This window comes from Mesorhizobium sp. M0870, assembly GCF_040319775.1.
Taxonomy (GTDB): Bacteria; Pseudomonadota; Alphaproteobacteria; order Rhizobiales; family Rhizobiaceae; genus Mesorhizobium.
Map to the genome: position 1 here is coordinate 1 of NZ_JAMYOI010000024.1, position 57,671 is coordinate 57,671.

General features: G+C 59.9%; 47 protein-coding genes, 1 tRNA gene and 2 pseudogenes. 37 read left to right on the plus strand and 13 right to left on the minus strand.

All coding sequences use genetic code 11. The features are described 5' to 3' along the window. Nucleotides 1–152: 152 nt before the first annotated feature. Nucleotides 153–824: pseudogene (locus NKH97_RS24535) on the plus strand (transposase); the annotation flags it as partial. Nucleotides 825–1,010: 186 nt separating this feature from the next. On the opposite strand, the gene NKH97_RS24540 reads toward NKH97_RS24535, so the two are convergent. The 3 genes from NKH97_RS24540 to NKH97_RS24550 all read right to left on the minus strand — a co-directional run bounded on the left by NKH97_RS24540 (nucleotide 1,011) and on the right by NKH97_RS24550 (nucleotide 6,874). Beyond that, nucleotides 1,011–3,074: a carbamoyltransferase family protein gene (locus NKH97_RS24540; RefSeq protein ID WP_352798946.1), complete on the minus strand. Its 2,064-nt coding sequence runs from the start codon at nucleotides 3,072–3,074 to the stop codon at nucleotides 1,011–1,013. Between the two features lie 1,127 nt (nucleotides 3,075–4,201). After that, nucleotides 4,202–6,412 carry a xanthine dehydrogenase family protein molybdopterin-binding subunit gene (locus NKH97_RS24545; protein ID WP_352798948.1) on the minus strand — a complete coding sequence of 737 codons (2,211 nt, stop codon included), beginning with the start codon at nucleotides 6,410–6,412 and terminating at the stop codon, nucleotides 4,202–4,204. Nucleotides 6,413–6,415: 3 nt separating this feature from the next. Further along, a complete protein-coding gene (locus tag NKH97_RS24550) occupies nucleotides 6,416–6,874 on the minus strand; it encodes a (2Fe-2S)-binding protein (RefSeq protein WP_352798949.1) in 459 nt (152 codons plus the stop codon). A 358-nt stretch (nucleotides 6,875–7,232) separates the two neighbouring features. On the opposite strand from NKH97_RS24550, the gene NKH97_RS24555 reads away from it, so the two are divergent. Both NKH97_RS24555 and NKH97_RS24560 read left to right on the plus strand, forming a co-directional pair. After that, complete coding sequence (locus NKH97_RS24555; RefSeq protein WP_352798951.1) at nucleotides 7,233–7,613, plus strand: ATP-dependent DNA ligase; 381 nt, start codon at nucleotides 7,233–7,235, stop codon at nucleotides 7,611–7,613. A 3-nt stretch (nucleotides 7,614–7,616) separates the two neighbouring features. Further along, nucleotides 7,617–7,889 (plus strand): ATP dependent DNA ligase, encoded by a 273-nt coding sequence (locus NKH97_RS24560; protein WP_352798953.1) that lies wholly within the window; start codon nucleotides 7,617–7,619, stop codon nucleotides 7,887–7,889. Nucleotides 7,890–8,011: 122 nt separating this feature from the next. On the opposite strand, the gene NKH97_RS24565 is transcribed toward NKH97_RS24560, so the two are convergent. Together NKH97_RS24565 and NKH97_RS24570 are read right to left on the minus strand one after the other, a co-directional pair. After that, nucleotides 8,012–8,914, minus strand: a complete 903-nt coding sequence (locus tag NKH97_RS24565) for a dihydrodipicolinate synthase family protein (protein ID WP_352798955.1) — start codon at nucleotides 8,912–8,914, stop codon at nucleotides 8,012–8,014. A 52-nt stretch (nucleotides 8,915–8,966) separates the two neighbouring features. After that, on the minus strand, nucleotides 8,967–10,199 hold the full coding sequence (locus NKH97_RS24570; protein ID WP_352546075.1) for a trans-sulfuration enzyme family protein: 1,233 nt from the start codon (nucleotides 10,197–10,199) through the stop codon (nucleotides 8,967–8,969). An 83-nt stretch (nucleotides 10,200–10,282) separates the two neighbouring features. Between NKH97_RS24570 and pdxR the strand changes: the two genes are divergently transcribed. From pdxR to NKH97_RS24590, 4 genes are all read left to right on the plus strand, one after another. After that, nucleotides 10,283–11,779 (plus strand): MocR-like pyridoxine biosynthesis transcription factor PdxR, encoded by a 1,497-nt coding sequence (gene pdxR, locus NKH97_RS24575; protein ID WP_502897091.1) that lies wholly within the window; start codon nucleotides 10,283–10,285, stop codon nucleotides 11,777–11,779. Nucleotides 11,780–11,937: 158 nt separating this feature from the next. Next, a complete protein-coding gene (locus NKH97_RS24580; protein ID WP_023758446.1) occupies nucleotides 11,938–12,429 on the plus strand; it encodes an MOSC domain-containing protein in 492 nt (163 codons plus the stop codon). A 6-nt stretch (nucleotides 12,430–12,435) separates the two neighbouring features. Further along, a complete protein-coding gene (locus tag NKH97_RS24585; protein ID WP_352798957.1) occupies nucleotides 12,436–13,386 on the plus strand; it encodes a PDR/VanB family oxidoreductase in 951 nt (316 codons plus the stop codon). A 48-nt stretch (nucleotides 13,387–13,434) separates the two neighbouring features. After that, nucleotides 13,435–15,831 (plus strand): transketolase, encoded by a 2,397-nt coding sequence (locus NKH97_RS24590; protein WP_352798958.1) that lies wholly within the window; start codon nucleotides 13,435–13,437, stop codon nucleotides 15,829–15,831. A gap of 168 nt (nucleotides 15,832–15,999) precedes the next feature. On the opposite strand, the gene NKH97_RS24595 is transcribed toward NKH97_RS24590, so the two are convergent. The 3 genes from NKH97_RS24595 to gmd all read right to left on the minus strand — a co-directional run bounded on the left by NKH97_RS24595 (nucleotide 16,000) and on the right by gmd (nucleotide 19,788). Beyond that, a complete protein-coding gene (locus tag NKH97_RS24595; RefSeq protein WP_352798959.1) occupies nucleotides 16,000–17,421 on the minus strand; it encodes a phosphomannomutase in 1,422 nt (473 codons plus the stop codon). Between the two features lie 352 nt (nucleotides 17,422–17,773). Further along, complete coding sequence (fcl, locus tag NKH97_RS24600; RefSeq protein ID WP_352798961.1) at nucleotides 17,774–18,718, minus strand: GDP-L-fucose synthase; 945 nt, start codon at nucleotides 18,716–18,718, stop codon at nucleotides 17,774–17,776. Then, entirely contained in the window at nucleotides 18,718–19,788 is a 1,071-nt protein-coding gene (gene gmd / locus NKH97_RS24605) for a GDP-mannose 4,6-dehydratase (RefSeq protein ID WP_023692482.1), read from the minus strand. The genes fcl and gmd overlap by 1 nt, the downstream gene beginning before the upstream one ends. A gap of 966 nt (nucleotides 19,789–20,754) precedes the next feature. On the opposite strand from gmd, the gene NKH97_RS24610 reads away from it, so the two are divergent. The 6 genes and pseudogenes from NKH97_RS24610 to NKH97_RS24635 all read left to right on the plus strand — a co-directional run bounded on the left by NKH97_RS24610 (nucleotide 20,755) and on the right by NKH97_RS24635 (nucleotide 30,125). Further along, nucleotides 20,755–21,741 (plus strand): nodulation protein NodZ, encoded by a 987-nt coding sequence (locus NKH97_RS24610; protein ID WP_023711832.1) that lies wholly within the window; start codon nucleotides 20,755–20,757, stop codon nucleotides 21,739–21,741. 240 nt (nucleotides 21,742–21,981) lie between these two features. Further along, entirely contained in the window at nucleotides 21,982–23,397 is a 1,416-nt protein-coding gene (locus tag NKH97_RS24615) for a mannose-1-phosphate guanylyltransferase/mannose-6-phosphate isomerase (RefSeq protein ID WP_352546091.1), read from the plus strand. Nucleotides 23,398–23,962: 565 nt separating this feature from the next. Then, nucleotides 23,963–24,361: pseudogene (locus NKH97_RS24620) on the plus strand (IS30 family transposase); the annotation flags it as partial. A gap of 404 nt (nucleotides 24,362–24,765) precedes the next feature. Beyond that, the gene (locus NKH97_RS24625) at nucleotides 24,766–25,578 is read left to right on the plus strand and encodes a Hachiman antiphage defense system protein HamA (protein WP_031245459.1); all 813 of its coding nucleotides are present in this window, start codon (nucleotides 24,766–24,768) and stop codon (nucleotides 25,576–25,578) included. Further along, nucleotides 25,544–28,693: a DEAD/DEAH box helicase gene (locus tag NKH97_RS24630; protein WP_352798964.1), complete on the plus strand. Its 3,150-nt coding sequence runs from the start codon at nucleotides 25,544–25,546 to the stop codon at nucleotides 28,691–28,693. The genes NKH97_RS24625 and NKH97_RS24630 overlap by 35 nt, the downstream gene beginning before the upstream one ends. A gap of 388 nt (nucleotides 28,694–29,081) precedes the next feature. Further along, entirely contained in the window at nucleotides 29,082–30,125 is a 1,044-nt protein-coding gene (locus NKH97_RS24635) for a hypothetical protein (RefSeq protein WP_352798966.1), read from the plus strand. A gap of 113 nt (nucleotides 30,126–30,238) precedes the next feature. On the opposite strand, the gene NKH97_RS24640 is transcribed toward NKH97_RS24635, so the two are convergent. From NKH97_RS24640 to NKH97_RS24650, 3 genes are all read right to left on the minus strand, one after another. Next, nucleotides 30,239–30,781, minus strand: coding sequence for an SLATT domain-containing protein (locus NKH97_RS24640; RefSeq protein ID WP_280940649.1), 543 nt, complete (start codon nucleotides 30,779–30,781; stop codon nucleotides 30,239–30,241). A 25-nt stretch (nucleotides 30,782–30,806) separates the two neighbouring features. Continuing rightward, the gene (locus tag NKH97_RS24645; RefSeq protein WP_352609736.1) at nucleotides 30,807–31,688 is read right to left on the minus strand and encodes an SMODS domain-containing nucleotidyltransferase; all 882 of its coding nucleotides are present in this window, start codon (nucleotides 31,686–31,688) and stop codon (nucleotides 30,807–30,809) included. Nucleotides 31,689–32,041: 353 nt separating this feature from the next. Next, nucleotides 32,042–32,554: a hypothetical protein gene (locus NKH97_RS24650; protein ID WP_352798967.1), complete on the minus strand. Its 513-nt coding sequence runs from the start codon at nucleotides 32,552–32,554 to the stop codon at nucleotides 32,042–32,044. Between the two features lie 401 nt (nucleotides 32,555–32,955). Between NKH97_RS24650 and NKH97_RS24655 the strand changes: the two genes are divergently transcribed. The 24 genes from NKH97_RS24655 (at nucleotide 32,956) to NKH97_RS24770 (ending at nucleotide 55,797) form a co-directional block, all read left to right on the plus strand. Then, a complete protein-coding gene (locus NKH97_RS24655; RefSeq protein WP_023750592.1) occupies nucleotides 32,956–33,657 on the plus strand; it encodes a Crp/Fnr family transcriptional regulator in 702 nt (233 codons plus the stop codon). Nucleotides 33,658–33,741: 84 nt separating this feature from the next. Further along, nucleotides 33,742–33,987 (plus strand): hypothetical protein, encoded by a 246-nt coding sequence (locus NKH97_RS24660; RefSeq protein WP_023750593.1) that lies wholly within the window; start codon nucleotides 33,742–33,744, stop codon nucleotides 33,985–33,987. 920 nt (nucleotides 33,988–34,907) lie between these two features. After that, entirely contained in the window at nucleotides 34,908–35,765 is an 858-nt protein-coding gene (locus NKH97_RS24665; RefSeq protein ID WP_023750595.1) for a hypothetical protein, read from the plus strand. Between the two features lie 309 nt (nucleotides 35,766–36,074). Next, entirely contained in the window at nucleotides 36,075–36,311 is a 237-nt protein-coding gene (locus NKH97_RS24670; RefSeq protein ID WP_023750596.1) for a multiubiquitin domain-containing protein, read from the plus strand. Then, nucleotides 36,311–36,688: an E2/UBC family protein gene (locus NKH97_RS24675; RefSeq protein ID WP_031245464.1), complete on the plus strand. Its 378-nt coding sequence runs from the start codon at nucleotides 36,311–36,313 to the stop codon at nucleotides 36,686–36,688. Before NKH97_RS24670 ends, NKH97_RS24675 begins: the two co-directional genes overlap by 1 nt. After that, nucleotides 36,685–38,040 carry a ThiF family adenylyltransferase gene (locus NKH97_RS24680; protein ID WP_352609743.1) on the plus strand — a complete coding sequence of 452 codons (1,356 nt, stop codon included), beginning with the start codon at nucleotides 36,685–36,687 and terminating at the stop codon, nucleotides 38,038–38,040. Before NKH97_RS24675 ends, NKH97_RS24680 begins: the two co-directional genes overlap by 4 nt. Before the next feature lie 10 nt (nucleotides 38,041–38,050). Then, nucleotides 38,051–38,941, plus strand: a complete 891-nt coding sequence (locus tag NKH97_RS24685) for a hypothetical protein (RefSeq protein ID WP_352798969.1) — start codon at nucleotides 38,051–38,053, stop codon at nucleotides 38,939–38,941. Continuing rightward, on the plus strand, nucleotides 38,872–39,531 hold the full coding sequence (locus NKH97_RS24690; protein WP_352798970.1) for a phosphotransferase: 660 nt from the start codon (nucleotides 38,872–38,874) through the stop codon (nucleotides 39,529–39,531). Before NKH97_RS24685 ends, NKH97_RS24690 begins: the two co-directional genes overlap by 70 nt. Before the next feature lie 18 nt (nucleotides 39,532–39,549). Next, nucleotides 39,550–40,071, plus strand: coding sequence for a ubiquitination-like system serine protease family protein (locus tag NKH97_RS24695; RefSeq protein WP_156936517.1), 522 nt, complete (start codon nucleotides 39,550–39,552; stop codon nucleotides 40,069–40,071). 6 nt (nucleotides 40,072–40,077) lie between these two features. Next, nucleotides 40,078–41,169 carry a hypothetical protein gene (locus NKH97_RS24700; RefSeq protein ID WP_352798972.1) on the plus strand — a complete coding sequence of 364 codons (1,092 nt, stop codon included), beginning with the start codon at nucleotides 40,078–40,080 and terminating at the stop codon, nucleotides 41,167–41,169. 411 nt (nucleotides 41,170–41,580) lie between these two features. Next, the gene (locus NKH97_RS24705) at nucleotides 41,581–43,611 is read left to right on the plus strand and encodes a conjugal transfer protein TraG (RefSeq protein WP_352798973.1); all 2,031 of its coding nucleotides are present in this window, start codon (nucleotides 41,581–41,583) and stop codon (nucleotides 43,609–43,611) included. 118 nt (nucleotides 43,612–43,729) lie between these two features. Further along, on the plus strand, nucleotides 43,730–44,143 hold the full coding sequence (locus NKH97_RS24710) for a hypothetical protein (protein WP_023750603.1): 414 nt from the start codon (nucleotides 43,730–43,732) through the stop codon (nucleotides 44,141–44,143). After that, complete coding sequence (gene trbB / locus NKH97_RS24715) at nucleotides 44,140–45,108, plus strand: P-type conjugative transfer ATPase TrbB (RefSeq protein WP_352695792.1); 969 nt, start codon at nucleotides 44,140–44,142, stop codon at nucleotides 45,106–45,108. Before NKH97_RS24710 ends, trbB begins: the two co-directional genes overlap by 4 nt. Nucleotides 45,109–45,119: 11 nt before the next feature. Then, nucleotides 45,120–45,428: a TrbC/VirB2 family type IV secretion system protein gene (locus tag NKH97_RS24720; RefSeq protein ID WP_023669260.1), complete on the plus strand. Its 309-nt coding sequence runs from the start codon at nucleotides 45,120–45,122 to the stop codon at nucleotides 45,426–45,428. Continuing rightward, nucleotides 45,428–45,700: a VirB3 family type IV secretion system protein gene (locus NKH97_RS24725; protein ID WP_023685500.1), complete on the plus strand. Its 273-nt coding sequence runs from the start codon at nucleotides 45,428–45,430 to the stop codon at nucleotides 45,698–45,700. Before NKH97_RS24720 ends, NKH97_RS24725 begins: the two co-directional genes overlap by 1 nt. After that, nucleotides 45,694–48,144, plus strand: a complete 2,451-nt coding sequence (gene trbE, locus NKH97_RS24730; protein ID WP_352798975.1) for a conjugal transfer protein TrbE — start codon at nucleotides 45,694–45,696, stop codon at nucleotides 48,142–48,144. The genes NKH97_RS24725 and trbE overlap by 7 nt, the downstream gene beginning before the upstream one ends. Further along, on the plus strand, nucleotides 48,141–48,866 hold the full coding sequence (gene trbJ / locus NKH97_RS24735) for a P-type conjugative transfer protein TrbJ (protein WP_023669263.1): 726 nt from the start codon (nucleotides 48,141–48,143) through the stop codon (nucleotides 48,864–48,866). The genes trbE and trbJ overlap by 4 nt, the downstream gene beginning before the upstream one ends. Before the next feature lie 36 nt (nucleotides 48,867–48,902). After that, the gene (trbL, locus tag NKH97_RS24740) at nucleotides 48,903–50,222 is read left to right on the plus strand and encodes a P-type conjugative transfer protein TrbL (protein ID WP_023689359.1); all 1,320 of its coding nucleotides are present in this window, start codon (nucleotides 48,903–48,905) and stop codon (nucleotides 50,220–50,222) included. Then, nucleotides 50,223–50,954, plus strand: a complete 732-nt coding sequence (gene trbF / locus NKH97_RS24745) for a conjugal transfer protein TrbF (protein ID WP_023685994.1) — start codon at nucleotides 50,223–50,225, stop codon at nucleotides 50,952–50,954. Then, complete coding sequence (gene trbG, locus NKH97_RS24750) at nucleotides 50,944–51,972, plus strand: P-type conjugative transfer protein TrbG (RefSeq protein WP_031245469.1); 1,029 nt, start codon at nucleotides 50,944–50,946, stop codon at nucleotides 51,970–51,972. The genes trbF and trbG overlap by 11 nt, the downstream gene beginning before the upstream one ends. Before the next feature lie 10 nt (nucleotides 51,973–51,982). After that, nucleotides 51,983–53,200 (plus strand): TraB/TrbI/VirB10 family type IV secretion system protein, encoded by a 1,218-nt coding sequence (locus NKH97_RS24755; protein WP_023729046.1) that lies wholly within the window; start codon nucleotides 51,983–51,985, stop codon nucleotides 53,198–53,200. Between the two features lie 13 nt (nucleotides 53,201–53,213). After that, on the plus strand, nucleotides 53,214–53,492 hold the full coding sequence (locus NKH97_RS24760) for a DUF2274 domain-containing protein (RefSeq protein WP_023689356.1): 279 nt from the start codon (nucleotides 53,214–53,216) through the stop codon (nucleotides 53,490–53,492). 685 nt (nucleotides 53,493–54,177) lie between these two features. After that, nucleotides 54,178–54,474 (plus strand): helix-turn-helix domain-containing protein, encoded by a 297-nt coding sequence (locus tag NKH97_RS24765; RefSeq protein ID WP_023795665.1) that lies wholly within the window; start codon nucleotides 54,178–54,180, stop codon nucleotides 54,472–54,474. A gap of 12 nt (nucleotides 54,475–54,486) precedes the next feature. Further along, nucleotides 54,487–55,797, plus strand: a complete 1,311-nt coding sequence (locus NKH97_RS24770; protein WP_352553770.1) for a type II toxin-antitoxin system HipA family toxin — start codon at nucleotides 54,487–54,489, stop codon at nucleotides 55,795–55,797. Between the two features lie 264 nt (nucleotides 55,798–56,061). On the opposite strand, the gene NKH97_RS24775 is transcribed toward NKH97_RS24770, so the two are convergent. Then, entirely contained in the window at nucleotides 56,062–57,372 is a 1,311-nt protein-coding gene (locus tag NKH97_RS24775) for a tyrosine-type recombinase/integrase (RefSeq protein WP_352553768.1), read from the minus strand. Between the two features lie 212 nt (nucleotides 57,373–57,584). Continuing rightward, nucleotides 57,585–57,660 (minus strand) — tRNA-Phe (locus tag NKH97_RS24780). Nucleotides 57,661–57,671 lie beyond the last annotated feature (11 nt).

Genomic DNA, 57,671 nt, shown 5'->3' on the forward strand with positions numbered 1-57,671 from the left:
CGCTCCCATGAAGAACCTGGCCCATAGCGCATCCTTTGATTCGGACGAAAAGTATGCACCATCAAAGCCTGGGATCAAACATCTAGTAGGCAAAATCGAGAACAGATGCTTGGGCTCTTAAGGCCTTCGGCGTGATATTCGGCAAGAAGATCGATGCCCAGGTGATCCTACACATGCTCAGGATCCAGGCGACGCAGGTCTACCATGATCCGCGGCGAGCCGGCATCAACGACGTGCAGGAACTGCCGAAGACACATGAAGCGATCGCCAGGGCCAAGACCGAGATCCAGCACCGCATCCTGACACACTACCTGCCGCTGTATTTTCCCGAGATCGATCGCTTCCGGGGGAACAGCCGCAGCGATTGGTTCTTTGCCTTCCTCCATGCCTTTCCGACCCCAGCAAGCATCACGGCGCTGACGAAGGAGGAGTTTGTGGCAGCAGCTTGGGATGTCGTCGGCCGCAAGGTCAGCAAGACACAGATTCTGATGGATATTTTCGAGACGGCGCGCCCATCGATCGGATTGCCGCTGCCACTTGATGCGCCTGCCATTCGCATGTTCCGGATGGTCATTGACGAAGCACGCAGCCTGATCCGGCAACGCAATGAGATCGAAGCACAGGCCGACGATCTGCTGCGGCACAGCCAGGATTATCAGCTCCTGCGACAAATCCCGGGCATCGGACCGATCAAGGCATTGACCGTCATTGCCGAAGCCGGCGATCTTCGCCGCTTCGGTCATCATCGCCAGTTTCTAAAGTTCTGCGGGCTGGACCTCTCGACACAGAAGTCCGGTCAATATCGAGGCCAGACCCGCCTTTCCAACCCAGTCTCCCCGGTTCGGTCCGAATGGACAACCTCCCGAAAACTCACAGCAAGCACACTACCCATTCAATAGCATTCCTAAGCATACTGACCAGGGCGACCTCGACCCCCCTAATCACAGCGGTGAGCTCGCAGGCGGGGTCGATGAACACTATTGATTGGCCGAGCTTGAGCGGCATCTCTATCACATTGATAGCCTATTAGGCTGGTCCGGCGTTTGATCGGACCCATGATCCATCCGAGCAGCTTGTGAGGGATGCAGCCGAACCAGGCGCTGCTCCCATAGTCTTCGCAGGTCCTCCATCAGAGCTTCATGCTCAGCCTGATCCGGCGCAATTATATTGAGGTGATCGCTTAACACGGCTTCGCCCTCAATCCGCATCAGCAGATTAAACAGGTCGTTTGAAATTCGCACACTGTCAATGCTGAAGTGGTTCGGAATAATCTCGCAGACAGTCTCCTGATGATCTCGCGCTGTGTAAGCACGGGTTTGATGGAGGGAGACTGAGGGAGGCAATGAAATCGCAAGCGCAGTCCAATCCTGCAGCGTTGCAGCCCGTTTTTTTACCAGGAAGGGCCCGACCACAAGTCCATCCAGCTCTGTCGTCAAAAATGTGGCAATCGCGTCTGCAACCGTATCCACGATCGGTTCAGCATTGTTGTTAAAGGACGTATTGAGCAGAATTGGAGTGCCTGTCCGCTTCTTGAACGCATTGATGACCTCCCAGTAAGCGGGGTTGGCATCGCGCGATACTGTTTGCAGCCGAGCCGTACCGTCGACGTGCGTAATGGCACCCAACAAGGCGCGCTTTGAGTCACGCACGCGAACGACGAAATTCATGAATGGAAATTCGTGCTTACCGTCCGGGAGGTCGAAAAATTCGCTCGCATCCTCTTCCAGCACAGATGGTGCGAAAGGCCTATAGCCTTCGCGCTTCTTGACCATGGCATTGATCCGGTCCTTGTTTGCAGCGGGCCGAGGGTCGGCAAGAATGCTGCGGTTGCCCAGCGCACGTGGCCCAAACTCCGAACGACCCTGCACCCAGCCGATCACGGCGCCGTTGGCGATCCAGTCGGCTGCACTGCTCGCTACGTCGTCAGAGCGTTCAACCTCGAGATGTCCGGCCCATGCATTCAGTTCCTGTTCCACGGCGCGGTCGCTCCCGAGATCAGGACCCCAATAGACCTCCTGCAGTCGCTCACGCGGCGCGGGGCGGCCCATCTCGTTAGAGACTATCAGCGCAGCTCCCAATGCGCAGCCAGCGTCGTGAGACGCGGGTTGCACGAAGATGTCTTCGAAAAGCCCTGAATACAGCAGCTTGCCGTTCATCGTGCAGTTGTGGGCTACCCCTCCCGCCAGACACAACCGCTTCATGCCGGTGGCCTCACGGTGGTGCCGGAGAATGTGGAACACGATCCGCTCAAGCGCTTCCTGCAGTGACGCACTCACATCTCGATGCTGCTGGGTGAAAGGCATTCCCTTTCGCCTGATCTCGATGTTGCGGAGCAACGCCGGACCGATGCGGTCGAGGTGAACACGGTAGCCACCGTTGGCGGAGAACTCGTAGAACTGCTCGAAGAGCTCGCGATAGGGAGCGGGGTCGCCATAGGGCGCGAGTCCCATTACCTTATACTCGTCGAACAGGCCGTAGCCGAGACAGCGGATCGTCTCGAGATAAAACAGCCCAAGAGAATTGTCCTCCGGGAAAGCCTCGATTTGCGTAATTTCTGTGCCAGACCCTACCGCCACAAGGCCCGACAGGAAATCACCACAGCCATCAATCGCTAGAATGAGACTTTGTTCGAAGCCCGACATTGCAAAGGCGCTCACGGCGTGCGCCTGATGATGACCTACGAATGAAATACGTGAACTGTCCAACTTAGTGCCGAACTCACGCGCTAACAGGTTCTGCACCAACATTTTAGCGTCCAACGGAATGGAGAGAATGTCCGGTTGGGAAGCGGACATACCTTCAAGCATGGCGTTGGCGTAGGTCTCGCTGGCGTAGACCGCGACACGATCAATGTCGCTGAGCTGAACCCCGGCCGTCGAAAGACAGTATTGAATCGAACCACTTGGCAGCTTGTTCGAGTGCTTGATTCGATTGAGGCGTTCCTCTTCTACGGCGGCTATCACCTTTCCGTCTCGGACGAGCACCGCGGCGCCATCGTGCATAAAGGCGTTCGGACGCTCGAATCGGTTTTCATGGACTTGGTCAGGTCCGCCGCTGATTCCTAGACACAGCATTTCTTTCTCCAAATAGTAACGGGGAAGCCAAATTGGCCTACCTCGACTGTTTCCAACTAAATAGGCCGGTTGTCGCCTGCAGCTGCGACCGCCCGTCAGGCATCAGCGGCATCGAAGAAGGCCTCATAAACGATCAATGAGATGCTTCGACTGTGACACCTACGGTGCCATCACGCCGAGAGCTTGGCTGGATCATCCAATCCTGAGCGGCTGCTGACATGTATCCGGCGCTGTCGTTTTCATCGGCAGAACCAACTTGCGATGCCGCCTGTTCTTGGGAAGGGCGGCCGTCGACGAATAACAGTACCGCCCCCGTGAACTGGCCCGATTTCATTCTCCGAAGGGACCATGGTCGTAACGCCCGACATTGTCGGCCAGTTGCAACTCACTTTCTCGGCACGACCTCCACTGCACGTCAGGGCGCATCGAAGATTTTCTCCTTTGGATTGTTCCTAAGGCAGCTTTCGTCACGCGATAGAGCAGCGTGTGATTGGTGCGTGAGGCTCTTTTTTGTCCATGCACGATTCCGGAAGAGTGATGAAATCGATTGTTTTGATCAAAGTCATCCACGCTATGAATAGTAGCCGCAGCACATGCGTTTCGAAGCGCTTCAGGCTTCCCGGATGGCTACTCCGATGTGAAGCGCATGGCATTCCAAGCGCTCTGTCAACCAAACGATGAGTACGGCGTCGACCCTCATTGCCTTGGTCTTCGCGACTCCGTGACAGCGGCTGGCATTGTGTTTGTAGGGCATCGGGCGAAGATCATGTCGATCGGCCATCTCGCCTGCCTATCGGCAAACCCTTGAACCACGCACCAGCGCGATTGTGATCACGAGCGCCTCTGAGCTCGGGAGGTTCGGTTTTCTGAGGGTTCCTGGGTCTCCGAAGCGATGGAGGTAGCTAGCCTTCCTGGTGCTATACGGTTGTGCTCTTCATGGAGTGGACGCATTTGCGTCTCGAAAGCGGTTCTTCAGTGGAACCGGCGCCAAGGCCCGTGGTCGTTCAGAACACGCGGTGCCGTCTCCAAACCGGATATTGGATCGGGCAGCCGCCGGAATTTGACCCATGGAGATGAGCGCCTGTCAGGAAGCGTTCGAAAACGGCGCGATCTTCATCGCGGCTGTTTCATGGTGTCATTCCTGACATGTTCTTTATAATCGGCAGCTTGCGGATAGTCTTGCCCGTCGCCGCCCGTAGCGCGTTGGCGACGGCCGGGCCGATCGGCGGCACACCTGGCTCACCAACTCCCGTGGGCGGCTCCTCGGACGGCACAATGTGCACCTCGACTCGTGGCATCTGCTCGATCCTGAGCGGTGTATAGGTATCGTAGTTCTCTTGGTCTACGACACCGCCCTTCAGGGTCAGCTCCTCCTGGAGGATCGCGCCTAGCCCGAAGCCGATACCGCCCTCCATCTGAGCGCGAACCTGGTCAGGATTTATCGCGGTGCCGCAGTCTACCGCGCAGACGACGCGGTCGACCTTGAAACCATTTTCATCGTTGAGGGTGATCTCCACCACATCGGCGACATAGGTCGAGAGGCTTTCATGCAGGGCCACGCCGCGGAAACGGCCTTCCGGCAGAGGCTTGTCCCAACCTGCCTTCTCAGCAGCCACTTTAAGCACGGCGGCATGCCGTGGATGGTGACCGAGCATTGACAAGCGGAAGTCGACCGGATCACGGTTCGCAGCGGCGGCGAGCTCATCGATCAGGGTTTCCACCGCGTAAGCGGTGTGGGTGGAGCCTACCGAACGCCACCACAGCACTGGGATGTTCACGTCCGTGGTGGTCAGCTCGACCTTCAGGTTCGGGATCGCATAGGGCAGGTTGGTGGCGCCCTCTACGGAGGTTGGATCGATGCCGTTCTTGATCATCGCCGCAGAGGTCGAACCGCCCAAGACCGATTGGCCCACGATGTGGTCATGGAGAGCGACGACATTGCCTTTCTTGTCGAGCCCCGCCTTGACTGCGTGCACATAGGCCGGCCGGTACCGCCCACCCCGCATGTCATTCTCGCGGGTCCACTGCACCTTCACTGGCTTGCCGCGTCCCAGTGCACGCGCTGTGGAAACAGCTTCGATAATGACATCTGCATCCAAGACCGCGCGGCGGCCGAAACTGCCGCCGGTCTTCATCACGTGCAGCCTCACCTTGTCCGGCGTGGTGCCGCCTACCTGAGCGGCAGCCGCCTGATAAAGGTCGGGCATCTGGTGTCCGCCCCAGACGTCGATGGTGCCGTCTTCGTTGATTCGGGCGGCCGCGTTGAGTGGCTCGATCGAAGCATGGACAAGATAGGGGAATTCGTAGTGCCCCTCGATGATTTTCTCAGCACTGGCGAACGCTGCGGGAGTGTTACCGTCGTCGCGCGCGGTGGCCGCGCCCAGATCGTCTGCTGCCTTGTTGTATTCGGCCATGATCTCGGCCGTGCCGCGCCCTTCGGCCTTCTCCTCGTTCCAGGTCACCTCCACGAGGTCGCGGCCCTTGAGCGCCGTCCAGGTGTCCCTGCCAACCACGGCAATGCCTCGCGGCGTCTGGACGACATCGACAATGCCGTCGAGTGCCTTGGCCTTGGTTGCGTCGAAGCTCTCGATCTCGGCGCCGAACTTCGGCGGATGGATCATAACGGCCGTCTGGAGTCCCTCCATCATGAGGTCGATCGTGTAGGTCTGCGCGCCGTTGGTCTTGCCGGCGGAATCGTAGCGCTTGAGGCTGTCCGATCCGATCTGGGCCCACTTGTCGCGCGGCTTTAGCGGCACGTCGTCGGGAACCGGCATTCCCGCTGCGGCTTCAGCCAGGTCACCGTAGCGCGCCTGCATCCCTGAGGCGTGCGACACGACCCCGGAAGCGACTTTGATCTCGCCGGCTGGCACATCCCACCGCTGCGCCGCGGCCGCCACCAGCAAGGCCCGTGCGGCAGCACCCGCCTTGCGGTAGCGTTCCCACGACGAACTCATCGACGTGGAGCCACCAGTTGCCTGTGCGGCCCCGCCCCAGGCGAGATTGCCGTAGAGCGCGGTATTGCCATATCCGCCGACCACGTCCACCTGCGCCCAGTCGCCGTCGAGCTCTTCCATAACCAGGGTGGCGATGCCGAAATAGGAGCCTTGTCCCATCTCGAACTGCGAGGAGTAGATGATGATTCGGTTCTCCTTTGTGATCTCGACATAGGTCTGGAAGGGGTTCGCCTGAACCTTTGCAGTAGTCGTTTGTGCGATGTCGGACGCCGCCAGCACTGGCCGGTAGCCCACGGCGAGGCCAGCGGTGGTGACGCCCGCGCCGACGAGGAACCGGCGGCGCGTGGGCCGCACGGAGTTATGCTTCGAGAGAAACTGCGACATGCCTCAAGTCTCCAGCCGGTTGGCGGTCTCGTGGATGGCCGCGCGGATGCGATGATAGGTGGCGCAGCGGCAGAGATTGCCGCTCATCGCCGAATCAATATCATCGTCCGACGGCTTAGGCGTCTCTGTAAGGAGGGCCACGGCCGACATGATCTGGCCAGACTGGCAATAGCCGCATTGAGGTACGTCGAACTCGGCCCACACGGCCTGGACCGTTTCGCCTATCTTGCCCGACACACCCTCAATGGTGGTGATCGAGGCTCCTTCGATGTCGCCGACTGCGGTCTGGCACGAGCGCGTCGGCATGCCGTTAACGTGAACCGTGCAAGCGCCGCACTGGGCAAGCCCGCAACCGAATTTCGTTCCCGTGAGTCCGATGACGTCACGGACCGCCCAGAGCAGCGGCATCTCTGGATCGACTTCGAGTGTTCGCGCCTCGCCATTGAGGGTAAAAGCGACCATTGCTTGCTCTCCTTGTCCTGAGCTGGCTATCTCGTTGAGCCTCCGCCCGCCTGGCAACCGAGCTCTTGTTGCTGAGGCCTAGCGACCACACCCTAGGAACGCGCAGCTCAAGCAACAAGCCGCTAGGTTGGCGTGTTACGAGATCGTGAAGGGGTCGTGTCGAAAGGCTGGAGGCGACTGAATGTCTTACACGAGACTGGACATTCGGGTCGTCGCGAACATCGACCGCTGGTCGGCCGCGTCCGGCAGGGCCCTGATTGGCTACACGAAATGAAATGGGACGACTATCGATGGGGGCCTACCTCGACCCGCAACCTCCACGACTGGACCCTCAGGTTTCCGACTATCGTCCCGGGCGGTGGCCGAGCTCGGCGCCTCGGACGCGATAATAGACGGTGAGGCGTTCGTCGTTGACCAGAAGGCTTGTCGCGCATTCCCAGTCTTCAGCGGGCTCTTGGCCGCGGCGGGAGACGTCAGGACCATGCTTGCCGGCTTCGACCTGCTCAAGATCGACGGCGAGGGTCTTCGCGATCGGCCACTCGTCGATCGGCGCAAAGCGCTAGTTAACCTGCTGAGACGCCGCCCAAACGGCATCGTTCTGAGCGACGAGATCAGCGGCGGCAGCGACATTCTCGCGCAAGTCTCCCAGTTCGGCCTCGACGGCATCGTCTCCAAGCTGCGTGTCAGTCCATATCGATCCGGCCGGCGCCAAGAATGGGTGAGACAAAATGCGTGCTGAGTGATGAGTTCATCGTCATCGGCTGCGAACCCGGCAACAGTTACGGCGGTCGGGAAGCGTGCTCTGGCGAATGTCGAGGACGGAAATCTGGTGTTCGCCGGCGGCATTGGCACCGGCTTCAATGCGCGCACCGGGCCGGAAGTAAAGCGCCGGCTCCATGCCATTCCAATGGATAAACCACCGATTCCTAGTTTGAAGGCGAACGGTGCGGCATGGGCGGAGTGCCCTGCGCAGTCTGTACCTCCGCAGTCGATTGTCGAGTTCGAAGGGGTGTGATTGGCGTCGAGACCGCTCCAGCCATGGCTATCAGCACGCCGAGTGCGTTGTTTTCGATCAGTTCTCGAAATGAGCGGGTAAATACATGCACTTCCTTTCACTTGCCGAACGGGGTTTGCTGTTCACCGGCTGGCATCCGATGGCAAACCTTTCAACGCGGCGGCGATCTGGCGCTTCGCTGCTGGGGGCAGAGGCAGGATGGGACGCGGGGGTTCGGCACTGCAAATGTCGAGCAATTCAGCGAGTGCATAGACGACGCGAAGGCTCGAGAACTCCATGAAGAGGCTCCAGATCGGGACCAGCGCGGCATTGATCCGTCGCGCTTCGGCCGCATCGCCCTGTTGCGCCGCTGTGACGATCGTCATGCAGACCTCGGGCAGGATGCCCGCGAGGACGCTGTACCATGTGTCGGCGCCGGCGATCATGGCCTCGGCGGCGTTCCAGTCGCCGCTGTAGCCAATCGAGAACCCTTCCGGCAGTGTGCGCCTCTGGGCGGTCAGATGGTTCTTGATCGCATCGCTTTTGTCTGTCGGATTCTTGATGGCGACAATCCCAGCCACCTTTGCCAGGCGGCTGACAAGGGGTGGACTGAAATGGAAATGCGTCGTTCCTGGATTGTCGTAGACGACGATCGGCAGGCCACTTTCGCGCGCCACAGTGGAGAAATGTTCGAACACCTCGTCATCAGTAAGCGGGGTGTAGGAGGCGGCGGCAAGCAAACCCGCAGCTGCTCCAAGGGCCTTGGCGTCTTGCGCGAGCCCCACGGCTTCATCGGTGCGCAGCGCGCCCACACCCACCACGACCGGCATTTGCCCCGCCGTTTGGTCCAAGGTCTCGGAGAGCGCCCGCCGCCGTTGCTCGCGCGACAGATAGATGTATGTGCCGGTGCTGCCGAGAAGACCGATGGAATCGACCTGAGCAATGCCAAGCCGAGCAATCAGCCTGCGCAGGGCAACGCTATCGACGCGGCCGTCACGATTGGTCGGGGTGATGGGGAACGCGGAAAGACCGCTCAGGAATGCCATGGCAAGGCTCCAGATCTATGTGTGAGCGCAGAGGTGGCCGCACGCCAGGTCATTACAAGACGTCCAAAGCCCGCCGCAGATCGGCGATCAGGTCATCAGCGTCTTCAAGCCCCACCGAGAGACGCATGAGATCCTCGCCGACTCCATCGGCCAAATGGGCATCCTTGCGGATCGGCTGCCGAGCACGGGTGAGGCTTGCTGGATGATAGATGAGGCTGTCGGCATCGCCGAGGCTGACGGCGCGAATGATCAGGTTGAGCCGGTCCATCATCCGGCGCGCTCCTTCGTATCCAGCGTGGAGGCCAAAGGCCAACATGCCCGATCCGTTGGACATCTGTTTTCGCGCCGTCACCTGATCAGGGTGCGAGTCGAGGAACGGATAACTCACAAATGCCACCGCCGGGTGCGCTTCCAGCGCCCGAGCCACCGCAAGGGCCGTGGCGCTGTGCCGTTCCATACGCAGCGTCAGCGTCTTGAGACCGCGCAGGATTAGGAAAGCTGACATGGGCGAGAGCGCTGCGCCGGTAATGTAGCGCAGGCCCGTTTCATGCAGCGTACGGAGCGTTTGGGCGTCGCCGAGAAGCGCCCCGCCAAGGGCATCGCCATGACCATTGATGTACTTGGTCAGCGAATGGAGCACGATGTCCGCCCCGTGCTCAAGCGGTCGCTGGAGCGCGGGCGAGGCGAAGGTGCTGTCGACTGCAACCCTTACACCGCGCGCGTGAGCGCGCTCGGCAATGGCCGCTATGTCGAGGATGCGGCTCAGCGGATTCACCGGCGTCTCGAAGAAAACCAGCCGCGTCCGCTCGGTGATCGCAGCATCGAGATTGTGGGGATTTGACAGATCGACCGCGACGACCTTGATGCCGAAGCGGGGGACCGCCTGTTCGACCATGGCAAGCGTGTTCGCATAAAGCGTCTTGTGGACGATGAGTTCATCGCCTTGGGACAGGAGCGACAGGATCAGAGTGCCGAAGGCCGCCATCCCCGAGGCAACAACCAGCCCCGCCTCGGCTCCTTCCAGATTCGCGAGCCGCTGCTCGAGGATCTCGGTCGTGGGATTGTATTCGCGCGCATAGAGCCGTCCACCAAGGGCGGCGGCGGCATCGTTTGCTGCCACGCTTTCGAACCCATAGGTTGACGTCAGGAACACTGGCGGCTGGACGGCATTGGAAAAGCCGGCCGGATCGTAGCCATGATGGATCGCCCGGGTGGCAAATCCGGGGCTGGTGCGGTTGAGCGACCCCGTGGGAGCATCGGTTTCGGATTGATGGGAGCTGGTCATTCGGCCTCTGCGATCTCTCTTGGGGTTCCGAAAGATTGACGGCAACCTGGCCAATGTGAAATATCCAGTTGGCGATGAAAGAGATGGTCCAGTCTTCAAGTGCCGGGTCTGCAGCGCGCTCGCACGCGATGGGTGCACGCCAGATATACGAAGCCCTTCGCGAGCAAATCCTCGGCGGCGTCTACGAAACCGGCAGTCAGTTGCCATCCTCCCGGGCCCTGGCAAATGACCTCGGCGTTTCGCGAACCACGGTGACGGTCGCCTATGAGCAACTGGCTGCGGAGGGTTTCATCGAAGTCCGTCAAGGCGCACGACCTCGCGTTGCGTCTTCGTTGATGGGTCATGGGACGGGGCGCACTCACGCGCAACGGGTCGGCCCGATCCAGCTGTCCGCATATGGCGAGCGGCTGCGCGCGACGTCACCCTGGCCAGATTATCTGCCGACTGGGCTGAAGGTCGAGTTCCGCTATGGCGACCTCGCGCCGTCGGATTTCCCTTCATTGGTCTGGAAACGCGCGATGAACGAGGCGATGGGGCAGCGCCCGCTGCGTCTTGCCTATGACGATCCTCGCGGCTCGCGCCGGCTCCGCCAGGCGCTTCAGGGCTATCTCTGGCGCGCCCGGACCCTGAGCTGCGACCTCGACCAGATCATCATCGTCAGCGGTTCGCAGCAGGGCCTTGATCTGTGCGCGCGCCTGCTTCTCGATCCCGCCGACCGCTTCGTCATCGAGGATCCGTGCTACAGGATGGCGCGTCAGGTCTTTGCCAGTACGGGTAGCTCACCCATCCCGGTCATCGTCGACGAAGACGGGATGAGGACCGAGTTGCTGGCGGGGATCGGAGCACGACTGGCTTATGTGACGCCATCGCATCAGTTTCCGCTGGGCGGCGTCATGCCGATCGCGCGCCGCCATCAGCTTCTGGAATGGGCGCGGCACAACAACGCCTATGTGATCGAGGACGACTACGACAGCGAATATCGCTACGACATCAATCCGGTCCCTCCGCTGCACAGTCTCGAGGACCACGGGGCTGTCATCTATCTCGGCACGATATCCAAGACGCTCTCGCCGATGCTGCGCATCGGCTACCTCGTCGTCCCACCCGAATTGCAGGAGGTCTTCGCAACCGCCAAACAATTCGCAGACCGGCATTCGCCGGTCGCTGAACAGGAAGCGCTGGCATCGTTGATCGAGAGCGGCGGCTACGAAAGCCATGTGCGCCGTGTGCGCAGGCTGAACGGCGAGCGTCGGGAAACGTTGTTGGGCGCCTTGCAGCACAGCTTCGGGGATCGCATCACTGTCCAGGGAGCTGATGCGGGTCTGCACGTCGCGGTTTGGTTCAATGACCTGCCACGATCGCGGGAAACGGCCTTGGTCGAATCCGCCCGCGACGCTGGCCTGGGGCTACACTTGATCTCGCCGCTCTACGAACGGCCATCGGACCAAGGCCGCACCGATCGCGTCGGACTTGTCATGGGCTATGCCGCCTTGAGCATTCGGCAGATCGGGAAGGGCGTTGAGATCCTGCGAGAGGTTGTCAAGCAGGTGCAAGACGCGATGCCGGCGCGGAACAACTGAGACGGGCGACGCCGAAAGCTGGCGCTGAAAATGGTCCGAGAGCCCCCCGTATTTCTTTCCAAACAGCCAACTGGACCGGGAAAATGCCATGCAACTGGCGCTGTTGATCAGGCCAGTTTTGCAGCAGGTTTCCACGAGACGAATTTCCGAGAGCGATGATGACCTGGCGAGGAAAGCTGCTTCACGTCCATATCGCGCCTGCCGCCTCCTATGAAATGGAGGAGCTGGCGCAGGCGCAGCTTATTGCCGGCCAAGGCATTGTCGGAGACCGCTACTACCTGGGGACGGGGACCTATTCCGCGCGTCCTGACGTTCGCGAAGTGACGCTGATCGAAGCTGAAGTCTTGGACGCCATCGCGCAGGGCGAACCCAGAATTCCGGGCTTCAAGGCCAAGCTCGCACCCGAAGATCACCGGCGCAATCTGACGACACGAGGCGTTCCGCTTAGCCATCTTGTCGGCAAACGCTTCCGGGTCGGGGAAACGATCCTCAGGGCCGCCCGGATGAATGTGCCGTGCAAGTATATCGAGGAGTTGCTCGGGCTTCCGGGTCTCTACGAGGGGCTTCTGAACCGCTCCGGCCTGAACTGCACAATCGAGGTCGGGGGCGTGATCCGGCCCGGTGATCTGATCTTGCCCATCGACGAGTGAAACGCCATGGCCTCGCCGCGCATCATCATGAAGCTGACCGTGACCGCCGCCCGCAAGGAGCCGGGCGACGTGCTGGTCATCGACCTGAAACACCCACGCAAACCTGTGCTGCCGGCGTTCGAAGCGGGTTCTCACGTCGACGTCCATCTGCCTGAAGGGAAGGTGCGTCAGTATTCACTTTGCGGCGACCCGACCGAGCTTGGCCGCTACACCATCGCGGTGAAGCGCGAGAATGACGGCCGTGGCGGCTCGGCGTGGATCCACGAAACCATTGCCGTCGGCTCCACACTGCCTGTCTCCGCGCCACGCAACCATTTTGCGCTCAAGCCAGGCGAGGGGCCGACTTTGCTGCTGGCAGGGGGAATCGGGATCACCCCGATTCTGGCCATGGCGCGCGCGCTCACCCTGCAGGCCAAGCCCTTCGAGTTGCACTATTTCACCCGCAGCCGGGCGCTCACGCCACTCTTGGCGGCGATCGGGAGCGATCTTCCTGGCGGCAATGTGCGGATCCATTTCGACGACGAGCCTCAGACCCGGCAGAACATCGCCGCGCTGCTGGCGAACCGTTCGGACGACGCGCAGACATACTACTGCGGACCGCCTGGCTTCATGGCGGTTGTGGGGCGCGCGGCTCAACACTGGCCCAAGGGTACTGTTCATTTCGAAACTTTCCAGCCTCCCGAGTTTGATGGCGCGCCACCGGAACCATTCGTCATAGAACTGGCTGAGGGCAGGGTGGTTGAGGTTTCGGCTGAGACCACGGCACTGGCCGCCTTGCGTGCGGCCGGTGTGCCGTTGATGGCCTCGTGTGAGAACGGGGTGTGCGGGACCTGCGAATGCGCAATGCTGGCGGGACAGCCGATCCATCGGGATGCCGTCCTGTCCAAGGAGGCACGCGGCCACCGCTTCATCCCCTGCGTGTCGCGCGCGACAGGTGTGTTGAAACTCGATCTTTGACCATTTGGGCGGGGGTCCTGTGAGACCGGCTGATTTGCGGGAAACTGAATGACGAGGAAACTGGAATATCTGAACGAGATCGAGCGCTGCGTCTCCTGGCTCGCAGCCTGGACGATCCACCACGCCAACCACGTCCGCGAGGGCGATGAGATCAAGGTCGGGGGGCATCAGGCCTCGTCCGCGTCGCTGAGCACCATCATGACCGCGCTCTACGGTTCGGTCCTGCGCCCGCAGGATCGGGTGGCGGTCAAACCCCATGCGGCGCCGATCTTCCATGCACTTCAGTATCTGGCGGGCAACCAGACCCACGAAAAGCTCATGAACTTCCGCGGCTACAAGGGCGCGCAGAGCTACCCTTCGCGGACGAAGGATGTCGACGATGTCGACTTCTCGACCGGGTCGGTGGGTCTCGGCGTTGCTCAGACGCTTTTCTCGTCGCTGGTGCAGGACTACGTCTCGGGTCACGGCTGGATGAAGGAGCGTGCCGAGGGCCGAATGGTCAGCCTGATCGGCGACGCCGAGATGGATGAGGGCAACATCTACGAGGCCCTGATCGAAGGCTGGAAGCACGGGCTCAGGAACTGCTGGTGGGTGGTCGACTACAATCGCCAGTCGCTCGACGCCGTGATCCGGGAGGGCCTCTGGCAGCGTTTCGAGCAGATTTTTCGCAACTTCGGCTGGGACGTGATGGTCCTGCGCCACGGCGCTCTGCAAGAGGCTGCCTTTGCCGAGCCGGGGGGCGAGAAGCTGCTCGAGTGGATAGAGCGCTGTCCGAACCAGCTCTATTCGGCGCTGACCTTCCAAGGGGGTGCTGCCTGGCGCAAGCGGCTGCTCGACGAGATCGGAGACCAAGGGCCGGTCACCACTCTGATCGAACGCCGCTCCGACGACGAGTTGCAGGCGTTGATGACGAACCTTGGCGGGCATGACATGCCGAGCCTCCTCGAAGCCTTCGAGGCGGCGTCCAGGCATGACCGTCCCGTCTGCTTCATCTGTTACACCATCAAGGGCTACGGTCTGCCGCTTGCCGGACACAAGGACAACCACGCGGGGCAGATGACGCCCACGCAGATGGAAGACTACCGCCTGCAAATGGGCGTAAAGCGGGGTGAGGAGTGGGACAAATGGGCGGCCGCCACCTTGCCGGAAGCGGAACTTGACGCCTTCTTCGCAAAGGCGCCGTTCTTCAGTGAGGGGCGTAGGAGGCTGTCTGCGCCGTCGGTGCCGGTGCCTGAAACCCTTCCGTCACCGGGGCAGCCCGGCAAGCCGCTCTCGACCCAGATGGGGTTCGGCCAGATCCTGAACGACATCGCACGCGAGCGCAGTCTGCTTGCCGACCGCATTGTCACCACCTCGCCCGATGTGACGGTCTCGACCAATCTCGGTGGCTGGGTCAACCGGCGCGGCCTTTTCGCCCGGGAGACCATGGCGGACACCTTCAAGGCCGAACGCATTCCGTCGACCTTTACCTGGGAATTTGGGCCGAAGGGGCAGCACCTCGAGCTCGGGATCGCCGAGTCGAACCTGATGATCATGCTCGGGGCGCTCGGTCTCTCGCACTCGATCAATGGCGTGCGCCTGCTGCCGATCGGGACAGTCTATGATCCCTTCATCTACCGATCGGCCGACCAGCTAAACTACGCCTGCTATCAGGATGCGCGCTTCATGCTGGTCGCAACGCCCTCGGGCGTGACGCTAGCGCCCGAGGGCGGAGCACACCAGTCGATCGGCACCCCATTGATCGGCATGGCGCAGGATGGGCTTTGCGCCTTCGAACCGGCCTTCGTCGACGAACTGTCCGTGATCATGCGCTTTGCCTTCGATTACATGCAACGTAATGGCGAGGGGGATCCGGATGAGACGACGTGGCTGCGTGATCAGACCGGAGGATCGGTCTATCTTCGCCTGTCAACCCGGCCGCTCGAGCAGCCGCTGCGCGACATGAACCCGGCGCTCGCGTGGGACATCGTCAATGGCGCCTATTGGCTGCGTCCGCCTGGGCCCAACGCGAGTGTCGTCATTGCTTATCAAGGCGTCGTCGCGCCGGAGGCGATTGCCGCGACGGGTCTTCTGGCGGAGAACCGGCGCGATGTCGGGCTGCTCGCGATCACCTCCGCGGACCGGCTTAATGCGGGCTGGCAGGCGGCGGAACGTGCCCGGCAGCGTGGCGCGATTGGCGCGCTGAGTCATATCGAGCGGCTGCTCGCGCCGCTATCGCGTGACTGCGGCATCGTCACCGTGATCGACGGCCACCCGGCGACGCTCGCGTGGCTCGGTGGGGTTAACGGCCATCGCGTGAAGGCGCTCGGGGTCGAGCAGTTCGGCCAGACGGGGACTATTGCGGACCTATACCGTCACCACGGCCTGGACACCAACGCCATCGTACATGCGGCGCAGGCGGTCAGTGCGGGACCGGCTGTTCGCTACCGGAAGGCGCTGCCTTGACCATGAGCTACCGGATGCTCCGTGGCTGGTACGGATCGGCTGTTTCCACGGGCGTTCCGGTTCGCTTCAAAGCGGACAGGGCCGGGACACTGTGGACGTTCTGATCGCGCTTGAGTAGCTTGTGCGACCCCCAGGGTCACCTGGAATACGCAGGGAGGCGGCTTTTATTTAGCTTTGCGTCCAATTACGAATTCGATCCAATCCAGTCCGGAGCAAAAGCTCCGCGTCCTCCCGATTTTCGGCTTCGACGTAGCACCGCATTTCCGGGGCATTTCCGGATGGACGCAAATGCAAGACACGCTTATCCGCGAGAGTGATACGAAGTCCGTCAACATCGCTAACCTTGCTTACCACTCCAATCGACCCGACGAAGGCGGCGATGTTAGTTTCCGCTGTACGAAGGTATGTCATGAGGCGAGTGCTGCTTTCGACGGAAAAATTTTCCAAGCGATCCGCCGCCGCTGCCGGCAATTGAAAGGAACTGCCAATCTCCGACAGTGGCTGCCCACTTGTACTAACAAGGGAAAGTGCCGCAAGGATGGGGAGAAAACTGTCGCGTGTAGGTAGCGCTGGCAGTTTAGTTCCGTTCGGGTCAAAGTCCGTGCCGGTCAACAAACCACCGTTTGCTTCGAAACCAACCACGCGCTCGTGACCCGACGCAACCAAATCGAGCATGGCAGCAATAACAAATGGCGATCCAACCTTGGTACGCACGACTTTAAAAGAACCTGCGGTCTCGATACCAGAGTTTGATGTGACCGGCGTGACGACTGCCTTCGCTTGCAGGAAGTTCGCCGTAATCAGGCCTAACAAATCACCGCGAAGGGGGTCTCCGTGGTCGTCAGCTACCAGTGGGCGGTCACCATCGCCATCTGCCGAGACGACCGCATCAAGCCGATGCTCTTTGGCCCAGAGCTTGAACTGTTGAGCAGTCTCGTCCGAGACCGCTTCAGTGTCGACAGGAATGAAACCTTCCGAACGTCCCAGGGTTACGACCGTCGCACAGTGATATGAGAGAATGTCAACCAAGAGATCGCGCGCGACTGTGCTGTGCTGATATACGCCCACCGTTAAGCCCTTTAGAGCATTAATCTCCATAAGCTTTCGATTGCGCGCCATGAAAAAGGCCTTGCATTCGGCCTCCCGGTGCTGCCGACGTGCAACAGCACCTTCAAGGACGTATCCGCGCTTCTCCAACTGCAAGGCGATGCGCGTTATCTCCCGCTCATCACCCTTGTCGATCTCACCGTCGGGTCGATAGAATTTTATTCCATTACGGTCGGCCGGAATGTGCGAGCCTGTGATCATCAAACAACCACTCTTACGCGCCTGAGCATACAGTGCCAGGGCAGGGGTGGGGACTGCGCCGCAATCGACTACGATGAAGCCGAGCGCGGACAGTGCCGCCGCACAGACGGCGGCGATGGCCGGACTCGAGGCGCGAAAGTCGCGCCCTATGAGTATCTCGTCGCCAATTCTGGCCAGGCCGGATTCCAGCAGGAATGTCGCGAATGCCGTTGCATATAGGGCAGAGGCGGCTCCTGCCAATTCTGTCGCCAGGCCCCGTAATCCGCTTGTTCCGAATTTCATACCAAATCCGACGTTGCTAACCGGGTTTTGAAGGTAACATGCTCAAACTTTGGCTCGTCCGGAATGCCCATCGACAGATCCCTCGGACGAGAACAAGAAGTACATTCGGTTACCGTAGACGCGTTCGGTTATCGACGGTTACCCTTGTGAGGATTGACGCAGTCGGCGTCGGCGTGGGCAGCGCACCGTGACCTCCACGGCGACGAGGTTGGAGCGGATGGGATCCGGGTCCGGCAGGGCTCCTCGCGGCTGGCTCACATGAGCGCTATCGCCATCGAGTGATTGTCTCAGTCTACATTAGCTCTGGGTCCCGAAAGCGCGTACAGGCCTGAGACGCAGCAAATCCTCTTATCTATCGCCGTTCGGTGTAGCTCCCGTTCAGAAATGCATGATAGACACTCTCGATGCCTTCCATGAGAGTGATCTTTGCTGCCCATCCCAAAGTGCGCAGCTTGTCGACGCTCATCAGCTTTCGCGGTGTACCGTCAGGTCTAGAGTGATCATGCGCGATCTCCCCAGCAAATCCGACTACACGGCAGATCATTCTAGTCAGCTCTAGGATCGTGATGTCCTGTCCGCAGCCGAGATTGACGTGATCATGGTCAGAGTAGTTCTTCAGAAGGAAGACTAATGCGTCGGCGCAGTCGTCGACGTGCATGAATTCCCGACGTGGTGTGCCCGTGCCCCAGATGGTGATTTGCTTATCACTTATGAGCTTAGCTTCATGCGCTTTCCGGATCAGCGCTGGGATGACGTGGCTTGACTGCAAGTCATAATTGTCGCCTGGCCCGTAGAGATTCGTCGGCATAGCGGAGATGTAGTCGCGGCCATATTGCTGGCGATAGGCTTGAGCCATTTTGATGCCGGTGATCTTGGCGACGGCGTAGCATTCGTTGGTGCGCTCTAGTGGCCCGGTCAAAAGCGCGCTTTCAGGAATGGGCTGTGGTGCCATCTTCGGATAGATGCAAGACGAGCCGAGGAAGAGGACGCGGTCGACATTGTTTTCGTGGGCTGCCGCGAAGATATTGGCCTCGATCATCAGATTGTCGTAAAGAAAGTCGACCGGATAGGTGGCGTTCGCGAGAATACCACCTACCTTTGCCGCCGCCATAATGATAGCGTCCGGTTTCATCACTGCCACGAAGTTTTCAACCTCGGTCTGTCGCTTGAGGTCTAGCTCTCCCCGAGGGGCGGCCACAACTTTGCAGTCTTCAGACGCGAGTCGGCGTACAACAGCGCTGCCCACCATACCTTTGTGGCCAGCGACCCACACGGTTTTTCCGTTCAGATCATACATTACGCTTCCTTCATGACTACAGATGTCTGCATGACCTTCAGGTCTTCGCGTACCATTTCCGCAGCAAGCTCGCGCACGGATGTCTCATGCACCCAGCCGAGCTTCTCCTTCGCCTTGGTAGCGTCACCCAGGAGAAGATCGACTTCCGTGGGGCGGAAGTAGCGTGGGTCCACTTGGACTAGGCATCTGCCGCTCGCTACATCATAGCCCTTTTCGCCGACACCCTTGCCACGCCATTCGATCTCGACGCCGATATCTTCGAAAGCCCACTCGACGAATTGGCGGACAGGAGTCGTTTTGCCCGTAGCCAGCACGTAATCATCCGGTTGATCCTGCTGTATCATCATCCACATACCTCGCACGTACTCACGCGCATGGCCCCAATCGCGTTGAGCATCGAGATTGCCGAGATAAAGCTTGTCCTGCTTGCCCAGGTAGATAGCAGCGGCAGCGCGGCTGATCTTGCGCGTCACAAAAGTTTCGCCACGAAGGGGGCTTTCGTGATTAAAAAGAATGCCGTTGGAAGCGTGCATACCATAGCCCTCGCGATAATTGACGACCATCCAGTAGGCGTAGAGCTTGGCGGCGGCGTAAGGGCTGCGCGGATAAAAGGGCGTCGTTTCGTTCTGCGGTACGGACTGCACGAGGCCGTATAGCTCCGAAGTCGAGGCTTGATAGAAGCGGGTCTTGTCCGTCAGACCGAGGAGGCGAATCGCCTCAAGAAGTCGCAATGTACCGATACCGTCCGCGTTTGCTGTGTACTCAGGTGTTTCGAACGACACCTGCACATGGCTCTGAGCAGCCAAGTTGTAAATTTCGTCTGGCTGAGATTCCTGAACCACGCGGATGAGGTTAGTCGAATCAGTGAGGTCACCGTAATGCAAGATCAGGCGCGGATCGGATTCGTGCGGGTCTTGGTAGAGGTCTTCGATACGACCCGTGTTGAAGGAAGAGGAACGTCGCTTAATCCCATGAACGATGTAGCCTTTTTTGAGAAGAAGACGGGCAAGATAGGCACCATCCTGTCCAGTTATGCCCGTAATAAGAGCAACTTTTCTGCTATCGCCCATTCTATTCCTGCTCTATTAAAGTTTAAAGTTTCGGATCAGCTCGCCACGCCGACACAATGTGCGGCCAGCCCCGTGCGCTATGGAGCACTTCGACAGATGCGGCGCGAAGCTCGTCATTGACAGTCCGCCAGCCGAGCACACCTCTTGCTTGGAGTCACAGCAAAATAGAGTTGCGCCGCTAACCTGTCGGCTTCGTACATGCGGTCTGAGTGCCGCTCAGCTCACGCCGTGAGCGCATGTACTCCCAGCACCTTGCAGCTGATTTGCTCATCCATCAGTGAGTGAGGACGCCTTTCTTTCTTGCTTCAGCGTCTTCTAATGGGAATTGTTTGGATCAGTGAAATCGATTGTTTGGATAAAGTGCATCCACAGAATGGATGGTCTGGCCGAGCAGCGGGGGCGCATCGCCGGCCCGGAGTCGTAGGCGCGAGCTTCCGTTTCGGGGCGAGGACAAAGTTCGTGGCCGCGAGCCCTCACCACAGCATCCGGCACAGGTCGTGCAGAACTTTGGGAGCAGACTGCAGATTCTGTCGATCAGCTGGTTCCAGGCGCGTCGAGCTGTCGACCTCATCTCGCCCGGTACCGGTTGCTGTATGCAGCTTGCACCCTTGGCGTATGGCGTCGACGGAACGATTTGCTCCGGCAGGCAGTGTCGCAGCGTTTCCCGGCTGTTTCGGCTCTATTGGCCGGGCCCGCGTCAGCCGAGCCCCTTCATCATGGCATCCAACACATGGATGGCCGGCATCCACTCAATAGATTTTACATATGCCGCGGAGGCCCAGTAGAGAAGGCTGAACCGGAAGCGAGGGCATCGGCTTCAAGCTGTGCGAGCGTCACGGGATTAGTGGGCAGTGCTGAGTGAGCTCTTCTGCCCTATGCCCCGGCCTCTGCCAAGCGCGTCAGGGTCTACGTGTCGACTAAGGATACCAAACCGGGCAACCTCCTCTCTGAACGAGATTTCCGAAAATGCATGTTAGTGGATTGGAAAAGCGCCGGTTCGTCGTCTCTCGGAGGCGTACGGGGTTCGGTGATTGTCTGTGGTCATTGGCGGCCGCTTGGCGCTACGCGCAGCGGTCGGGACGAACTCTAGTCATCGACTGGCGGGGGGCCTGCTACCTCGACCAACCCTTCACAAATGCGTTTCCGGTGTTCTTCCAGCCGATCAATGACATCGCTGGCGTGCCGGCTATTTCCGACGACCGGATCAACGACGTTTCCTTCCCTGGTCCATTCTTCCCGGAGTGGTGGAACAGGCCGGCGATCGAGTGCCTTTACCGGCCAGATGAGCAGATTTTCCAAGAGCGCGATGAGTTGGGCGAGCTCTTTCAGGCCGAACACGATGTCGAAGCGAACACAGTAGTGTGTGACGCTTGTCTGATGTGGCGGTGCGATGAGGATGCAGAGCGGCAGGTGTTCCAGAGTGTCCAGCCTCGGCCAGAAATTCAGGCCCGCATAGATGCCATTTATCAGGAATGTTTTGAGGGGCACAGCATCATCGGGATTCATGTTCGGCACGGTAACGGTGAAGACATCATGGAGCATGCGCCCTACTGGGCCGATCCGGAGCTCGCCGTTCGGCAAGTGTGCGCTGCAATTGACAAGGCTAAGGCGTTACCGCACCCTAGGCCTGTGCGGCTGTTCTTATGCACGGACAGCGCGCGGATACTGGATCTTCTGTCGGCCAGGTTTCCCGATCTGCTCACTGTCCCGAAGCACTTCGGATCCAATCAAGGTGGCCCCTTACACACTGCAGCACTCGGGATTGACGGCGGAATTTCCGCCCTCGTTGAGATGTATCTTCTCGGGCGCTGCGATACCGTAATTCGGTTTCCCCCGACGAGCGCCTTTACACGATATGCACGCCTTTTCGCACCACGGGTAATTGAATTCGATCTGAAAGAGCCAAGTCGTTTGACTTTGATAGAAGGCAGCCAAGTCTCTGATCTCAGTTAAGACCCGCCACCTGCGCAATTCGGCAGACGCAACCAACAGGCATAGTTGAATGCGCATTTCTCACCGACGCCAGTGGAGGCGTCGTACATTACCGATAGCGTCGTCATCTGACGCCGCCTGCAACGCGCCAGAACTTCGCTGTTACGCGGGGGCCGCAGACAAGCCAGAGCGACGGCGATCGTGACGCTGACGCTCGAAAGAACGCGGGCGATCACTCCAGAGACGAAATTGAGGTTGGTTATGAAAGTCATTCCCGTGATCATCAGCGGCGGAGCCGGATCGCGGCTATGGCCCGCCTCAAGGCAATCGCACCCCAAACCTTTCCTCAAAGTGGCGGATGGATATTCTCTCATTCAGCAGACTGTGCTGCGCGCCGCTTCGATAGAAGGTGTCGTGGAACTCGTCGCTGTTACATCCGGGGACCACCTCTTCCTGGCCAAGGACGAATTTGACGAACTGGATTCCGTGGTCCTGCCACGCACCTTTCTGCTCGAGCCCGAAGCTCGGGATACGGCCGCCGCCGTGGCTGCAGCCGCGATCCATGCGAGGGCAACGCAAGGCCCTGACGCGATCCTGTGCGTCTTCCCGGCCGATCACCTGATTAGCAACCTGCCTGCGTTTTTAGACGTGATGGGCCTGGCCATGGAACATGCGAAGCTCGGGCGGATCGCCACATTGGGCATCACCCCAACCAGACCGGACACCGCATTCGGCTACATCGAAGCAGATGGTGAGAACGTCGTCCGTTTCGTTGAAAAACCGGATCTGGAGACAGCCAAAGCCTATGTCGCGTCTCAACGCTTCTTCTGGAACGCCGGCATCTTCTGCTTCAGTGCGCAAACCATGCTCGACGAGATGGCTTTGCATTGTCCCGAGGTGCTCCAGGCCGTCGCCGACAGCTATGAGAACGGCCGCGCCAGTCAATGCCAAGGCTTTGCCAAAATCGAACTCGCGCCTGAGCATTTCGGTTCCGCGCCGCGAATCTCGCTCGACCACGCTGTCATGGAGAAGACTAACAGACTTGCCGTGATTCCCTGCGACATGGATTGGAACGACATCGGATCTTGGAACGCAATGGCCGATTTGATCGCCCCCGACGAAAGCGGGAACAGGATACGCGGCGATGTGCACATGGTCGACACGACCGGCACCTATGTGAGCTCAGACAAGCGCGTCATCGGCACGGTGGGCGTAAGCGATCTGGTGATCGTGGATTCCCCGGACGCTTTGCTTGTCACATCCCGCGACCGCGTTCAGGACGTTAAGAAGCTCTTCGAGGGCCTCAAGGCTTCGGGACATGAAGCTCATCTGGTCCATAGCACGGTACACCGGCCCTGGGGTACCTATACGGTTCTGGAGGAAGGCGAGCGCTTCAAGATCAAACGCATCGAGGTGAAGCCCGGTCGCCAGTTGAGCCTGCAGATGCACTATCATCGTTCGGAGCACTGGGTCGTGGTCAGCGGCTCCGCCAAAATCGTCAATGGCGAGCAGGAGTTGTTCCTGGGGACAAACGAATCTACTTACATCCCCTGCGGCCATAAGCATCGGCTCGAAAACCCAGGCAGAATTGACCTGGTTATCATTGAAGTGCAGAGCGGCGATTATCTCGCCGAGGATGATATCGTTCGCTTCGACGACGAATATGGTCGAACGTAGATAACAGTACAAAAAACGTTAAACGGCGAGCCGTCGCTCAAGGATCTCTGTCGTGGGTTCTGGGCCTGACATTGACAAGCAGCGGGCCGAGCGTGTCATAGTATCCGCCCCGCACTCTCATCAGGCACTCGATCGTGGTCGAAAGCATCGGTGAGCGCTTGACAGCGCGCCGTCCGCGGTAACGAAGACTTCAGATCTTTTTGGGCGGACCCGTTGCTCAGCTGTTCAACGGCACAGCCGTATTTCAGCCTGTAGGCGGAAATGAAATCCTCATCGCTGCAGATGCAGCGGCCGCTGGAATCTTTGGCTTTCGGATCATGGAGGTGAGAACCAAGGGGGCGCAGTAGATACACGCGAGTGCTGGTTGTCGGACTATCGGAAAACCCGCACTATGCTTGACCAGGTCTGCGGCAAGCATGATCCCGGCAAGCACTGATTGAAAGGCCATCGCAACCACGGTTCGAACGAGACGACTTCCATCGCTAAGCTGGAACACCAGACCGCCGCAGATAGCCTGCTGATAAAAGGAACGGAGGGGCTGGCCAACAAACGCGGCGAGCGGCTCACCCTCGTCGAGCGACACAGCCGATTCACGATGCTTGTAAAGGTGGCGAGGAGGGACTCGGCCACCGTCGTGGCGGCCCTCGCCCAAACGATCGGCACATTGCCCGAAGAGTTGCGGCGCTCGCTAACGTGGGACCAGGGTAAGGAGATGGCTCGGCACAAGAGCTTCACCGTTGCAACCGATCTACAGGTCTACTTCTGCGATCCGCGAAGTCCCTGGCAGCGCGGCAGCAACGAAAATACCAACGGTCTGCTCAGGCAGTACTTCCCGAGAGACACCAACTCTCCCATGTCTCGCAGGCCCAACTCAACGCCGTCGCCCTGCGGCTCAATCAGCGACCCCCGAAAAACCCTGGACTTCGAAACGCCGGCCTATAGGCGACAGAAGGTGTTGCGATGACCGGTTGAACCCACCGCCCCATTCTGGTCGTTCAGCCATAAGCCGCAGGGCGCCAGAAGCGGACTCTATCAACGGCAAGGAGCCCGCAGAATCTGCGCAACTGTTCCTCTCAGAGACATCTCGGAACTTTCGGTTGATTGCGAAGCAAAATTGACCCCTGGCACCGAAGGTGGCGCAAGCTTTCTGGGAGATGGCGAATGCGATGTACGTAGCGGGTGTCCGCCAGAAGTCGACAACGTATCTCAGAGGATTAGAGGCAAGCGCGGTTCGAGGACTACCTGCCCTTCTGAACTCGGTCTTTGCCGAGCGCCTTGGTCCACATGTCATGACTACAACATGTCCATCTTTAGGCGGTTTCGGACCTCGGTCGTGCATGCTAGAGGCTGTGATGATTTGGGGGAATCATGGCGGCACCTGCGCACATCGGCTGGCTAAAGAAGACGGCGACCAATGTTGCCACGACCGAAGGCGTCGAGGTCGAGGTCTGGGATCTGGAACACCAGCCAGACGACGCAGTGCTATCGTCGTGGGCCAAGCATTTCAGGCAGCACTACTGCAAGGACGAAGAGTTACCGGACTTTATCGAGGGCACGGGGCACACGCCAGCCACCTATCTCGCGACAGTGAAGTTTCCAGACCCAGTCCATCCTCCTGGACCGGGTACACGCTCGGGTGACTTCGGCGAAATCCTGCTTGCCGACTTCGCGGAGTACATCTTGGGTTATTGGTGCCCCCGGGAGGGTAGATACGAGAACCGCGACAACCGGAACGTTCCGTCGAACGGCTGCGACGTGGTCGCATTTAAGTTCCATGGCGACGATCCTGTTCACCCGAAGGACGAGCTTCTTCTCATTGAGTCGAAGGCGGGCTTAAAGGCAAAGAAACAGAACCGGTTGCAGAACGCGGTTGAGGATTCCATCAAGGACATCACACGCGAGGCGATGTCCCTGAACGCCATCAAACAACGTCTCCTGCGCACCGACCGGCTGGCGGCCAAACGTGTGCAGCGCTTCCAGAACCAAAACGATCGCCCGTTCAAACGCGTGAACGCCGCCGGAGCCGTGCTCGATCAAGACGTATTCGACAGCGTCGATTTCACGACGACGCTCGCCAAGCATCATCCCAACTTCAAAAACCTGAAGCTTCTCATCATCCGGGGCACGTCGATGATGAACCTGGTACATGCCCTTTACGATCGAGCCGCTAATGAGGCCTAAGAACAACTCGATCCAACTGCTGGCTTCCGTCAGGTCCCGGGCCAAGATGCACGAGTTCAGGGCAGCGGAAGCCGACTACAACGAGTTCACGCGCGCGCCGGACTCGCTGGTGGTGCTAGCGATCGGAATATTGGGCGATTCCGCGGCGGCGCTTGCGGACCGGTTCATCACTTCCGACACAGAGAGCGCCATGCCAAGGTCCTGGGATGAACCGGATGGATCGATCCGGGACATGGTTCACTTCTCCGCCCGGTATTTCGACGCCTTCTTGGAATCAAGGCTGGACGAGGATCTGACCAACGAGTTCTCCCTGCTGTGCGCCACCTCCTACTATCTGTCCGACAGTATCGGCAGTGCGGCGGTCGTGATGAAGAGGACAGAATCTCCAGCCCTCGAGTTGGGGCATGGTCTCGCCTTTCTGGCCTATCGGATTCTGAAAGGGCTTTTCGCGCCGGTCGAGGAGTCGTTCGCGCACCATTTGTTCGCCAATAGAATGTTAGCCGCTCTCCGGGCGTTTTACGCCCTGCAGGGCGGAGCCGAGGAAATTCGTCTCCTCTGCGAGGAACTCAAGGCGCATGCTTATTTGGCCGGGTCGGCCCGGGAGCTGCTCTACGCCGACGTGGTGATAGCGCTTGTCTCCCGCAAACTGGACGGAGCGGCCAGGACGCTTCTGCCCCCGAGTTCGGGCCTTGATTTGGCCGATTGGGCACCGGCCTTGAGGAAAGGATCGTTCCCAACGGAGCTCTGGCCAGCCCAGAGACTGCTTTGCGAACAGGGAATTTTGAGCGGACGTTCCGCGGTGATCCAGATGCCAACGTCGGCCGGCAAAACCCGCGCCACCGAGTTCTTGATCCGCGCCCATTTCCTAGCACAGCGATCGTCCCTGGTCGTCATTGTGGGTCCATTCAGGTCACTGTGCCACGATATCCGTTCGGATCTGGTGCGCTCATTCGCCGGCGAAGATGTCCTGATTAACGAGATCTCGGATTCGTACCTTTTCGACATCGATCTCGCGGGAGCGCGAAGACAGAATTCGGTGTTCGTGGTGACACCCGAAAAGCTCCTTTACATGCTTCGGCGTAAGCCCGAATTCGCCGAAGAGGTCGGATTGGTCGTTTATGATGAAGGACATCAGTTCGACGGACTGACCCGTGGGCCAACATATGAACTTCTGCTAGCGTCCATGCGCATCTCGCTGCCTACGAACGCCCAGGTCGTATTGATCTCTGCCGTCATCGGGAACGCGGCCGAGATTGCCGGTTGGCTCGTCGGCGACGAGACCGCGGTGGTGTCGGGATCGGGATTGCTGCCGACGGCTAGGAACATCGCCTTCGCCAGCTGGCAGTTCGAGCGGGCCTGGTTGCGCTACGTCAGCCCGGCCGATCCGAACGCGGATGAATTCTTCGTGCCCCGCATCGTTGAGTCCAAAGTACTGGCCAAAAAGGGTCGCGAACTGAAGGTGAAACGTTTCCCCGAACGCGGCACCATCAGAAGCAACACCGACATAGGCCTCTTTCTCGGTCAGCATCTCGCCGCAAACGGCAGCGTGGCCATTTTCTGCGGGAAGAGGGAGAGCGTCGGCACGGTCTGCGACCGCGCCGTCGAAATTGCAGGGCGCGGCTTGGAGCTCGATTGGCCGGCGGCTTGCTCCGACGAAAACGAGATCCGCAAGATTGCCGATCTATGCCAAACTCACCTCGGAGATGGTCGAGTATCCAAAGCTGCGAAGCTCGGGATCCTGTCGCACCACGCCAACACGCCGCCGGGCCTGCGGCTGTCGATCGAACATGCTATGAAGGCGGGTCTGGCTCGTATGGTAGTCTGCACCTCCACCTTAGCGCAGGGCGTAAATTTCCCGATCCGCTACTTGGTGGTGACGTCCACCCAGCAGGGCAAAGAAGAGATAGCGGTGCGCGACTTCCACAACCTGATGGGTCGTGCGGGCCGGGCAGGCATGTATACCGAAGGCAACGTGATCTTTTCCGCGCCATCGCTCTACGACGATAAAAAGAAAGACGGCCGATGGCGTTGGTCGAAGACCACCAGGCTGCTGGATGCGGATAATTCGGAACCGTCGGCGAGCAGCATTCTCAAGCTTTTCGTCAGCTTCGAGCAGAAGGTAAAAGGAAAGCCGACCATCACATTGGATCTGCCGACGGAATGGCTCGATCTCACATTCGCTACCAAGCAGACCATCGCGGCGTATACCGCCGCCGCGGTGAGCGAGCGCCCCGGGCTAATAGGGAAGGACTTCAGCAGGTTTCTTTCCGACCGGGCGCGCGCGGTGCAAAGCATAGCATCGTATCTACTGTCCTACGTTGATTTCGAGAGTGACCTTGCCGAGGAGCGTGTGGAGGAACTGGCGCGGAGCACCCTAGCATATCATCTCTCCGACGACGATCTGAGGGTCAAGGTCCTGGCCGTTTTTCAGGCGGCCGCCAAAGCCGTCCAACAAGGGACGGACCTCAGCCTGATCAAACTGGTCCGAAAGTCGCCGCTACCGCCGGCGGACGTCAAGGCTTTGGCGCAATGGATCGACATGCATCTGGACCGGCTCGCGGCAATCGAAACCGAGGAAGAGCTGTTGACCGCGATTATGGAAAAGGCGGCACGGCACGCCCACGCACCGGTCTTGGCGGCGGTACCCGAGGCAATGCGGCCGGATTGCCTTGCCGACTGGATCGCCGGCAGGACCTACTACGAAATCCGAGCGCGGCTGACAGCCGCCCATGTCAAGTTCGGTAACGCGAGAGCGACTTCGGAGCACGTCGTCCACCTGTGCGAAAGCGGTTACGCGTACGACCTGTCGATGGTCGTTGCTGCATTGGCCGATCTCGTTGAGGAGCGATCCGAAGATCTGCATGCGCGGCTGGTGACCGTCCAGAAAAAGATCAAGTACGGTCTGTCCAGTGACGCGGCTATTGCGTTCCAAGAGGCTGGATTCGCCGACAGAGTGGTGGCCCAGGCCCTTGGCGACGCGTTCCCGGTCATCGATGGCTATCGCGACGTGGTCACAGCATGTCGGACGCAGCGAGAATTGGTACTGGCCACTATTGAACCGTTCCCAAGATACTTCGAGGAGGTCGCGCTCGAGCTCTCGTCCGGCTATGACTGAAACAGGCCTGCCAATCTACGGGATTGCGAGGAAAGTACCTCGAACAGCGGCAATGGGGTCGGTGGCCGAATGGCAGCTATCCGCTCGACGCGTATCAAGACCGGACAGTCCGGTCACGGCCCCAAAGCTGCCAGGCGGGAACGCGCCTGACTTCGGCCGTTGAGCCGGCCTTAAGGTTTGTCCCAAAGCCGCCGTTGAAGCTGATATTTTCGCTAGCGGTCGCTCCTGTTCGTCTGAACAAACCAAACCGTTGCCACCAGCGATCGAGGTGTGTCCCGATGAGTGGGACACTAGGTGGTAGCCGCAGTATAATATGCCTCGTCTTTTCCCGGTGGATGGTTTGCCACTGCTAGTGTCGCATTACGGCGCGTTCCCGTAGGATCGGTACATGTCCGCGAAACCTGAAGACGCCGAAATCACGTTGCCGCCGCAAACCGCACCGGCGGACCTTTCGTTCGCGATGCGGGCGTTCGCTGACATAGAGGACGCCAACCGCATCGCCCACAACCTCGCGAGCTACATCCGCTTCATAAGCTCGGTAATCAATTTAGAGCGGCTTGACGGCGTGACTGTCGCTTATGATTACGATGCCGCGCTCGCCGAACTCGACCGAGGCGTCGAAGGCTTACGAACGCTCGCCCGGTCTAACGATGACCAGCTTGTCGGCGTCGCAATGTCGCCGGCCGTCCTGCGCGACGGCAAGGTCAAGGTTCACCTCGTTTTCAGCGGCGCGTACATCGAGAGTATCGGTGCGACCCCCGAACAGGACGACGCGCGAGCTCAGTCGGGTATGCAACAGGCCATCTATCTGATCGCCCACGAATGCGCGCACGTGCAAGTGACGACCGAGAAGGATAAAGCATTTCCCGGCAATATCCTCCAGAAGCAGGTCAGCTCCTACGAGGAGCAGATATTCACCCAGATCAACGAGGCCTGCTGGGACGAATATGCGGCCTGCCGCTTGAGCGCGCCGTTCGGCTCGGGGCACCTGGCTTATTACGAAGAAGGGTTGCGCGGCGTGACAGGCGTCGCTCGACAGAAGGCCGCTGCCGCGCGCGACGGTTTCTGGAAACATCGTGATCTCAACCGGATCGTCGGAGAACTTGGAGCGCCGATTTCGGAGCCTCTCCGAATGGCGGCCTACACGTTTGGGCATATTGACGGCAGCAATGGCGAGGCGGAGATCAGCGAGGAGACCCGACAGGCGATCGATGAGGCCGGCTACACCGAGGCAATCGAGGAACTGGTCGCTCAGCTCCGGAAACTCTGGAATGAGCGCGGCGAATGGATGTTTCCGAGCGAGTTCGACGTACTCGGCGATGTCGCCCGCGGCCTATTCTACGAGGAAGGACTCCTGATCACCCCGAACGGCGAGGGGGCAAACATTCAGGTGTGGGACCCTGCGATGTACGACGGTCCCGTCGCAGCCTAACGACCGGAGAAATTCCGCTCGCCTCCGGCGAGGGAGAAACTTGTTCCTCGTTTGCTCGTCATGGCTCCATCCTATTTGGAAGTTGGAGCCTCCGGCAAACCCGGCGCGGTCTACTAAGCCCTGCTCGACCGCCTTAACGTGGTGGGCAGCATGTCGTCGATTTCCTTGTCGGAGAACATGAGCTCCTCGTTATCCTTCAAGGAATCCTGTGCCTTCTTGTAGGCCTTCCCGTCCGTGAAGGGTGCCGCCCGATAGATTTCATGAAGGTTGGCCTGCAGCTCGTCGCGCTGCGTCCGAAGGCCGTCAATTGGCACTGCCGAATTGAGCGCGTCGGTTATCAGGCTGAGGTAAGATTCTCGTACATTCCATATGTCGGACGCAGTTTCCCTGTGTCGCTGCGCGAGAGCACCGGGGTCTAGGTCTTTCTGATAGGCGTTATAGATCAGGCTGAGAATGGCAAGAACGACGGTCGCGTATTCCGCATATTGCAAAAGCCCCGTCTCCGCCCTGAATACGGTCGTCACCGCGCCGCCGGCGATGAGCGCGGACAGGATGATGTTGAACCACTTCGCATACCATTGATGGTCGGCAAGCCGCTCCGCCATCTTCTCGTGAATCTTATGGGTGTAGGCGCAACGGCCGTAACACTCGCGCACTTGGCTCTCGATTTGGTACCGCGGGTCAGATTGGGAAGGTTGTGCCAAAGACGGTCCTCCATTTCGCGCGGCGCTGTGCGGCCTTGTCGTCGGTCTGCATGTTGCAGGCTTCGACGGCGATATTGTAATCCGTGAGCGCCTTCAACCAGAACACCCCCGTCTTATAGACGTAGGAACCGCTCCCCGGCATACGCCAGTAAGTTTTCTCTCGGTCGAGGTCGTAGAGATACTTTAGGAAATCCCGCGCCATGTAGTCATGATAGCCGTAGGATTTATCCCGATACTCCCACGTCTCGATGAACTGGTAGGCGAGCGCGTCGATGAGGGCTCCGGTCATCGGAACGCTATTTTGGTCTTTCCACACCCTCATCATGCGGCAGAGGGCTTTGAGGTTGCCATTAACGGCCGTATTGCGGGTCTGGACGGCAGTCATCTCTGCCCGGGGATTGCACTGCCGCCAGGTACCTCCCCCGTTAGAATCGGCAAAAGTCCAGGAACCGTCCGTGTTGTTGAAATAGGGAAGGATTTCGAACGTGATCCCGTCCGTGAAGGAGATGACGACAACCTGGCCGTCGCTGCCGACCTTGCTGGAGCCGTAGGTTTTGAGGAGGGAGTTTTTCACGGCCTGAAGAAGCGCGGACTGACCGTTGCCGTGATACGCGCTGTATTTGACGTATTCCGCATAGGGGAGCTGGAAGCCGATATCTAGGTCGCTGATTCCGCGCGCGGCTGTGTCGCGACCGTAAGAGCCAACATAGAGACTGTGGGCGGAGCTGGAATCGGTGTTCCAGAAGTCTGTATTAAGGCGCGTGGTGATACGCCTGTACCGTTGTCCAATCGAGCTGATCAGGTCGGTGCCGATATTATAGTTATTCCGGAAGTTGTAGAACTCGTCTGATACGCCCATCCCCATCCACCTAGCTGTAGCTTCGTCGGTAGATGGCAATTTTATGCTTTCAGCGCAATAGCGTCGGTGTGCGTTCAACGGGAATATTAAGCGGCCGACATAACCCTATGCTCGCGGGCTGCGGCGAGAGTTGATCTCATTTGCTGCCTTTGGGAAACCCATCACCTGGGACGCCGCCGAATTGTTTGGGTTAGTTCAACGAAAAGGGCAATGTTTTCCAGCTGAAAACCGGCGAGCCTCGCTGGACGCTCGATCTTGTCCGCCAGTTGGCCCTTCAACACCCGCTTGCCGTCCAATGCCGGAACGAGCGCGGCATCAACATCCGCGATGATCGAGGAGATATTTCGGTGAACTCAGAAATACCGAGCTTCAACTTCGCCTGTGCGTTGGCTTTTAGACCGGCGACGCCGCCGAGGTTTGGTAAGTGATGTCAATTTTTTCATTATTGCTACCGACATTTGCCTGGATCTGTTTTGCCGTTGTGAGCGTCCGGCTTCGAGTTCGGCGAGAACCTCATCCACGTGCTCTGGGGAACTAGCCAAGTGGCCCATGGCGGTGGCGGACATGCGCGCTTCTACAAGCCGCGTCTTATGGTCCTTGAGAACGGTCGCTATCTTCATCAGGCTGAAAAGGTGCTGACGACTGTATCGCGACACCGAGATGGCCCATTTTCCGAACATTCGGTCGGGGATAAGAGCTGCAGCGATGTTCAGTTGATCGCCGAGATCGAAGGTTTCTTCCGTCGTTCTTCGGCCTAGCAGCATGATCTCGGCCTCACACTTTCTTATGGCTCTGAGCTCGGCAGACCCCAGCCCGAGTTCGGAATGGTCGAATGTCGGTACGTTCTTTCGCGGCGCTTTCTTCATCGTTGAACCTTCAGGCTTCGTCGAGCACCTCATGGCTAGCTTGCGGCCACAATCCTCATGCCGCCGGCTAGTTGCCGTGCGCTATGGCTATGGCGCCGCAACGGCGACGTCAAGCCGGCGCATGTAGCTAAGTCATTGTCAACAATATGCATTCTTCAGGTCCATCTGCTTGGACAATGTCAGGCTCTTCAGCAGCCGACTGTTGACACAGGATTCGAATCCTTGAGAGCCCCCGCCGCGTCAGGCTTCATAGGATTGGTCCGCGCGGGGGTGCCGGCGCAATACGCCGACGGATTCTTTGCCAATCGCGCACTTGAAGCCTATGCTCGCTGAATCGGCCGCCCCCTTCGGACGCAGCCGACAGTAAGAGGTACGTGCTCTTGCCCGTCAGGGAGAGAGCCATGCCCAAATCCCTTCTTCGCAACCATGTATTGAAAACCCTCTCCTCAGAGGATTTCGCGCGATTGCAGCCATCAATGCATCACGTCGAACTGGGCATCAAAGCCCAGCTTGAGGTCTCATATCAGCCGATCGAGCGTGTGTATTTTCCAGAGACGGGCATCGCGTCGGTGGTCGCCACGATGACCGGTGGTCGGCAAAGCGAAGCCGGCATCGTCGGCCGCGACGGCATGACAGGGGTTGCCGTCCTGCTCGGCCAGGACAAGTCTCCCAATGAAACCTATATCCAGGTTGCAGGTAATGGCTGGATCCTCCCGGTTGAAGCTCTTCGCTCGGCGATTGCGGCAAGCCAGTCCCTTCGCGAGTCACTGCTTCGCTATGCCCACGCGTTCCTTATCCACTCGTCCCGGACGGCACTGGTCAACGGCCATTCGAAAATCGAGGAGCGGTTGGCCCGCTGGTTGTTGATGGTGCAAGACCGTGTCGAAGGGAATAGGATTTACCTGACGCATGAATTCCCGGCCACCATGCTTGGCGCCCGACGCCCCGGTGTCACCACCGCCCTGCAAATGCTTGAATATCGAGGGCTGGTTCACGCCAGGCGCGGCGAGATCACAATTGTCGACCGCGTTGGAATGAAGCAACTCACCCATGGTGCTTACGGCGAGGAGGAGCAAAGTCATTTCGGTCTGGCATCCGCCTGATTGTCCGGGATCGGACAAACCCTTGAAGGCCACCGAATTCCTGCTGTAAATCGTGTTGGTCAGGATTTCAGGGAGGAATTCTCGATGACCAACACTTTCCACACCGTTACGGTTGAAAGGGCCGCCGAAGCCTATGTTCTGTCCAGAGGCAGGTCCAACTTCCTCTCGATCGCACAGGCAATCCGCGCCATCCGAACACTCATGCCAGCATGCAGGGCTACCGACCGCGAGTTGGAGGAGTTGCTGGCAGCGGCATCCATCATTCACGGTGTGCCCGTAGCTTTCGATGCAAAAACAGCCGATGGCGTAGAACCACGGCTCCATTCGTAGGCCACATATGCCCGCGCTCGCGCTGGGGCCTACCTTGTCGGACGTTCGCCAAGCGATTGTCCGGCACTTGATCGGCAATGTCGGCAGGCCGTGCATTTCGATATCCGAGGTTAGCCACGCTGTAAGGGGAACATTTCCGCTTTGCGAACTCACGGATTGGGAACTTGGCGATCTCATTGCGCGAAGCGCGATCGACGCGGGATTTGCGATTGAGTTCGATGCGGCGGATCCCTAGGACGCCTGTCGAGGCTCAATAGCGGAACAGCCACTTTAGCCATGTGGCTCCCAATCACGGACGGTCAGATTGCAGTCCGATGATGCCCGTCAGCAATGCGCCAAACCGAAGACTCGGCTTATGCCTACTCTCCGCGTCGTAGAGGTGAAAGCCCTCTACCTCTATTAGCACATCGTCCGATTGACTCGCCTGCGCGATATAAGTGGGCGTAAATCTTGTGACCACCGGCTTCGACGAGAAAATCGCTAGGTTGCTGATCTCTACGTTGAGGTTCTGGACTGTCTGCAGGCCTTCCTGAACATCGCCGTGAATTCATTGCTGGTTCTGGTTCACTAGGACACGCAGATCATCAAAGGCTTTCCGTTGCTGCGCGTCGAGCTGACCAAACGTCTTGTCGAGAGAATCGGCGAATGAGCGACAAGGTCGCTGATTAGGGCCTGGGAAGAGAGGCGCGGGCCGTCTCTCCTCGGCAAGCCGCCGCAGGCGGGTTCCCTCATTCTTTGCTTTGCTTTGCTTTGTGTTGGTCGCCGCCGAATGGGCACTAGTGACCCCTGGGCCTCAACTTGGCAGGGTGTGGTTCTCAATCAGCAGCTAGAATAATTTTGTCTCACCAATATTATCTGTGGAAAGTCTAGTTGTACCATTTCATCTTCGTAGTAGGCGTGATCCCTGTGGAGGTGGGAAGATGGGGGAAATCATGAAAGTTTTCGTTCGGGGCTCGCTAGGAGTTTGCGTTGCTCTTTCGAGTTGCGCCAGCGTTCCGAAGTTGCCAACCGAAGTCGGTCTACTTCGCATCTCAGACATTGTCGACAACATCCGGTGCGACCTGAAAGACGGACGCGACGGGCGGCCCAAGGCAAAGCCTCCAATCGGGCCTGCTACCTTCCTGACCGACAAGGGAAAGTGGAATGCGGCAGTTGAACTGTCGCTGAATGTCGTAGCGACGGGCGGCGGAGACGGCAGTGCCGGAAACGAGGTACCCTACATTCCGCAGACAGGCACGTTTGCATTGGCGACAAACGCCACCGGAACCGCAGACAGGATGGTGGGCTACAAGTTCACCATAGGCTTGGGTCAAAAGGACGATATCAAGTGCGACACACCAACCGTCAACGAAAGGCGCGCGCACGGTTCTCGGCTTACCGGAAACCTGGGAATCGCGAACTGGCTTGCACAGGTCCAGGATTCTTACGCGGATACAAAGACGCCGCCAGATTCAGTTTCGTACGTGATGGGTTTTACGCTGGACGAAGGCGCGTCGGCGAGCGTGAAGATCATCACGATACCATTCGACACAGGGCAGGCCAGCCTGGGCATCGGCTGGAAAACTACGTGGAAGGACGTCAATAAAATCTCTATCGTGTTCGCTCCCAAGCCCGAAGAGAAGCCTAAAGCCGCGCCGGCGCCCGCGCGCGCGACCAAGCTGCCTGAAGGCCAGCACGAGAAGAATCCTCCTGCTCCGCCGCCGGTCGATCCTGCTGCCAAGGAGAAACTGCTAAACGACCTGAACTTGCTTCTGCTCCAGAAAAGCTTGGGTCAATAGGTGGGGCATTCGGGCTGAGGAACTGCAAAATTTACCCTCTAAGCTGCCGGTCCGCCGATTTGGGCACCGACCGGTGTCGGGCCGGCGTCCCACATTGGGCCGCATGGCTCGCAGTATCTGCAATAAGCCAAAGGATGAGAAACCCTCAGGTAGTTCCTATATCGGGATCACGAAGCGGTGCAGTCAGCGAGCAGGGGAAGGCGGCAATTCGTGCTTCTGCGGCGGTATGTTTCAAGGTAAGTAACGCTTGTACCTCAATTCCTTAGGGGGCGGGTTCTCGCGATCACACGCACATTTGCAGAGGAAACGATGGCTAAAGACGATCATCCGAAATTTTCCATCAATATCGATGGCGTACATTTTGAGGCGGCCAGTGAAAGCATGACCGGGGCTGAACTGAAACAGCTTGCCGGAAAAGATCAGCAATATCAGTTGTTCCTTGAGGGGCACGGCCATGACGCCGACCGGCAGATCGGCGACGGCGAGGGAGTCGCGCTGAAGAACGGCATGCACTTCTATACGGTTCCGCCTGCGACGTTTGGCTGATGTCCATCCTCGCCCGTCATTTCGAAGACTTCAATAAAAGATACCCCAATGCGACCCTTGAGGAGCAAGCGGGTGGGACGGCGGTCGTCAGTTTGCCGGCGGTGCGCCTTCCACCGGGGTGGAACAAGGCCGCGGTCGATGTGAAGTTCGTGGTTCCCGGCGGATATCCGCAGGCGGCACCTGACTGTTTTTGGACGGAGCCGGCTCTCGCGCTCGCTCACGGTGGAGCTCCGCAAAATACCGGCCAGCAGGCTACTCCAGGAATACCGTCAGAGTGGCTCTGGTTTTCCTGGCATCCTTCCACGTGGCAACCCAACAGCGATAACCTGCACACCTATTTGAACGTGATCCGGCGGCGACTCGGCGAGGCCAAATGAATCGGCTGGTCTTTGCCGCAGGCGGGTGGTCGGCGCTTCGCGACGACCTTCTTGCGCATTCCCCGATTGAGACAGCGGCTGCGCTGATCGTCGCGGGTGGCCGCTTCGATGGCGGCATGCGACTGGTTGTCCGGGACGTCATCCTCCCCGGCCCGGACGACTATATGACCCGTAGTTCGGTCGAGGCGACTTTGACGCCCGCGTTTCTTGCCAGTGTGCTCAAACGGGGGCGCCAGGACCGTGTCGGCGTTATTCTGGCTCATTCGCATCCGATGCAAGAGGAACTCGCCTTCTCGCGGGTCGACGATGCGTCGCAGAAGATTTTGGCGCCCGTCCAGCATTTTCGATGCCCATCCGGGCCGCATGGTTTCCTCGTCGCCGGGCCGACAGGGTTCCGGGGAAGATTATTTGATGCCGAGGGGGAAACCCTATTTACGATCGACCGCATCCAAGAAGTCGACCGCGATGTCCGCACATACGAAAGGGAATCCGGTATTCGCAATCAGGCGCCCCTGTCGGACGTGTTCGACCGCAATGTTCGGGCCTTCGGCCTTGAGGGTCAACGGATACTCAACGGCCTTACTGTCGCCATCGTCGGCGTCGGCGGCACCGGATCCGTGGTGGTTGAAGAACTCGCGCGGCTGGGTGTTGGCCGCTTCCTCCTGATAGACCCGGAGGAGGTGGAACCGACCAATCTCAACCGTCTGCTCGGAGCCACGCCAGGCGATGTTGGCCAGCCGAAGGTCTTGATAGCGCGCGCTGCCGTGCAACGTGCGCAAGGCGAGATGGCCGTTGAGGCGATCGCAGATACGGTCATAGATGAACCCGTAGCAAGAGCTTTGCTCGATAGCGATTTCGTGATGTGCTGCACAGACTCCCATGGCAGCCGGGCTGTCCTGAACCAAATGGCCTACCAGTATCGCCTTCCTATGATCGATGTCGGCGTACGTATCGACGCCCGCGATGAGATCGTCACGGCAATGTCGACTCGCGTGCAGATGCTCGCCGAGCCGCTCGCCTGCCTCAACTGCCATCCTCTTCTCAATCCCGTTTCCGTGCGCCGCGACCTTCTGACTGACGTTCGGTCTGATCCGTATTTTGTCGGCCATTTTGAACCGCAACCGGCCGTAATCTCTCTCAATGCCGCAACGTCTTCGATGGCTGTCTCAATGTTCCTATCGGCGGTCACCGGCTTTCCTGGCTCGGCACGCCACCTAGTCGGACGACCCATCGATGGATCGGTGCGGCCCGTCAGTTCGGTACCGGACCCGAACTGCATCGTTTGTTCCCGGGGCAACGCGCTGGCCAAAGGAGATAGTTGGCCCATGATCTGGCGTCGTCATGAAGGCTGAGGAGCGCACAATGGTCCTGGTCGATGGCGGAACGGTCGACAGGCGGCCCTTTGACAGCCGACAACTCGCGCTCAAGAAGCTACAATCGCCCGCGGATCTTACCGACGGCAGCGCCCGTGCATTAATCGTGCTCGCCGGTGCGTTATCGTCGCAGACGGATCGACAAGATCTTGTTAAGCGCTTGCGTCTTCTCGCCGCTCCTGCCGCAGCGCGGGGCGTTTTCATCGTTGTCGTGGCGAAGTCGGGCGACGAGGCGAGCGCAATGGCTGTCGCGAGGTCAGGTGCAGGTCAGCTGGCGCAGTGGGCCCAGCCTCCCGGAGTCGTGTTGCAGCAACTGGTCGTGCTTGCGGATTCTCATGGGGATCGGATCGCGGAACTCTGTGCTCGCTGCCGTTGCGGGCCGTCGAGCAATGACAGTCTTGCGATCCGCAGCAAGAACGGTGCCCCGCTACTAGAACCATTGTCGCTCGAGCTCGAGTTGCTATTCCGACGTGCTTTTCACGACTACCCGGCGATACACATTTCTAAGGAGAATGGCGGCAAATCCTCAGCGTCCGTGTGGAAGGTCGAAACACAGGGTCTGGAGCAGCACACGCCATTCATCGTCAAATCGGGCGGCGCAGCGGAGATGGAGGAGCATATCAAGACCTACAGGGATGTCGTCGCCGACCGAATTCCCTTTCGAGGATGCGCCCCTTTATGCCTGGAGCGATGCGTGTTGGGGGCCAGTTCACAGTTGGCTGTGTCCCGCTTCGTCGAACACGCTGTGCGCCTAGACTATGTCGTGCCGGAAAGGGACGTCAACGCCGTCGTCCAGGCAATCTATCAACAGTGTTGGGCCGGTGGCGAGACCGGCCCGAAAAGAAGAAGCTCGATTTGCTTCCGGAGTTCCTGCCCGTGATAAGGCAGGAGCAATACCTGAAGGGGCTCGAACGCACCTACAAAGACCTCAGCCATGCCGGTTACGGAGGCCCTTCGCCGCATGATTTGTTTGACCGCCTCGCCAACTTGCCGGTAGAGGACCACTTGATGTGCCGGGCCCATGACGATCTCAATCTGCGCAACGTGTTCGTATGCGGCCAGGACGCCGAGGCGGTTCTGATCGATTTCACACGAGCGGCCAAGCGCCCGCTTTCGCACGACGTTGCGCGCTTGGAGTTGGGCCTTGGCTTCGATCCCGACCTGCAGGCAACTCAACGGATTCCGACCGATGTGCTCGAAGATTTCTATAGCGGTAACCTGTTCGCTGTCTCGCTCGAACATCTTCTCAAGGGCAAGGCCGCATCCCATCGGCTCAATGCGATCACGGCCTTGCGCTCGACAATCCTCGATGAGGGGCAGGTCCACTCCGTCGACCTGCGACGGGAATATACAATAGCGATCTGCGTAGGGCTGCTTTATTATGCGAAAGCCAAGAACGGGGACGCCAGCACTGCCTACCAGTGCGCCGGCAACCTTCTCGAACGTGTAACAAACCCCTCGCTTTGGTAAGGGTCTGGAGTTCCATTGTTGCTCAGGAAATCGTACGCGGTCCATTTCAAAGGCTCGGTTGAACGCCAGTCTGAGGCCATCAACTTGGTCGAACGGCCGGGCGACGTCGTGCTGGTGGAACGTGGCGTCCCGCGTGCCTTCGTAATGAAGTGCCCTGATGGTTGCGGAGACGTGTTAACAGTCAATCTCGATCGTCGTGCCGGGCCTGCTTGGCGTTTCTACCGGCGCGAAGATGGCTTGACTTTGTTCCCCTCGGTCTGGAGGGACACCGGCTGCGGCGCCCATTTCATCGTCTGGGACGACACTATACACTGGACCAACGACAAATGGTCTCTTCGGCGCAATCCATCCCTTGAAGCCGTCGTGGAAGCTGTCCTGACCAACGAGTTGGTGAGCTTCGTCGACATAGCTGCAGTGCTCGACGAAGTGCCTTGGTCGGTTCTTGATGCGTGCCGGTCGCTTGTGGATGCTGGCAAAGCGATCGAAGAAACCAAGCAGAGGCAGGCAAGCTTCCGGCGGGCACCCGCGACGGCAGGCTGACGGACCATGGCCGACCAAGAGCCGACTGCTGTCGAAGATAAAAAGCCTGTGCAGGTGGCGCCCAAGCGCCGGGAAGCCGCTGAGACCGAGAGCAACGGCCACGCGGAGAGCACTGTATCAGAAGGGTTCATCACGGTCGCCGACCTGGCGCGCGGCCTCTACGACCATGAGGGGCACGAATCCTTGCGAGACCGTGGGCGGCGGTATCACCCGTTTGCCTATGATTTCGACTCCAATCCGTTGAGTCTCGACGATCCGAGCGAGCACTGGGAGGAGAAAGTGAAGGCGCTCCATATCGAGAACCGCAACAAGGCGATTAAGAGGCTCAAGGCTGAGTACGGCGAACGCCGCCATGCGCAAGTGATCCAGGACACTAAGGACCTTGGCGCAAAGGCGTTCTCCATCGTCAGTTATCATAACCTGATGCATGAACAGGCGCGCCGCGCCTTTGTATCAGGGCTCTACTTCCCAGCCTTGGTCGCTGCGTGCGCCCTCGGCGAGCGCATCCTGAACCACCTCATCCTGGACCTTCGGGATTACTACAAAGCGTCGCCGCACTACCGCCGTGTCTATCGCAGCGAGTCTTTCGATGACTGGCGGTTCGCCGTACGCGTGCTGGAAGACTGGGGCGTGCTCTTGCCTGATGTGGGGATAGCTTTCATGGAGCTCGCGACGCTGCGCAACCGCTCGGTCCACTTTAATCCCGCGACCTACTCCACAATGCGGGAGGACGCTCTATCGGCATTGATAACGCTCGGCCGCATCATCCAACTGCAGTTTGGCGGGTTCGGCCGGCAACCATGGTTTATCGAAAACACGCCCGGCGCGCAGTTCATCAAGCGGACATACGAGGACGTTCCCTTCGTAAGGAGTTATATCGTGCCCTTGAGCGGATTTGTCGGCGTAGAGTACGGCATGGACCTCACGGAACAGGGTTGGCGTCATCTCGACTACCATGACTATGGCCCGGGTGATGTCGACGACTCCGAGTATGCGTGTCTCTACCGTGAGCGGGATCACAACAAAGTGGTTACGCGCGAGATGGTGGAGCGCGCTGCACGGGCGCAGACAACGGCCGCGGCCGAGGAAGGGGCGTAAAGCGCTCGTCCCGAAGGCTGCCGCGCCCGAGGTATAATCTCCACAGTGTCGGTTCCGCCGCGATTTGGCGCCTCGGAGTGGAGCCCGAAATCGCTGCGAATGCGCAGCGAAGCGAATTGATATTATTATGGGCAATGACCGTTATCGGGGTTTCGCTATTTACGAGCGGCCGAAAGGGCGTCGGTTCCTTATAGGCAGCTTTCTATCCAATCGCGGCCGAAACCGGACGGACCGCAGTCGGCCTAATACAAGTCATTCGCTCGTGCCTCCGCGATGACATTTCTTGGCGCCCCCAATCTTCTAAGCCTGCAACGTTCACTGCATCGCACGGGCGCGTATATTGGGTATCTTCAATATTCTGAAACGTCACGCCATCCTGCTTCCGTTTAACAAAACTCGGAGGCTGCGCCCATGACACCGACGAAGCTCCTTGTCGGTCAGATAGTCGTTGTGTTCGCCATCGTCATTCTCGGCGTATGGACAGCGACTCAATGGTGCGCCCAAACTTTAGATTATCAGCCGCAACTCGGACCCCCATGGTTTGTCGCAGCCGGATGGCCGATCTACAAGCCGTGGCAACTGTTCGAGTGGTGGTTCCATTTCGACGCATACGCGCCCGAGGTCTTCGACACGGCCGGGATGCTCGCGGCCACCACAGGCTTCATGGGCTGCGCGGCCGCCATCGCTGGCTCCCTCTGGCGTGCGCGGCAGAGGGGGCTGGTCACCACCTATGGTTCCTCACGATGGGCCGCGGTTCGGGAAATCGAGAAGGCAGGCCTGTTTCAGCCGACCGGCGTTTTCCTTGGCAAACTGAAGGATCACTATCTGCGCCATGACGGGCCGGAACACGTCATGGCCTTTGCGCCGACACGTTCGGGCAAGGGCGTCGGATTGGTCGTTCCAACTCTTCTTTCCTGGACCGGCTCGGCCGTCATTCACGACATCAAGGGCGAGAACTGGCAGCTGACCTCCGGCTGGCGGTCGATGTTCTCGTACTCCCTTTTGTTCAACCCGACTGATCCAAGGTCGGCGCGGTACAACCCGCTGCTGGAAGTGCGCAGGGGCTCAGATGAGATCCGCGACGTTCAGAACATCGCCGACATTCTCGTCGATCCGGAAGGCGCGCTGGAGCGGCGGAATCATTGGGAGAAGACTAGTCATTCACTCTTGGTCGGGGCCATCTTGCACGTGCTCTACGCCGAAGAAGAAAAGACGCTCGCCCGCGTCGCCACTTTCCTGTCGGATCCGCAACGCTCGTTTGCCACGACACTGCTGCGGATGATGACCACCAACCACCTCGGCACGGCGGACAAACCTCGGGTCCATCCCGTCGTGGCCTCGGCGGCTCGCGAGGTGCTTAACAAATCAGAGAACGAGCGCTCAGGCGTTCTCTCGACCGCCATGTCGTTTCTCGGTCTCTATCGTGATCCGACCGTGGCCGCGGCAACATCGGCCTGCGACTGGCGCATTGCCGATCTCATGGATGCGGAACGACCGATGTCGCTCTATCTAGTGGTGCCGCCATCGGATATCTCGCGCACCAAGCCACTGGTGCGACTGGTGCTCAATCAGATCGGCAGGCGACTGACGGAGCGGCTGGAAGGTGACCCGAAGAAGAGCCGCAAGTACCAACTGCTAATGATGCTGGACGAATTTCCGGCTCTTGGCCGCCTCGACTTCTTCGAGACCGCGCTCGCCTTCATGGCGGGTTACGGCATCCGCGCCTATCTGATCGCGCAATCCTTGAACCAGATCTCCAAAGCCTATGGCGAGAACAACGCCATTCTCGACAATTGCCATGTGCGCATTGCCTTTTCCTCCAACGACGAGCGCACGGCCAAACGCATCTCGGATGCGCTCGGTACGGCGACGGAACTCAGGTCCATGCGCAACTACGCCGGCCACCGGCTGGCGCCCTGGCTCTCGCACGTCATGGTCAGTCGCCAGGAGACCGCTCGCCCGCTGCTGACGCCTGGCGAGGTGCTGCAGTTGCCGCAAGCTGACGAATTAATCCTTGTTTCGGGGTTGCCGCCGATCCGCGCCCAGAAGTTGCGTTATTATCAGGATCCGAATTTCACCGAACGGGTGCTGCCGGCGCCGGTGTTGCGCGACGGTCTGTACGCGGACTGTCCTGCGTCGCGCCCCGACGATTGGAGCGGACTAGTCCGCAGTGTTGACCGCCGTCTCGCTGCCGATGACGAAAACGCCGGCGAGGCAATCGAAGAAGAGGGCGGCGTGCAACAGCAGCGTCATCCAGGCCTGCCTGAAGAACACGTTGTCGTCTCTCAGGAGCCTGATCAAGACGACCTCTTCAATCTGGCGGACGATGACGCCGAGGCACTCGCAGACAAGCGCGTCATGGACCGGGTTTCCACCGCAGCCAGCGCCTACGGTATCAACGAGGGAAGGGGCGACGACAAGGACATCATCCCCGGCTTCTAAGCGCTTTCGCAGCTCAGGCGTAGCTCAGCGTAGATAACGCCCATAAGCGATTTTGCGGATCTCGACGATGTTCGTTGCCGCCGCCGGCGCATCAGGCCGGCCAGTCGGAACGAGCCCCATGAAGCCGCATCGCATTCGCCACCAGTTTCTGCTCGAACCCGCGTTAAGCGCGAAGCTGGAAACCCTCAGTAGCAACCCGTCGACCACAAAATCGGCGATCGTCGCGAAAGCGGTCGAGGCCTTCATCGAACGGCGTGGTGAAAACGAGCTCGACCAGCGCTACGGCAAGCGGCTGGACCGTCTTTCCCGCGATCTCGACCATGTCAGGCGCGACGCCGAAATAACTCTGGAGAGCCTGGCGCTCTTAATCCGCTTTTCAATCACGCTTCATGCGCACACGCCAATTCCGGATCGGGCGACACAGGCGATCGCCCAAGAGCGCTTTGACAAATTCGTCGAGCAGGTCGGTCGCCAGATAGCCTCCGGGAAGCGCTCGCTTGGTTACGGCAATGGCAACGGAGGCGAAGGATGAACTCTCATCCCGCAGCGGACCACCGCCGCCGAGCCATGCTGCGCACAGCCATGGGCGCCGCGATCACCGAGGCCCTTGCCGATCCGACCGTCATCGAGGTGATGGTCAACCCCGACGGCGCGCTGAGGCTCGACCGGTTGGGAGAAGGCCGGGTCGATACAGGCGTGCATATGCATCCTGCCGAGGCGGAACGCATCATCCGGCTCGTCGCCTCCCATGTACGCGCCGAGGCGCATGCAGATAGTCCGATTGTCAGTGCCGAATTGCCATCAGGCGAGCGCTTCGAGGGTCTGCTACCGCCGGTCGTGCTGGCGCCATGCTTCGCCATCCGCAAACCGGCGGCAAAACTCTACACGCTGGCCAACTACGTCGCCGATCGCGTCATGCTCCCGCTGCAGGCTGATGCCCTGAGGAAGGCAGTGCGCGAGCGGCGCAACATCCTGGTCGCCGGCGGCACATCGTCGGGCAAAACGACACTTACCAATGCTCTACTGGCAGAAGTCGCCGAATGCGATGAGCGGGTGATCCTGATTGAGGACACCCGCGAGCTGCAATGCGCGGCCAAGGACTGCGTTGCCATGAGGACGAGGCGGGGCTCCATCACACTCGCCGATCTCGTACGCTCGACCTTACGGCTGAGGCCCGACCGCATCATCGTCGGCGAAGTCAGAGGCGCGGAAGCGCTCGATTTGCTGAAGGCATGGAACACCGGACATCCCGGCGGCATTGCCACCGTTCACGCCAATTCGGCACGCTCCGCACTCTATCGTATTGAGCAGCTCGCCCAGGAAGCCGTTGTCACCGTTCCCCGCCGGCTGATCGCCGATGCCGTCGACTTGGTCATCTTTATTGCCGGAAGAGGACCCGCGCGCCGCGTTGACGCGATCGCCGAGGTCACGGGTCTCGACGGCAGCGGCGATTACGCCGTCACCCCGCTCACACTTCCGCAACTCCAGCAGCTCTGAAAGGTCACCTCATGCGCAAGAAGCTTCGCTTTCTTTCGTTCGCCGCCGTCGCGCTTCTTCTCACGGCCCAGGCCCACGCTGCCGGCTCCGGCATGCCGTGGGAACAGCCGCTGCAGCAGATTCTGGAATCGGTGCAGGGGCCGGTCGCCAAGATCCTCGCGGTGATCATCATCATCACCACCGGTCTGACCCTTGCCTTCGGCGACACGGCGGGCGGTTTCCGCCGGCTGATCCAGATCGTCTTCGGCCTGTCGATCGCCTTCGCGGCCTCGAGCTTCTTTCTTTCCTTCTTCTCCTTTGGCGGCGGGGCAGTCGTCTGATGAGCACCGAAGAGCAGCATATCGAAGGCTTCGAGGTTCTGGTCCATCGGGCGCTCACCGAGCCGATCCTGCTCGGCGGCGCGCCGCGGGCGGTGGCGATCCTCAATGGCACGGTGGCCGCGGCCATCGGCCTAGGCCTGCAGCAGTGGATTGCCGGTCTGATCCTCTGGATCGCCGGCCACACGCTCGCGGTCTTTGCCGCACGGCGTGATCCGGATTTTGCCAGCGTGCTTGTCCGTCATCTTCGTCAAAAGGGCTGGCTTGCATGCTGAAGCTTTCCGAATACCGCGGCAAAGCCGACCGGCTTGCCGACCATCTGCCCTGGGCAGCACTCGTCGCGCCCGGCATCGTGCTCAACAAGGATGGCAGCTTCCAACGGACATTGCGGTTTCGTGGCCCCGACCTTGAAAGCGCGACGGAGGCCGAACTCATCGGCATATGCGCGCGGGCAAACAATGCGCTGAGAAGGCTCGGCTCTGGCTGGGCATTATTCTTCGAGGCCGAGCGCATCGAAGCGCTGGGCTATGCGAGCTCGGCCCTTCCCGATGCTGCCTCATGGCTGATCGATGAGGAACGGCGCGCGGCCTTCCAGGGCAAGGTCGCGCATTTCGAGAGCATCTATCATCTGACCTTGGTCTTCATGCCTGGGCCCGATGGCCAAGCGCGCGCGGAAAGTGCTCTCGTCGACTCGCATGACTTGGGAGGGGAAAGAGACTGGCGCCAGGAGCTTGCCCGGTTCCGAGACGAGACTGACCGCGTTCTCGATCTTCTTTCGGGCTTCGTGCCCGAGGTGCGCGCGCTCGACGATGCCGAGACCCTGACGTACCTGCACGGCACGATCTCGACACGCCGTCATCCGGTCGCCGTGCCGGAAACGCCAATGTATCTCGACGGCGTCCTGGTTGACGCGCCGCTGACCGGCGGCCTAGAGCCGATGCTGGGCGAGCAGCATCTGCGCACGCTCACAGTTCTCGGCTTTCCGAACGTCACCCGGCCAGGAATCCTTGATGCGCTCAATAACCAGGATTTCGCCTATCGCTGGGTGACGCGCTTCATTCCACTCGACAAGGCGGAAGCCACGAAGACGCTGACTCGGCTCCGGCGGCAGTGGTTTGCCAAGCGCAAATCGATCGCGGCTATTCTGCGCGAGGTGGTGACCAACGAACCGGTGCCTCTCGTCGACAGCGACGCCGACAACAAGGCGCTCGATGCCGATGCAGCACTGCAGGCATTCGGCGGCGATCATGTCGGCTTCGGCTATCTCACCACAACGGTGACGGTGTGGGATCAGAACCGTAAAGCCGCCGCGGAAAAGCTTCGCGCCGTCGAGCGGATCGTCAACGGGCTCGGCTTCACCACCATTCGCGAAAGCATCAATGCCGTCGAAGCGTGGCTTGGTTCATTGCCGGGTCATGTCTACGCCAACGTTCGCCAGCCGCTCGTTCACACGCTTAACCTTGCCCATCTCGTGCCGCTGTCGTCCGTGTGGGCAGGTCCAGCGGAGAACGAGCACCTTGCCGAGGTCACCGGCGATCACGCTCCGCCGCTTCTTTTCGCCGAAACCAGCGGCTCGACGCCGTTTCGGCTTTCGACCCATATCGGCGATGTCGGCCACATGCTGATTGTCGGGCCGACCGGTGCCGGCAAGTCGGTTCTGCTTGCCCTGATCGCTTTGCAGTTCCGGCGCTACGCTGGCGCGCAAATCTATGTCTTCGACAAAGGCAATTCGGCCCGCGCCGCCGCGCTTGCCATGGGCGGCGACCACCATGCGTTGGGTGCGAATGGTGCGCTTGGTTTCCAGCCGCTGCGCCACATCGACGACCCGGCCACACAGAGCTGGGCGGCCGAATGGATCGCCGGCCTCATTGCCCACGAGAATGTCACCGTCACCCCGGAGGTGAAGGAGGCAATCTGGTCGGCGCTCACCAGCCTCGCCACCGCGCCGGCGCAGGAACGCACGCTGACTGGCCTGTCGGTCCTGCTTCAGTCCAATGCGCTCAAATCGGCATTGATGCCCTACACGCTCGACGGACCATTCGGCCGACTGCTCGATGCCGATGACGACCGGCTGGCCATCTCGGATGTGCAGTGTTTCGAAACCCAGGAGCTGATGCACAGCCAAGGCGCTGTGCTGCCTGTGCTCACCTATCTGTTCCATCGTCTTGAGGACCGGTTTGACGGGCGGCCGACGCTGCTCATGCTCGACGAGGCCTGGGTCTATCTCGACAACCCGCTCTTTGCCGCCCGCATCCGCGAATGGCTTAAGGTGCTGCGTAAGAAAAACGTCTCCGTCATCTTCGCGACGCAGTCGCTTGCCGACATCGCCGGCTCTTCTATCGCACCCGCAATCATCGAGAGCTGCCCGCAGCGCATTTTTCTCCCCAATGATCGTGCGGTGGAGCCGCAGGCACGGGCAGCCTATGAGCGCTTCGGTCTTAATGAGCGACAGATCGAATTGGTCGCCCGCGCCACGCCGAAGCGCCACTACTATCTGCAGTCGCGCCGCGGCAATCGCCTCTTCGAGCTCGGGCTAGGCCCGATCGCTCTTGCGCTTTGCGGCGCCTCCGACCCGGCCGCGCAGACCCTGATCGACAATATTCTTTCCGAAGAAGGGCAGGGCAGCTTTGCCGCCCGTTTCTTCAGTGCGCGCGGCCTGGATTGGGCTGCCGAGCTTCTCCAGCAATTTCCTCAACCTAACAAGGAGCAATCGTCATGATCGGACGCCGCCTTTTTACTAGCCTGGTCACCGTTTCCCTGATTGCCAAACCGATGGCTGACTACGTCCAGCCGGCCTATGCGCTCATCGTGTTTGACCCGTCCAACTATACGCAGAATGTGCTGTCGGCAGCACGCGCATTGGAGCAGATCAACAACCAAATCCAGTCGCTTCAGAACCAGGCGACCATGCTGCAGAACATGGCGCGCAACCTTCAGCGCCTGGATTTCTCTTCCGTGGGCCAGCTTACCGGCTCGCTCCAACGGATTGACGGTCTGATGACCCAGGCGAGCGGCCTGAGCTTCGATCTCGACAAGCTGCAGGACCAGTGGCGCCAGCAATATCCGGAAAGCTACGACGCCACCATCAAGGTCAGCGATGTGGCGAGCGCCGCGCGCGAGCGCTGGCAGAGCGCCATGCAGGCGTTCCGCCAGACCATGAGCGCGCAGTCGCAGATCGTCGAGAACGTGCAGGCCGATGGCGACCTGCTTACCGATCTCGTCAATCGCAGTCAGGGCGCGGCAGGTGCCCTCGAGGCAAGCCAGGCTACCAATCAGCTGATCGCGCTTTCGACCAAGCAGCAGATGCAGATCCAGACGCTGCTTGCGACCCAGTTCCGGGCCGAAGCCGAGGATGCGGCGCGCAAAGCGCAGTCTGAGGAAGCCGCTCGCGAGACGACGAAGCGTTTCCTGGGCACCGGCACGGCTTATCCCGGCAACTGAGCGGCAGTTCTTCAAGACAACGAGGAAGGCGGCGACATGAACGACCTCGGAGTCATCGATCGCTTCATGGAGACCTTTACCCGCTACATTGACAGTGGGTTCGGTCTGCTTTCGGGCGACGTCGCCTTTCTCACTACCATTCTGATCGGCATTGACATCACGCTCGCGGGCTTGGTCTGGGCGTTCGGCGGCGAGCCCAACATTCTCGGCCGGCTTGTTCGCAAAGTGCTCTATGTCGGCGCCTTCGCCTTCGTCCTGAACAATTTCAAGAACCTCGCCGACATAATTTACCGCTCCTTTGCCGGTCTCGGCATCAACGCATCGGCCGGCAACCTGTCCGCCGACAGTCTCCTGCGGCCAGGCCGCATTGCCGCGGCCGGCTTCGAGGGCGCCTGGCCGCTCCTCAATCAAGCGAGCCAGCTAGTAGGCTTCCCCGAGATCTTCGGTAACGCGCTCACCATCTTCGTGCTGCTTCTGGCCTGGTTCCTGGTCCTCATCGCCTTCTTCATTCTTTCCATCCAGCTCTTCATCACCATCCTCGAGTTCAAGCTCACCACGCTGGCCGGCTTCGTCCTGGTGCCCTTCGCGCTCTGGAACCGTTCGGCGTTTCTGGCCGAGCGCGTGCTCGGCAATGTGATTTCGTCGGGCATCAAGGTGATGGTGCTTGCCGTCATCGTCGGCATCGGCTCCACGCTCTTTGGCGAGTTCGCTTCCGCCCTGCAGGGCCAGGAGCCGGACCTGGCGGCGGCCATGTCTCAGGTGCTGGGTGCGCTGGCGCTGCTTGGGCTCGGCATTTTCGGCCCCGGGATTGCCTCGGGTCTCGTTTCCGGCGCGCCGCAGCTTGGCGCCGGCGCGGCACTTGGAACAACGGCGGCCGCAGCTGGATCAACGCTCGTTGCCGGAGGCGCTGCGTTTGCCGGCGCGCGCATGGCAACAGGCGGCGGCCTCGCCGCAGTCCGTGCCGGCGCCGCCATGGGGTCCGCTGCCACCGTCGCCTGGCAAACGGGGCGCGCGACATCGCCCGAGTCCGGGCTGTCCGGGGTAGCTGCTGGGCTGCAGGGGGTTGCGAGTGCCGCTAGCGGCGCCGCGATGCGGGGAATGCGATCCGCAGCAGAACCATTCCGCCGTAGTGCCGACGCCGGTCGCGATGCCGGCTGGATGACCGGCGGCATGCCGACCAGCTCGATGAGCGGAAGCTCTCCAGTTGTAGCTCCCGCGGCCGCGCCTGCCTGGGCAAGGCGTCTGCGTTCCGAACAGACCGCACGCGCCCATCGCAATGCTGCCACGCAGGCGGTGCGCGATGGAGATCGGGGCGGAAGCGGCGCCAATCCCTCCCTCAATGACAAGGAAGACTAGATGCTCTTCAAGCGACCCGTTCAGCGTTATGGAAAGACGCCCGAACCCGTAACACCCTACCAGAAGGCCAGCCAACTCTGGGATGAGCGCATCGGCACGGCGCGCGTCCAGGCCAAGAACTGGCGCTTCATGGCCTTTGGCTGCCTGGCTCTGACGACGGGGCTTTCCGGTGGGCTTCTGTGGCAGTCGATGCAGGGCCGCGTCGTGCCTTATGTCGTCGAGGTCGACCGCTTTGGCGAGGCGCACGCGGTCGGGCCGGCAGTCCAAAACTACCAGCCCGACGATGCCCAGATCGCCTGGCATCTCAGCCGCTTCATCCAGAATGTTCGTTCGGTTTCCACCGATGCGGTTCTGGTGCGGCAGAATTGGCTGTCGGCCTACGACTTTGCCACCGACCGAGCGGCGCTCTTCCTCAACGAATATGCCAAGGCGAACGACCCTTTCGGCCAAATCGGCACGCGCAGCGTGTCAGTACAGGTGACCAGCGTGGTCAGGGCTTCCGACAGCTCGTTCCAGGTCAAATGGACCGAGCAGGTGTTCGAGCGCGGCAGCCTCGCCAGCACGACGCGCTGGATCGGGATCCTCACCATCCTCATCCGCCCGCCTAGGACAACCGAGCAGCTGCGCAAGAACCCGCTCGGCGTCTTCATCAACGCCATCGACTGGTCGCGCGAGCTCGACAGCGCCGCGCCAACCCCCGTTTCCCCTAAGGAGCCCGCCAATGACAAATAGAGCCCCATTGCTTCGTGCTGCCTTGATCCTGTCGGCGTCTGTTGCGGTTCTTTCGGCCTGTGCCTCGAAGCCAGTGCCGCCGCCTCAGATTTCCTATGACCACGAGGACTTCAAACCAGCCGCGATCGAGAAGGCGCCGGAGAAGCCGGTCAAGGTCGTGGAAGTGCCGAAACCGTTACCGTTGCCTGGTCAGTTGATGCCCGCACCCGGCAAGCCCGCCCCAGATAAGCGCTCGCCGGAAGAACAGGTCGCCGATGCCAACAAGGCGGCGACGCAACAACCCACCAAGTTTGGCTATGTCAATGCGGTGCAGGTTTACCCCTTTGCCGACGGCGCGCTCTACCAGCTCTACGCCGCGCCGGAGCGCGTCACCGATATCTCATTGCAGCGGGGCGAGAAGCTGACCTCGGTCTCAGCCGGCGATACGGTCCGTTGGGTGATCGGTGACACCGTTAGTGGCTCAGGCGATGACCAGCGCACTCATGTGCTGGTGAAGCCATTCGCGCCGGGGCTTGCCACCAATCTGGTCATCACGACGGACAGGCGATCCTATCACCTGCAGCTTCAAAGCACTGAGAAAACTGCCATGGCGGCGCTCTCCTGGATTTACAGCGAAGACCAACTCGTGGCGCTTCGGCGGCGCAACGCTCAGGCAGAGGCTGAAATGCCCGCGGCCTCGAACGTAGCACTCGAAAACATCCGCTTCCGCTATTCGATCACCGGCGACACGCCGCCGTGGAGACCGACGCGCGCCTTCGATGATGGCAGCAAGGTCTACATAGAGTTCCCGAAGCGCATTGATCAGGGCGAGGCGCCACCGCTCTTCATCGTCGGTGCTGACGGGGACAACCAGCTCGTCAACTATCGGATGCACGGCAACTACTACATCGTCGAGCGCCTCTTTGCCGCGGCTGAACTCCGTCTCGGCGCCAAGCAGCAGCAGGTGGTGCGCATCACCAGGACCGACGGACGGCAACTGCCGCGGCGGATATCGCTCTTTTCGCGTTTTGGCAGGTGAGGGGAGGCTCATGACCGACACGTCCCGCCCCAATGTTCCGCCCAAACTCGATCCCGAACAGCTGCAGCTGCGGGCCTCACCGCGCCGGGCCGTGCGCTTCAAGCGCGGCATAATCGTCGCGATCGCAGCTGTTGGCTCCGCCACCATCTTTGGCGTCACGATGATGGCGCTGCAGGGGCCGGCACTGCGCCTGAAGCAGCAGGCTGAAGAGCTTTACAGCACCGACCGCAACCCGACCGCCGAGGGACTTGAATCGCTGCCCAAGGACTATTCCGGGAGCAAGCCGAAGGCTCCGGTGCTTGGACCGCCGCTGCCCGGGGATCTCGGCCGTCCTATTCTCGAGCACCAGCGCCAGCTGGGCATCGCACCTGGGCAAGACGTTTCCGCCGAGGCGCAGCGGCTTGCACAACAAGCGATTGAGGCGCGCGAGTCGCAAGTCCTCTTCCGCATCGAAAACCGGCCCCAGCAGACGGAAGCTTTTGGCAATGGGCAGGGCGGACGTTCGCCTTTCGAGACGGCGTCTCCGCAGCCAGATACCGAAGGCCAGCGAGCTTCCGTCGCGCCGGCCGAGGGCGACCAGAACAATCAACAGCGCAAGCTCGATTTCATCGATCAACGGAACACCGGCGGGATCTACAACCCGCATGCACTGCAGACGCCGGCTTCGCCCTATCAGATCATGGCCGGTAGCGTGATCGCTGCAAGCCTGATCACCGGCATCAATTCCGATCTGCCCGGCCTTGTCGTCGCCCAGATCACCGAGAATGTGCACGACAGCGTCACCGGCAGCATCCTGCTCATCCCGCAGGGCTCACGGCTGATCGGCACCTACGACAGCGTTGTAGCCTTTGGGCAAAGGCGCGCTCTGTTGGTGTGGCAACGCATCGTGATGCCGGACGGCTCCTCTACCGAAATCGACAATCTGCCCGTGACCGACGCGGCCGGCTATGCCGGGCTCGAGGACAAGGTGGATTTCCATACTTGGCAGTTGATCAAGGGCGTCGCGGTAGCCACATTGCTGGGGGTTGGTACCGAGTTGAGCTTTGGGGAAAATGAAAGCGACTTGGTCAAGGCAATTCGTGAATCCACCCAGCAGAACGTCAGTCAAGCGGGCCAACGGATCACTGAAAAGAACCTGAACGTCCAACCCACGATCACCGTGCGCCCTGGTTGGCCGTTGCGCGTCATCGTGCACAAGGACCTCGTGTTGCGGCCATACACGGGGTGAACAGGAGGACTTCATGGCTAACCTGAAACTCGGAAAACTTCCGGACCGGACACCTTCGAAGATCACCATCACCGTTGGCGCCGACTTGAGCCAAGCACTCAACGACTATGCCGCACTTTACCGTGAGACCTATGGCGAGTCCGAAACGGTGGCGGAACTGATCCCCTTTATGCTGGTCGGGTTCCTGGAAGGCGACCGGGCGTTTGCCAAGGCCAGAAAGGAAGGTCTGCCGGGCGCCGGCGCGTCGGAGAAACCACGAAGGCAATCATCTTCCACACTGGACAACGGTTAGCGCTTGGTGTCGTTTTGGAGCACGCTAGGTTCTTGATCCTGACCGCGTTGCCGCCGGTCCGTACTCCACCAGTTCGAGTGCCTCCTCCTTTGTGCAGGAATTCGCCTGAGCGAGTTCGAGCGCCTCTTCAAGGAAGCGATGATTGCGCTCCTGTACATCGAGGTGAGCCGGCGTCGGAAAGCACGCGACAATCCATTGCCACACGCGGTGTTGAAACGAGCCTGAAGGCATGTCTAATTCCCAGCGGCTACCTTGAGAAGACACTGAGTCTGAGGGAGATTCAAGTTTCAGGGGAACAACTAAGCCTGCTAGACAATAAGTGCATAAAAGCCGTGGCTTTTTCTTGCGGCCGGCCTCGTTCTCTTCGGACAAAAATCGATCTTGTCACGATGCCGCCAGACCGGATGCTGAATGACAGCTTCTCGCCAACAGTAATTGAATAGCGGACCAGACCGCTCCCGGCCCCGACAAGTTGTTGAGTTCTCGACCAGCGGTCATTCTCGATGGTACCGTGGCGAAAGGTCGATCGCACATTGTTGCGTGGCGCAATGATTTTATATAGGTTGGTATATGAAGGTTGCCGATATGTGAACCTATATAGCGTTAAATTGATATAGTAACGTATATTGACACCCGTCATATATGAGCCTATATCAGGCTAGCTCATACAGAAATCGTATACGCCATGAAGATCAGAACAGCTCGCGACATTGGAATCCTGATCAAGGAGGCCCGCACCCGGCGCGGCCTGTCCCAGGCTGCCTTGGCCAAGATGATCAACACCACGCAGACGTGGGTGTCGTGGATCGAGAACGGCAAGCCCAGCGCCGAGATCGGCAACGTGCTGCTGGCGCTGACCACGCTTGGTGTGGAGCTGGACTTTCAGATCCCGCCGGCGCCGACGTTGGCTGCTGATCATCATCATAATGCCGATGAACGGCATGTCGACGATGACGACGACGAGATTCCCTACAAGCTCTAGGTGACGATGATCATGGTGAACCCCATCGACACCCTCGACGTCTATATCGCTGGCAGACCGGTTGGGTGGCTCCACCACCTGCAGGGCGGCAAGCTTTCGTTCTCCTATCACCAGGCATGGATGGAGGGCCGGGTGGCGATCCCGCTCTCCCTGTCCATGCCGACGATCACCAGGACATACGAGGGCAAGGTCGTCGAGGCATTCCTCTGGGGTCTGCTGCCGGATAATGAGCAGACCCTCGCCAGATGGGCGCAGAGGTTCCAGGTCTCCGCGCGAAACCCGTTTGCCCTGCTCAAGAATGTCGGCCGCGACTGCGCCGGCGCCGTCCAGTTCCTTCCTCGTGGCGACCAGGTCTCCCGCGGCGAGAACGTGGAGTTGCTCACCGAGGCTCAGATCGGCGACCGCCTGCGCGACCTGCGCAAGGATGGTGCAGCGACCCGGCGAATCGGCGATCCTGGTCAGTTCAGTCTCGCTGGTGCGCAGGCAAAGACGGCGTTCCATTTCGACAAGGGCAGCAATCGCTGGGGGATCCCTCTAGGCGACACGCCCACGACACACATCTTCAAGCCGCCTTTGCCGCACTTGCACGGGCATACCGAGAACGAGCATTTCTGCCTGCAGCTTGCATCCAAGCTCGGCATGGACGCTGCACATAGCCAGGTTCTCGACTTCGCAGGCGAAAAGGCGATCGTTATCGAGCGCTACGACCGCCGCAACATCGACGGCAAGACCATCCGCATCCATCAGGAGGACATGTGCCAGGCCCTGTCGGTGATGCCGACGCTCAAGTACGAGAACCAGGGTGGGCCAGGTATCACGACGATCTCCAGAAAGGTGCTGTCGGCCTCCCTCGACCCCGTCCAAGACCGTCAGATCTTCATGGCCGCGAACGTCTTCAACTGGATCATCGCCGGCACGGACGCGCATGCAAAGAACTACTCGATGCTGCTCGGTGCCCAGGGCGAGGCCCGCCTAGCTCCGCTCTACGACATCTCCTCCATTCTGCCGCACCTCGGGGGAGAGATCCAATCTGAGATGCGCGACCTTAAACTGGCGATGAAGATCGACAGAGTCTATCCCATCGAGGAGATCATGCCGCGCCACTGGGGGCGCTGTGCGTCCTCAGCAAAGGTTGGCAGCGAGTACACGGTGCGGACAATCCGCCATCAGCTCGCGGTGATGCCCGATATGGCATCGGAGTGCGCCCAAGAGCTTCGCCAGGAGGGGATCATCCATGAGATCGTTGGTCGCCTCGTCGACGCGATCGCGACGCGCATCAAGGGCTTGTCCCGGATCTATGGAGAGGAAGGTTGTGGAGGTTAAAGTCGGGCGGGGATAGCGGATCCACGGACTAATGCCGGCGAAAGGACGGACCGCACACTGCCCACGGGATTCTCGCTCTAATAGCGCCCCGGCTCCGGGCCGGGTAGATGGCCGGTTTCGGAACCGGCCATCGGCAGCTTGAATGACGGAAATGGGGTCGGCTGCAGAACGGCAGCTTCCCGCCGAACGCGGTCAACTTTCTCTCCAGGAAATCTGACAATGCGGGCCTACGATTTGGCGTCGAGTTGTGGCGTTTTTCGACGGTCAGTATGATTTCCGGCGGTTGGAGATTTGTATCGGCGTTTGATGAACGGCCGCTGTTGGGTTCAAAGTGGATGGTCGCGTTGGTGTGTGGACAGCAGGCTTGCGGCGTCCCTCGATTGAGATCACCCGCAGGTTTTTGCTCTTGAGTTCATCCAGATAATCGGCCCACCACTGCATCATCTTGACGCGCTCGTCCCAATGCTCTGCCCGGGCGTAGGCGCGCCGAACGTCGTTGTTCTCAATGTGGGCCAGCTGCCGCTCTATCGCGTCCGGATGCCACTTGCCGCATTCGTTCAGCAGAGTTGATGCCGTTGCTCGAAAACCATGCGCGGTTGCTTCTTCCTTGCCGTAACCCATACGGCGCAGCGCGGCGTTAAGCGTGTTATCGGAAATCGGACGCGAAGCCGATCGAACACTAGGAAACAGCAGCGATCCACCACCAGAGATTTCCCTCAGTGAAGTCAGGACGCTGATCGCCTGCTTTGACAGGGGTGTGCGGTGCGGACGTCGCATTTTCATGCGTGCTTCAGGGATGGTCCATACCGAGCTTTCAAAATCGAACTCTTCCCATTCAGCGGAGCGAAGCTCGCCGGGGCGGGGAAACATCAGAGCCATCAACTTCAGACCGGCTCGGGTTGTAGGCTGTCCGTCAAATGCATAGATCGCCCTCAGCAAACCGCCCAAGGCCTTCTGATCGGTAATCGCGGCGCGAGGCGTTACCGTCGGACTGATGAGTGCGCCTCTGAGGGCGAAGGTCGGATCTGTCTCGGCGCGTGCGGTGGCGATTGCGTATCGAAACACGCTGCCGATGGTGGAGCGCAGTCGCCTGGCCGACTCGTATCGACCGCGAACCTCAACGCGACGGAGGGCGGCAAGGATGGTGGCCGTATCGATCTCCCGAATGCACTTATCGCCGATAATCGGATAGGCAAAGTCGAGCAGCCATTTGACCTTGCTGATCGTCCGGTCGGCACGTCCCTCCTTCTTTAGCTTGTCGACATATTCGTCCGCGATTGAGCGAAAGGAGTCCTTAGCCGAATCGGCCTTCCGCAAGCTGCGTTCCTTTCCAGGGTCGACGCCAGCTAGCAGGAGCCTTTTAGCATCATCGCGCGCCTCCCGTGCCTCGGCGAGAGAGATAAGGGGATAGCTGCCCAGCGCGAGCAGTTTCTGCTTGCCCTCAAAGCGGTAGGCGACCCGCCAGAGGCGAGAGCCCGTGGGCTGTACCCATAGCTGCAGCCCGCCTCCGTCAGATAATTTCACGAGTTTGGAAGCAGGGCGGGCGTTTCGACATTTCACGTCGGAGAGGGGCATTCGTCAGGTCTCCCTTGGCTGTTTCGATACCATCAGGATGTCGAATACCAACGGAAATACCATCCCCCCGCCTCGTTGGACCAAATGCGCCCGAAGCGCTCCCTGTCCCGCTAAATTGCGCAAGGCGACCGCAAAAGATCAACAATTCCAGTCGCTTGCAGAAATTGCAGCGTAGAAGGTTCGGCGAAAGGGAGTGTCGGGAGAAGAGGGGATGGTGCCCAGAGGCGGATTCGAACCACCGACACGCGGATTTTCAGTCCGCTGCTCTACCAACTGAGCTATCTGGGCCTGTTCCGGCA

Coding starts and splice junctions, on each gene's coding strand:
- NKH97_RS24705 (WP_352798973.1), top strand. CDS start 41,581: ATGACACCGACGAAGCTCCTTGTCGGTCAGATAGTCGTTGTGTTCGCC.
- pdxR (WP_502897091.1), top strand. CDS start 10,283: ATGGTCCAGTCTTCAAGTGCCGGGTCTGCAGCGCGCTCGCACGCGATG.
- NKH97_RS24680 (WP_352609743.1), top strand. CDS start 36,685: ATGAATCGGCTGGTCTTTGCCGCAGGCGGGTGGTCGGCGCTTCGCGAC.
- NKH97_RS24545 (WP_352798948.1), bottom strand. CDS start 6,412: ATGTCGCAGTTTCTCTCGAAGCATAACTCCGTGCGGCCCACGCGCCGC.
- NKH97_RS24710 (WP_023750603.1), top strand. CDS start 43,730: ATGAAGCCGCATCGCATTCGCCACCAGTTTCTGCTCGAACCCGCGTTA.
- NKH97_RS24540 (WP_352798946.1), bottom strand. CDS start 3,074: ATGCTGTGTCTAGGAATCAGCGGCGGACCTGACCAAGTCCATGAAAAC.
- NKH97_RS24560 (WP_352798953.1), top strand. CDS start 7,617: ATGAGTTCATCGTCATCGGCTGCGAACCCGGCAACAGTTACGGCGGTC.
- NKH97_RS24625 (WP_031245459.1), top strand. CDS start 24,766: ATGGCGGCACCTGCGCACATCGGCTGGCTAAAGAAGACGGCGACCAAT.
- NKH97_RS24565 (WP_352798955.1), bottom strand. CDS start 8,914: ATGGCATTCCTGAGCGGTCTTTCCGCGTTCCCCATCACCCCGACCAAT.
- NKH97_RS24660 (WP_023750593.1), top strand. CDS start 33,742: ATGACCAACACTTTCCACACCGTTACGGTTGAAAGGGCCGCCGAAGCC.
- NKH97_RS24595 (WP_352798959.1), bottom strand. CDS start 17,421: ATGAAATTCGGAACAAGCGGATTACGGGGCCTGGCGACAGAATTGGCA.
- NKH97_RS24765 (WP_023795665.1), top strand. CDS start 54,178: ATGAAGATCAGAACAGCTCGCGACATTGGAATCCTGATCAAGGAGGCC.
- NKH97_RS24725 (WP_023685500.1), top strand. CDS start 45,428: ATGAGCACCGAAGAGCAGCATATCGAAGGCTTCGAGGTTCTGGTCCAT.
- trbG (WP_031245469.1), top strand. CDS start 50,944: ATGACAAATAGAGCCCCATTGCTTCGTGCTGCCTTGATCCTGTCGGCG.
- NKH97_RS24645 (WP_352609736.1), bottom strand. CDS start 31,688: ATGGGCGTATCAGACGAGTTCTACAACTTCCGGAATAACTATAATATC.
- NKH97_RS24615 (WP_352546091.1), top strand. CDS start 21,982: ATGAAAGTCATTCCCGTGATCATCAGCGGCGGAGCCGGATCGCGGCTA.
- NKH97_RS24650 (WP_352798967.1), bottom strand. CDS start 32,554: ATGAAGAAAGCGCCGCGAAAGAACGTACCGACATTCGACCATTCCGAA.
- NKH97_RS24770 (WP_352553770.1), top strand. CDS start 54,487: ATGGTGAACCCCATCGACACCCTCGACGTCTATATCGCTGGCAGACCG.
- NKH97_RS24630 (WP_352798964.1), top strand. CDS start 25,544: ATGCCCTTTACGATCGAGCCGCTAATGAGGCCTAAGAACAACTCGATC.
- trbL (WP_023689359.1), top strand. CDS start 48,903: ATGAACGACCTCGGAGTCATCGATCGCTTCATGGAGACCTTTACCCGC.
- NKH97_RS24760 (WP_023689356.1), top strand. CDS start 53,214: ATGGCTAACCTGAAACTCGGAAAACTTCCGGACCGGACACCTTCGAAG.
- NKH97_RS24670 (WP_023750596.1), top strand. CDS start 36,075: ATGGCTAAAGACGATCATCCGAAATTTTCCATCAATATCGATGGCGTA.
- NKH97_RS24755 (WP_023729046.1), top strand. CDS start 51,983: ATGACCGACACGTCCCGCCCCAATGTTCCGCCCAAACTCGATCCCGAA.
- NKH97_RS24665 (WP_023750595.1), top strand. CDS start 34,908: ATGGGGGAAATCATGAAAGTTTTCGTTCGGGGCTCGCTAGGAGTTTGC.
- NKH97_RS24550 (WP_352798949.1), bottom strand. CDS start 6,874: ATGGTCGCTTTTACCCTCAATGGCGAGGCGCGAACACTCGAAGTCGAT.
- gmd (WP_023692482.1), bottom strand. CDS start 19,788: ATGGGCGATAGCAGAAAAGTTGCTCTTATTACGGGCATAACTGGACAG.
- trbJ (WP_023669263.1), top strand. CDS start 48,141: ATGATCGGACGCCGCCTTTTTACTAGCCTGGTCACCGTTTCCCTGATT.
- NKH97_RS24700 (WP_352798972.1), top strand. CDS start 40,078: ATGGCCGACCAAGAGCCGACTGCTGTCGAAGATAAAAAGCCTGTGCAG.
- NKH97_RS24655 (WP_023750592.1), top strand. CDS start 32,956: ATGCCCAAATCCCTTCTTCGCAACCATGTATTGAAAACCCTCTCCTCA.
- NKH97_RS24610 (WP_023711832.1), top strand. CDS start 20,755: ATGCATGTTAGTGGATTGGAAAAGCGCCGGTTCGTCGTCTCTCGGAGG.
- NKH97_RS24775 (WP_352553768.1), bottom strand. CDS start 57,372: ATGCCCCTCTCCGACGTGAAATGTCGAAACGCCCGCCCTGCTTCCAAA.
- NKH97_RS24585 (WP_352798957.1), top strand. CDS start 12,436: ATGGCCTCGCCGCGCATCATCATGAAGCTGACCGTGACCGCCGCCCGC.
- NKH97_RS24570 (WP_352546075.1), bottom strand. CDS start 10,199: ATGACCAGCTCCCATCAATCCGAAACCGATGCTCCCACGGGGTCGCTC.
- fcl (WP_352798961.1), bottom strand. CDS start 18,718: ATGTATGATCTGAACGGAAAAACCGTGTGGGTCGCTGGCCACAAAGGT.
- NKH97_RS24635 (WP_352798966.1), top strand. CDS start 29,082: ATGTCCGCGAAACCTGAAGACGCCGAAATCACGTTGCCGCCGCAAACC.
- NKH97_RS24590 (WP_352798958.1), top strand. CDS start 13,435: ATGACGAGGAAACTGGAATATCTGAACGAGATCGAGCGCTGCGTCTCC.
- trbE (WP_352798975.1), top strand. CDS start 45,694: ATGCTGAAGCTTTCCGAATACCGCGGCAAAGCCGACCGGCTTGCCGAC.
- trbB (WP_352695792.1), top strand. CDS start 44,140: ATGAACTCTCATCCCGCAGCGGACCACCGCCGCCGAGCCATGCTGCGC.
- NKH97_RS24675 (WP_031245464.1), top strand. CDS start 36,311: ATGTCCATCCTCGCCCGTCATTTCGAAGACTTCAATAAAAGATACCCC.
- NKH97_RS24720 (WP_023669260.1), top strand. CDS start 45,120: ATGCGCAAGAAGCTTCGCTTTCTTTCGTTCGCCGCCGTCGCGCTTCTT.
- NKH97_RS24685 (WP_352798969.1), top strand. CDS start 38,051: ATGGTCCTGGTCGATGGCGGAACGGTCGACAGGCGGCCCTTTGACAGC.
- trbF (WP_023685994.1), top strand. CDS start 50,223: ATGCTCTTCAAGCGACCCGTTCAGCGTTATGGAAAGACGCCCGAACCC.
- NKH97_RS24580 (WP_023758446.1), top strand. CDS start 11,938: ATGACCTGGCGAGGAAAGCTGCTTCACGTCCATATCGCGCCTGCCGCC.